This is a genomic window from Modestobacter sp. SYSU DS0875 (assembly GCF_054050915.1).
Map to the genome: position 1 here is coordinate 1 of NZ_JBJHAH010000029.1, position 52,620 is coordinate 52,620.

Consider the following 52,620-nt stretch of genomic DNA (forward strand, 5'->3'; position numbering starts at 1 on the left):
GCGTGCTCCTGGCTCAGTCCCCACCGTGAGCCAGGAGCACGCACGCTGAGCCAGGACGGCGGTTGTCCACAGCCGGACGGCTGGCGGTCCACGGAGACGTCCCGGCGTTGCCACGCTCACCTGCATGCACCCGGTCCTCCGTGACGCCGCCGGCCGCCAGTGGGGCGCGTTCACCGCCGCCGACGTCCGTCGCGCCGGCCTCGATCCGAGCGACGTCCAGTCCGCGCTGCGCAGAGGGGAGTGGGACCGGATCCGCCGCGGGGTGTACGTCGAGCGGGCGGTCCTCCAGGACGCCGCCCGGTGGGGTGACGCGGCGCGGCACCGGCTCGACTGCGCCGCCGTCCTGCTGTGCCTGGGCGGCCGGCCGGCGGTGAGCCACGCCTCGGCCGCGCGCCTCGCGTCGCTGGTGGTCCCGGCCGGCCTGCCGTCCCTTGTGCAGCTCACCGACGAGGAGCAGTGGCGTCGCGGGCGGGGCTACACGGTCATGCGCGCCCGGTTGCCGGCCCACCACCTCCGCGCGGACGGACCGTTCCGGCTGACCGGGCCGGCCCGGACGCTGGTGGACTGCGGCCGCGAATGGGCTCTGGAGGACGCCGTCGTGGCGATGGACGCCGCCCTGCACTCCGGCGTCGTCACCGCGGCCGAGCTGCGGGCGGCGGTGCTGGACGCCACCCACTGGTACGGCATCGGCGGGGCCGCGCGCGCCGCGGGGCTCGCTGACGGCCGCGCGGAGTCGCCGTTGGAGACGCGTGGCCGGCTGGCGCTGCTGGGCAGCGGTCTCCCCGCGCCCGAGCTGCAGGTCGAGCTGCACGGGCCGCAGGGCTTCGTGGCCCGGGTCGACGCCTGGTACGACGACGCCGCGGTGGCGATCGAGTTCGACGGCCGGGTGAAGTACGAGGACCCACGGGGTGGTCGGACGCCGGCGCAGGTGCTCTGGGAGGAGAAGCGCCGGGAGGACGCCGCACGCGACCTCGGCGCGCGCTTCGTGCGGGTCGCACAGGCGGACCTCGGCGCCGGCTGGCCACCCGTGGCGGAGCGGGTTCGGCTGCTGCTGGCGACCCGGCTGCCCGGCCCCCGGCGGTTCCGGGCGTGCGGGCACCGGTCGAACGTCGCGCACCGGCCTGACGCGCTGCGGCTGTCGTCCGGGCTCACCGCACGTGCTCCTGGCTCAGGTCCGGGGGTGAGCCAGGAACACGCACGATCAGGTCACCTGATCCCGGGGGCGGATCGGCACCCCCCGGGAACACTGGGGCGGGGCCTGCCGTTACGGTGGGCAGGAAAGTTGAGCGGACCGCGCGCAAGGCGCTCCCGGCGGAGCCGGTGACCCGGCGTCGCCGGTCCCTCGGCTCTCTCCCGGACCTGCACCACCCCCCAGTACAGAGGAGACGCCCCCATGGCACGAGCGGTCGGTATCGACCTGGGCACCACCAACTCCGTCGTCGCGGTCCTCGAGGGCGGTGAGCCCACCGTCATCGCGAACTCAGAGGGCTCCCGGACGACGCCGTCGGTCGTCGCGTTCGCCAAGAACGGCGAGGTCCTGGTCGGTCAGTCGGCGAAGAACCAGGCGGTCACCAACGTCGACCGCACGATCCGCAGCGTCAAGCGCGAGATCGGCACGACCTGGAAGACCGGCGACATCGACGGCAAGCAGTACACCCCGCAGGAGATCAGCGCGCGGGTGCTGCAGAAGCTGAAGCGGGACGCCGAGACCTACCTGGGCGAGCCGGTCACCGAGGCGGTCATCACCGTCCCGGCGTACTTCGAGGACGCCCAGCGCCAGGCCACCAAGGAGGCCGGTGAGATCGCCGGCCTGAACGTGCTCCGCATCGTCAACGAGCCGACTGCGGCCGCGCTGGCCTACGGCCTGGACAAGGGCGAGACCGAGCAGACCATCCTCGTCTTCGACCTCGGTGGTGGCACCTTCGACGTCTCGCTGCTGGAGATCGGCGACGGCGTCATCGAGGTCAAGTCCACCGCCGGTGACAACAAGCTCGGTGGCGACGACTGGGACGAGCGGATCGTCAAGCACCTGGTGCAGACGTTCAACGCCCAGTCCGGCATCGACCTGGCCAAGGACAAGCTGGCCATGCAGCGGCTCCGCGAGGCGGCCGAGAAGGCCAAGATCGAGCTGTCCGGCGCGCAGTCGACGAACGTCAACCTGCCCTACATCACCGCCGGCGCCGAGGGTCCGCTGCACCTGGACGTGACGATCACCCGGGCGGAGTTCCAGCGGCTGACCCAGGACCTGCTGGACCGGACCAAGGCCCCGTTCAACCAGGCCATCCGGGACGCCGGGGTCTCCGTCGCCGACATCGACCACGTCGTCCTCGTCGGTGGCTCGACCCGCATGCCGGCCGTCACCGAGCTCGTCCGTGAGCTGACCGGCGGCAAGGAGCCCAACAAGGGCGTCAACCCCGACGAGGTCGTCGCCGTCGGCGCCGCCCTGCAGGCCGGTGTGCTCCGTGGTGAGGTCAAGGACGTCCTGCTGCTCGACGTCACCCCGCTGTCCCTGGGCATCGAGACCAAGGGCGGCATCATGACCAAGCTCATCGAGCGCAACACCACGATCCCGACCAAGCGCAGCGAGATCTTCACGACGGCCGACGACAACCAGCCGTCCGTGCAGATCCAGGTCTTCCAGGGCGAGCGCGAGATGGCCGCCTACAACAAGAAGCTCGGCATGTTCGAGCTGACCGGTCTGCCGCCGGCGCCCCGCGGCGTCCCGCAGATCGAGGTGGCCTTCGACATCGACGCGAACGGCATCGTGCACGTGTCCGCCAAGGACCTCGGCACGGGCAAGGAGCAGTCGATGACGATCACCGGCGGGTCGGCCCTGCCCAAGGACGACATCGAGCGCATGATGCGCGACGCCGAGGCCCACGCCGAGGAGGACAAGCGCCGCCGCGACGAGGCCGAGACCCGCAACCTCGCCGAGTCGCTGCAGTACCAGACCGAGAAGTTCCTGGCCGAGAACGGCGACAAGATCCCGGCCGACAAGAAGGACGAGCTGGGTGAGGCCCTGAGCGAGCTCCGCTCCGCCCTCGGTGGCTCGGACGTCGCCGCGATCAAGACCGCCCAGGAGAAGGTCGCCCGGGTCTCCCAGGAGGTCGGTGGCGCGCTCTACGCCCAGGCGCAGGCCGACGGTGCCGGGGCCGGTGCCGCCGGTGCCGCCGGTGACGGCTTCGCCGGGGCGACCGGTGAGCCGGGTGCCGACGGTTCGACCGGGTCCACCGCCTCGGCCAGCGACGACGACGTCGTCGACGCCGAGATCGTGGACGAGGACACCGACAAGCGGTGACGACCCCGGCTGCGTGCCGGCCCGCCGGCCCGGGGAACCGGGCCGGCGGGCTCGGGAGGGAGCCATGAGCCAGCAGGACGAGCAGGCGCCGCGGGTCGTCATCCGCGATCGGCGGCGCATCGACCCGACCAGCGGCGCGGTCCGCGAGCCGGCCGGCGAGCAGCCGGCCGGCTCCGCGGCCGCGCAGGGAGAGCAGATGAGCGAGCAGAACGAGGGGGCGGCCCCGGTCGCCGAGCAGACCGACGTCCCGGCCGGTGACGTGGGCGGGGAGCAGGGCGGGGACACCGCCCGCCAGCTGGCCGAGCGGACCGAGGACCTGCAGCGGGTGACCGCGGAGTACGCCAACTACCGGCGTCGCGTGGACCGGGACCGGGTGCTGGTGATCGACCAGGCAGCCGAGAAGTTCGCCGGGCAGCTGTTCCCGATCGTCGACGACATCGAGCGGGCGCGGGACCACGGCGACCTGACCGGCGCGTTCAAGGTCGTCGCCGACCGGGTGCTCGGGCTGCTCGACGGCCTGGGTGTGGAGTCCTTCGGCAAGCCCGGTGACCCGTTCGACCCGGCGCTGCACGAAGCGGTGCTGCACGACACCTCCCCGGACGTCAGCGAGCCGACCGCCACCACGGTGCTGCGTCCGGGCTTCCGCCGTGGTGACCGGGTGCTGCGCACGGCGATGGTCGGCGTGACCGAGCCGGAGTCCCCGGCACCGGTGGCGGAGGCCCCGGCGCCGGAGACCGAGGTGGCGGCCGAGGCCGACCAGCCGGACACCGACCCGGCCGACCGCTGAGCGCACACCCACTGCCGGCCCGGCGCCCACGACCCGGGCGCCGGACCGGCCCGACCGCAGGAGAGCAGAGAGGAGGCGCCCGATGAGCAGCACCCGGGACTTCATCGAGAAGGACTACTACGCGGCCCTGGGCGTCCCCAAGGACGCCGACGCGGCGGCGATCAAGAAGGCGTACCGCCAGCTGGCCCGGGAGCTGCACCCGGACAAGAACCCGGGCAACACCCAGGCCGAGATCCGCTTCAAGGAGGTCTCCGAGGCCTACGACGTGCTGTCGGACCCCAAGCGGCGGGCCGAGTACGACGAGGCCCGGCGGCTGTTCGGCTCCGGCGGCTTCCGCCCCGGGAGCGGCGGCGGCCCGGGCTTCCCCGGGGGGTTCCCGGGCGGTGCGGGTGGCGCGGGTGGCGCTGGGCAGCCGTTCGACCTCGGTGACCTGTTCGGGAGCGCGGGTGGGCCCGGTCCGGGTGGCCGCGCCGGTGGGTTGGGTGACCTCTTCGGTGGTCTGTTCACCGGCGGCGCTCCCGGTGGCGGCACCCGGAGCCGACAGCAGGCGGCCTCGGGTCCGGCCCGCGGTCAGGACGTCGAGACGGAGGCGACCCTCGCCTTCGACGAGGCCGTCCTCGGGGTCACCGTGCCCCTGCGGATGCAGAGCCCGGGCACCTGCCCGACCTGCAGCGGCAGCGGCGCGAAGCCCGGCACGAGTCCGCACACCTGCCCGGTCTGCAACGGCGCCGGGGTCACCAGCCGCAGCCAGGGCGCGTTCGCCTTCTCCGAGCCCTGCCGTGAGTGCCGGGGCACCGGCTCGGTGGTCGACGACCCGTGCCCGACCTGCTCCGGCAGTGGGGTCACCAACCAGACCCGGACGATCACCGTCCGGATCCCCGCCGGGGTCAAGGACGGGCAGCGCATCCGACTGGCGGGCAAGGGTGCGCCCGGACGCCGCGGCGGCCCGGCCGGCGACCTGTTCGTCGTCGTCCACGTCAGCGGGCACGACCTGTTCGGCCGCACCGGTCAGGACCTCACGCTCACCGTGCCGGTCTCCTTCGCCGAGGCCGCCCTCGGCACGACCCTCACCGTGCCGACGCTGGACGGTTCGGTGTCGCTGAAGGTGCCCGCCGGTACGGCCAGTGGCCGTACCTTCCGGGTCCGTGGTCGCGGCGTGCCCGGCAAGGGCTCCGCCGGCGACCTGCTGGTGACCGTCGAGGTGGCGGTGCCGCAGCGGCTGACGCCCGGCGCCCGTGAGGCGATCGAGAAGCTCGCCGCCGAGCTGCCCGACGACCCCCGGCCGGAGGTCACCGCCGCCCTGCGCCGCGGAGCCCCCCGGTGAGCGGGCCCGCCTTCGCCGAGGACGCCCCGGTGTTCGTCATCTCGGTGGCCGCCGAGCTGGCCGGCATGCACGCCCAGACGCTGCGCCAGTACGACCGGCTCGGCCTGGTCAGCCCGGGACGCACCGCGGGCGGGGGGCGCCGGTACAGCCCGCGGGACGTCGCGCTGCTGCGCGAGGTGCAGCGGCTCAGCCAGGAGGACGGCGTCAACCTGGCCGGGATCAAGCGGATCATCGAGCTGGAGTCGCAGGTCGAGGCGCTGCAGACCCGGGTCGGGGAGCTCCTGGAGGAGCTCCAGGTCGCCGAGTCCCGGCGGATCGCCGCGGAGTCCGCGGTCGCCGCCACCTACCGGCGGGACCTGGTGCCGCGCACCACCGGCTCGGCGCTGGTCATCTGGCGGCCCGGCCAGGGCTGAGCGCACGGCCGGGTGACGTCCCGGTGGGAACGTTGAGTCGACCCCGGACGTGGGACACGATGTGACCGTGGACAGCGAGTTGGACACCCACCAGGCGTACGTGCACCTGGAGCGTGAGGTCGCCCTGTTGCTGCGGCGCTCCCGCGCCATCCAGGGGCGCTTGGGCAGCCAGCTCCACCACGACCTCGACGGCGCCGCGTACGGCCTGCTGGTGCTGCTCGATGACGCCGGGCCGCTGCGCGCGAGCGACGTCGTCGCCAAGCTCGGGCTGGACAAGAGCACGGTCAGCCGGCAGGTGGCCTCACTGGTCGACCTCGGGCTGGTCGACCGGGCCGCCGATCCCGACGACGGGCGCGCCCAGGTGCTGTCGATCTCGGCCGAGGGTCACCGCCGGCTCAGCGAGCTGCGCGACGCCCGCCGCGCCCGCTGGGAGGCCGACCTGTCCGACTGGGCCACCTCCGACGTCGCCACGCTGGCCGAGCTGCTCGGCCGGCTCAACCGCATCGGCGAGGCCCGCGAGGCCGAGGCCACCGCCGACTGACCCTGCCCCCGGGGTGCCCTCCGCCGGCCTGAGCGACGGCGAGGTGGTAGCGGCGCCCTGTGACCTCGCCCGCCGTCACCGGCTCGGCCGGCGCTCGGAGGCGAGGTCACCGGTGCGGTGACGGCCGTTCCGCGGTCTGCTGTCGCCGCGGACGCGCCCCCCGGGCGACCCGCCCCCGGTCACCCGCCCCCCGGCCACCCGCCGGGCACCCGGGCGGCCCGGCCCGGACCGCGGGCGACGACGGCTGCGCCCCTCCGCTCCCGGGTGTCTCACCCGGGAGAGCAGGTTCACAGCTCAATTACGTTGCATGCTCCAACCAACCAGAGCAGGATGCTTGCTGTCTGCACAGGACGACGAGCGAGACGGCGGGGGCGGGGCGTGCACATCACCCGGGACACCTCCCAGCGGCTGACCGCAGGGCTGGCCCGGTTGCTGCGCACCACACGCCAGTTGGGCCACCGCGTGGCCGCTGACCTCTACGGCGACCTGCCCTCCTTCGGCTGGGCGGTGCTCGCCCCGCTCGAGGAGCACGGCCCCCAGCGCTGCAGCGCGCTCGCCGGGTACGCCGGCGTCGACGTCTCGGTCGCCAGCCGGCAGGTCGCCGCGCTGGAGCGTGCCGGGTACGTCGAACGTCGACCCGACCCGCAGGACGGTCGGGCGAGCCTGATCAGCCTCAGCGACGCCGGGGTCGCCGCGCTCGCCCACACCCGCGACGTCCGCAGCCAGTGGGCGCTCGGCGCCCTCGACGACTGGACCGAGGACGAGGCCCGCGAGTTCACCCGTTCGCTGGAGAAGCTCGCCGATGGCCTGGACCAGGCCGGTCGCCCGCCCACCCCGCTCCACCGCGGCGCCGCTCCGGCGACCCCGGCCCTCCCCACCGCACGACCGCAGCACCCTCAGGAGACCCGCGCATGAGCACCCCCGCCCCGACCCGGCCCTCGGCCGGTCCCGCCCCCGCCGCCGAGGCGTCGGTCCAGCAGCAGGGCCGGATGACCCACCGGCAGGTGCTCTCCGCGTTGTCGGGGATGTTGCTGGCGATGTTCGTCGCCTTCCTGTCCTCGACCGTGGTCTCCAACGCCCTGCCGACGATCATCACCGAGCTGCGCGGCTCGCAGAGCCAGTACACGTGGGTGGTCACCGCCACCCTGCTGGCCTCCACGGCGTCCACCCCGATCTGGGGCAAGCTCGCGGACCTGTTCAGCAAGAAGCTGCTGATCCAGATCGCGATCGTGGTCTTCATCGTCGGCTCGATGCTGGCCGGCCTGGCGCAGTCGGTTCCCACGCTGATCGGCTGGCGGGTGCTCCAGGGCCTGGGCCTCGGCGGCCTGCAGGCGCTCGTGCAGATCGCCATGGCCGCGATGATCAGCCCGCGCGAGCGCGGCCGGTACTCCGGCCTGCTGGGTGGTGTGATGGCGGTGGCCACCGTCGGTGGTCCGCTCATCGGCGGCCTCCTGGTGGACACCAGCTGGCTGGGCTGGCGGTGGTGCTTCTACGTGGGCGTCCCGTTCGCCGTGGCCGCCCTGGTGCTGCTGCAGCGCACCCTGCACCTGCCGGTGACCAAGCGGGAGGTCTCCATCGACTACCTGGGTGCCGCCCTCCTCACCGCCGGCGTCTCCGCGCTGCTGATCTGGGTCACCCTGGCCGGGGACACCTTCGCCTGGGCGTCGGTGGAGACCGCGCTGTTCCTCACCGGCGGCGTCCTCGCGATCGTCGCCTTCGTCGTCACCGAGCTGCGCGCCACCGAGCCGATCGTGCCGCTGCGGCTGTTCCGCGACCGCACCACGACCCTGGCGATCATCGCCAGCGTCGCGATCGGCGTGGCGATGTTCGGGTCGACGGTCTTCCTCGGGCAGTACCTGCAGATCTCCCGCGGCTACTCGCCGACGGCGGCCGGGCTGCTCACCATCCCGATGGTCGGCGGGCTGCTGGTCTCCTCCACCGTGTCGGGCATCCTCATCACCCGGTACGGCCGGTGGAAGCGCTTCCTGGTGGCGGGTTCGCTGCTGGTCGCCGTCGGCTTCGCGCTGCTGTCGACGATCGACCACGCGACGAACATGGTCCTGCTCGGGGTCTTCCTGGCGGTGCTCGGCATCGGCATCGGGATGACCATGCAGAACCTGGTGCTCGCGGTGCAGAACACCGTCGCGGCCACCGACCTGGGCGCGGCCAGCTCCGCGGTCGCCTTCTTCCGCAGCCTGGGCGGCACGATCGGCGTCTCGGTGCTGGGCGCGGTGCTCTCCACCCGCGTCGGGGACCTGATCCAGCGGGGTCTGGCGAACGTCCCCGGCGCCGCGGAGGCCGCCGGGTCAGGTGACGTCGGGCTCGCCGACCTCGCCGACGCCCCGGCGCCGATCCGCGAGCTGATCGCGGTCTCCTACGGCGACGCCACCGGGCGGATCTTCTTCGTCGCCGCCGCCCTGTCGCTGGTCACCATCGCCGCGATCGTGGCCATCCGGGAGGTCGCGCTGCGCACCGACACCGGGGACGAGCGGCTGCGCACCGAGTCCTCGGGTGGTGGGTCGGTCGGCGACGTCACCGCCGAGGTCGACCAGCAACTGGCCGACGCCGGCACGGGCGCCGCCCGCCGCTGACCCGCACACGACGAAGGCCCGGCTCTCGCAACCGAGAGCCGGGCCTTCGCGACATCATGGAACGGCCCCGTCCCGAGGCTCACCCTGAGCCTGCGAAGGGTGAGGGGGACGGGGTCCTTCCTCAGACGAGCGAGGCGTCCAGGCTGATGTCGACCGCGGACAGCGCCTTGCTCACCGGGCAGCCGACCTTGGCGGCCTGCGCGGCCTGCTGGAAGCCGTCGGCGTCGAGACCGCCCACCTCGCCGCGCACGGTCAGCTTGATGCCGGTGATGGCCGACGCGCCGTCCTTCTGGCCGAGGGTGACCTCGGCGGTCACCTCGAGCGACTCGGTGGTGCCGCCGGCCTTGCCGATCTCGTTGGACAGCGCCATCGCGAAGCACGAGGAGTGGGCCGCGGCGATGAGCTCCTCGGGGCTGGTGGTGCCCCCGGCCTCGTCGGCGGCGCGCTTGGGGAAGCTGACGTCGTAGGTGCCGACCTTCGAGCTGCTCAGCTCGACCTGGCCGGAGCCCTCCTGCAGCGAGCCGTTCCAGGCGGTGCGTGCGGTACGAGTGGGCACAGGGCCTCCTTGCGTGGACGGTGCCCACCGCGCGGGTGCGGTGGGAGCTGTCACCTGATCCTGCCGAGCACAACCGTGCGCAGCAGGCGGGATTCCCGCCACCGGAACCGGCCGCCACGCAGGGGCCCGCCGCGAGCGTGCGAGCGGTGGGGAGTCGGCCCCCTCGCAGGGGCCCGCCCCGAGCCTGCGAGGGGCGGGGGGCGAGGGGGTCCTTTATCAGGCGGGGACGTCGGCCCGCGGTCCGGCGACCCGGTCGGTGATCAGGCGCAGCTGGCCCTTGAGGGCGTCGAACTCCTGCTGGTCCAGCGCGAGCGCGTCGATCATCTCCGCGGAGATGGCGCAGGCCGGGCCCTGCAGTTCGCGCCCCTTCTCGGTCAGCCGCACCGACACCGAGCGCTCGTCGTCGGCCCGCCGGTGGCGGGTGACGAGGCCGGCGGTGGTGAGGCGCTTGAGCAGCGGCGAGAGGGTGCCGGAGTCCAGCGCGAGCCGGGAACCCAGCTGACCCACGGTCTGCCCGTCCTCCTCCCACAGCAGCATCAGGACGAGGTACTGGGGATAGGTGACCCCCAGCTCGTCGAGCATCGGCCGGTACCGCGCGGTGACCGCACGGGAGGCCGCGTACAGGGCGAAGCAGAGCTGGTCGTCGAGAGCGACGCTCGGCGACGGGGTGTCCGTCATGCCCACAGAGTAGGGCGCCATCGGGTCGGAGTCGGTCGTGTGACTCGTCTCGGTGGCCCTCCGGGGTGGGAGTGGCGCCAGAGGCGAACGTCCCGCGCCGTAGCGGGTGCGTCACTGGACGGCCGAGGTTGAGTGGAACAGACTCAACTCCTGGTCCGTTGGACCGGGCGAGCACGACTTCCACACGAGAGGACGCGACACCCGACCATGCAGAGCAAGCTCACCACCCGTGCGCAGGAGGCGGTCGCCGCCGCACAGCGACTGGCGGTCGACCGCGGCCAGGCCGCCCTGGAGCCGCTGCACCTGCTGGTCGCCCTGCTCGAGCAGACCGACGGCATCGCCGGCCCGCTGCTGCAGGCGGCCGGTGCCGACCCCGCCGACGTCCGCGCCAAGGCCGACGCCGCGCTGCGCCGCATGCCCAGCGTCAGCGGCGCGACGGTGGCCGCGCCGTCGCCGTCCCGGGAGCTGCTCCGGGCGATCAACGCCGCCGGCGAGCAGGCCAGTGCCCTGGGCGACGAGTACGTCTCCACCGAGCACCTGCTGGTGGGGCTGGCCACCACCGAGGGCGAGGCCGGTGCGGTGCTGACCAGCGCCGGGGCGACCCGCGACGCCCTGCTGGCCGCCTTCCGCACCGTGCGGGGCACCCGCAAGGTCACCAGCCCCGACCCGGAGAGCACCTTCCAGGCGCTGGAGAAGTACGCCGTCGACCTCACCCAGCGGGCCCGCGACGGGCGGACCGACCCGGTCATCGGCCGGGACACCGAGATCCGCCGCGTGGTGCAGGTGCTGTCCCGGCGCACCAAGAACAACCCGGTGCTGATCGGTGAGCCCGGCGTCGGCAAGACCGCCATCGTCGAGGGCCTGGCCCAGCGGATCGTCGCCGGCGACGTCCCGGAGAGCCTGAAGGGCAAGCGGCTGATGGCGCTGGACCTGGGTGCGATGGTGGCCGGCGCCAAGTACCGCGGCGAGTTCGAGGAGCGGCTCAAGGCCGTGCTGCAGGAGATCACCGAGGCCGAGGGGCAGGTGATCACCTTCATCGACGAGCTGCACACCATCGTCGGCGCCGGTGCGACCGGTGACTCCGCGATGGACGCCGGCAACATGATCAAGCCGATGCTCGCCCGCGGTGAGCTGCGGATGGTCGGCGCCACCACGCTCGACGAGTACCGCGAGCACATCGAGAAGGACGCGGCGCTGGAGCGCCGGTTCCAGCAGGTGCTCGTCGGCGAGCCGAGCGTGCCGGACACCATCGGGATCCTGCGCGGCCTCAAGGAGCGGTACGAGGTGCACCACGGCGTCCGGATCACCGACGCCGCCATCGTCGCCGCCGCCACCCTCTCCGACCGCTACGTCACGGCCCGCTTCCTCCCCGACAAGGCCATCGACCTGGTCGACGAGGCCGCCAGCCGGCTGCGCATGGAGATCGACAGCCGTCCGGTGGAGGTCGACGAGGTCGAGCGCGCCGTGCGCCGGATGGAGATCGAGGAGATGGCGCTGGCCAAGGAGGACGACCCGTCCTCGGTCGAGCGGCTGGCCGCGCTGCGCAGCGAGCTGGCCGACCGGCGCCAGGAGCTGGACGAGCTGACCGCCCGTTGGCAGCAGGACAAGACGGCCATCGACCGGATCCAGCGCACCAAGGAGGAGCTGGAGGCCGCGCGGCTGGAGGCCGAGCGGGCCGAGCGGGACGGCGACCTGGCGCGCGCCGCCGAGCTCCGCTACGGCCGGATGCCCCAGCTGGAGCGCGACCTGACCGTGGCCGAGGCGTCGGTGGCCGCCCGGGAGTCGATGCTCAAGGAGGAGGTCGGCCCCGACGACATCGCCGAGGTCGTGCAGGCCTGGACCGGCATCCCCGCCGGTCGGCTGCTGGAGGGGGAGACCCAGAAGCTGCTGCGGATGGAGGACGACCTGGCCCAGCGGGTCGTCGGCCAGCCCGACGCCGTCCGGGCCGTCGCCGACGCCGTCCGCCGCTCGCGCTCCGGCGTCGCCGACCCGGACCGGCCCACCGGGTCGTTCCTGTTCCTCGGCCCCACCGGCGTCGGCAAGACCGAGCTGGCGAAGGCGCTGGCGGAGCTCCTCTTCGACGACGAGCGGGCGATGGTCCGCATCGACATGAGCGAGTACTCCGAGAAGCACTCGGTGGCCCGCCTGGTCGGGGCCCCGCCCGGCTACGTCGGGTACGAGGCCGGTGGCCAGCTCACCGAGGCCGTCCGGCGCCGGCCCTACACCGTCGTCCTGCTCGACGAGGTGGAGAAGGCCCACGCCGACGTCTTCGACGTGCTGCTGCAGGTGCTCGACGACGGCCGGCTGACCGACGGGCAGGGTCGCACGGTCGACTTCCGCAACACGCTGCTGATCCTCACCTCCAACCTGGGGTCGCAGGTCATCGCCGACCAGTCGGTGCCCGAGGACGCGCGGCGCCGGGCCGTGATGGACGTCGTCCGGGCGCACTTCAAGCCGGAGTTCCTCAACCGGCTCGACGACGTGGTGATGTTCCGGGCGCTGGGCTCGGAGGAGCTGGCCGGCATCGTCGACATCCAGGTGGGCGTGCTCGCCCGCCGGCTGGCGGCGCGCCGGCTCACCCTGCGGGTCACCGACGCCGCGCGGGAGTGGCTGGCGCTCAACGGGTTCGACCCGGTCTACGGCGCCCGGCCGCTGCGTCGGCTGGTGCAGTCGGCGATCGGCGACCAGCTGGCCCGGGCGCTGCTGTCCGGGGAGATCCGCGACGGCGACGAGGTCGTCGTCGACTGGCCGGCCGACGTCGCCGAGGGCGACTCCGGGCTGTCGGTCACCCGCGGCTGAGGAAGGGCCCGCCCCGTCCTCCTCACCCCGCGAGAGCTCGGGGTGAGCTCCGGGACGGGGCGGGCCCGTCGGCGGGGCTCCGTCGTCCACAGGTTGTGGACGACGGCCGCTCGGGGTGGGCCGGCCGCCCTACCGTCCCGTCCTGTCCGCGGCGCACCGGCGTCGCGGCGAACGGGAGGACCGGCGATGGGGACAGCGGAGCACACCCTGCAGGCAGCGCGCTGGGTGATCCGGATCGGCCGCGTGGAACGGGCGCTGCTCGCGTGCTGCGCCGCGTGGTCGCTGGCGTTGGTGGCGGTGACCTTCTCGCCGGTCGCGCTCGTCGTGCCGCTGGGGCTGGCGGCGCTGGCCACCCTGTGGGGCGTCGTCGTCCGGGCCTTTGAGCGGCACCGGCGGTGGGCCTGGTGGGTGCTCGTCGCCGCTGGCGTGGTCACGGTGGTCACCGGCCTGCTGTCCCCGGAGCCGGGTCTGCTCGCCGCCGGCGGGAGCGTCGTACGGGTGCTCCTGCTGCTGCACCCGGACAGCCGGGAGTGGGTCGCCCCGGACCCGGTGGGCGTACGGGAGCCCCGGTCCCGAGCCGGGGTTCCCGCGTGCCGCCGGGCGCGTGAGCATGCCGACACCGTCCGGATGGCCGAAGATCATGAGTGACCGAGGCGCCACCGCGCCGACACCGCTCGCACGAGGAGCCGTCATGACGTCAGGACCGCAGGACCCGCAGCAGGGTGGCTGGGGCCCGCCGCCCGGACAGGGCCCGGAGGGCCAGGGCTCGCCGGAGCAGGGGCAGGGTGGCTGGGGCGCGCCCGGCCAGGGCCAGCAGGGCGGCTGGGGTGCGCCCGGCCAGGGCCAGCAGGGTGGCTGGGGCCCGCCACCCGGACAGGGCGGCCAGCCGCAGTACGGCTCCTACGGCCAGGGGGGCGGCTACCCGGCCGCGCCCGGGGGCTGGGACGCCGGCGCCCCGGTCGAGCAGCAGCCCCGGCCCAGCACCGTCCGGTTCGGCCTCGGCGCCTTCCTGGCCAGCGCGCTGATCAACCTCATCAGCCTGCTGATCAGCTTCACCGACCTGGACGAGGCCCGGCGCGTGGCCGCAGAGGACTCGGGGCTCACCCCCGAGCAGGTCGACGCGGTCGTCACCGGGACGATCGTGGTCACGCTGGTGCTGATCGCGGCGTTCCTGCTCGTCATCTGGTTCGCCTGGCAGGGCCACAACTGGGCGCGCATCGTGCTGTTCGTGCTCGGCGGGATCAACGTGCTGTTCGGGCTGCTGGGCGCGGGCGTCGGCCTGAGCTTCCTGGGCCTGTTCCAGCTGGTGCTGTTGGTCGCCGGCATCGTGCTGCTGGCCAACAAGCAGTCCAGCGAGTGGTACCGGTCGGAGACCAGGCGGCGGGCGCTCCGCTGACGCCGGGCGCCGCCCCGGGCACCTCCCGGGGCGGCGGCCGGGCGGCCGGTGCTCAGCTCTGGCGACGTGCCACCGGCTGCAGCCAGTCGGTCGTCGTCCGGACGAGCAGGCTGGTGGCCGCCGCCGCGCACAGCACCACGAGGAGCAGCGCGAACGGGCTCAGCCCCCCGGCGGTGACCATCGAGACCAGGGTCAGCGCGCCGAGGAACAGCACGCCCAGCAGGCCGACCCAGCGGGCCCACGGCCGTCGCCGGGACAGGAACAGGGCGGCCGCGCCGCAGAGCAGCCCGACGAGCACGTCCCGGGCCAGACCGATGAGCACGAACTGCTCCACCTCCGACCGGGCGAGGTCCGGCTGGGCGTCGAGGAAGCCGTCGACGATGGTGTCTCGCACCGCCCAGGTGACCACGCCGCTGAGGAGCAGCAGCACCGACAGCGCGGCCAGCAGGCCGATGGCCACCTTGACCGACGCCGGCATGGGCGGGCGGTCGGCGGAGGTGCCTGCGGAACGGGACGGTGGGTCGGCGCTCACCCGGTCAGCCTGGCACGTCGGGACCACCACGAGCCGCTGACCTCCCGGTGCGACGGTCGGCAGGATGCGATGCTCGACGACCAGTGCTCCCGACGACCGGATCGGGCCCGCGCCGCAGGACCGCAGAGGAGAACCCGTGAAGGCCACCGGGCCGACCCGACCCGCCGCACGACCCGCCGAACGACCGCGGGCCGGTGCCCTCGCCACGGCCCTGGTCGGCGGCCTGCTGGTCCTGGCGACCGCCTGCAGCGCCGAGGACGGCGACGACGGCAGCCCGGCCGCCGCCGGGGGTGCCTCCGCGGCCACCACCTCCGCGGCCACCACCTCCGCGGCCACCACCTCCGCGGCCACCACGTCGGGGTCGGCCGGTGCGCCCACCGGTACGCCCGTGGGGCCTGCCTGCGCCGGCCTGCCGGCCGAGGGCCCGGGCAGCGTGCCGGCCAGCGCCGGCCTGCCCGCGGCCACCGCGATCAGCCAGAGCCCGCTGCTGACCACGCTGACCCAGGCGGTCGTGACCGCCAACCTCGTCGACGTCCTGAACACCCGGCAGGAGGTCACCGTGCTCGCGCCGGCCGACGCCGCCTTCGGTGCGCTCGGCCCGGACGCGCTCCCGCAGCTGCAGGCGGACGTCCCGCGGCTCACCGCACTGCTCACCCACCACGTACTGCCGGGCCGGCTCGGACCGGACGAGCTGGCCGGCGAGCACACCACCCTCCTCGGCGACCAGGTCACGATCACCGGCAGTGGTGCGGAGCTGTCGGTGGCGGCGGAGGAGACGGTGGCCGGAGCGGCACCGGCGACCCTGCTGTGCGGGCCGCTGCAGACGGCGAACGCGACCGTCTACGTCATCGACCAGGTGCTCGCACCGGCTCAGTAGGGTCGGACCCCATGAACGCCTCCGCCCCGGCCCACCCCGACCGCGACCGGCTGCTGGAGCTCGTCGTCGAGCTCGCGGTCGTCCGCGGGAAGGTCACGCTCTCCTCCGGTAGGGAGGCCGACTGGTACGTCGACCTGCGCCGGGTGACGCTCCACCACGAGGCGGCCCCGCTCGTCGGCCGGGTGATGCGCCAGCTCACCGGCGACCTGCGCTACGACGTCGTCGGTGGGCTCACGCTGGGCGCCGACCCGGTCGCCACCGCGATGCTGCACGCGGCCGCGGCCGGCGAGGGCTTCCTCGACGCCTGCGTCGTGCGCAAGCAGGGCAAGGCGCACGGTCTGCAGCGGCGGATCGAGGGCCCCGACGTCGCCGGCCGGACGGTGCTCGCGGTGGAGGACACCTCCACCACCGGTGGCAGCGTGCTGCAGGCGGTCGAGGCGCTGCAGGAGGCCGGTGCCGAGGTGGTCGGGGTGGCCGTGGTCGTCGACCGCGGGGCGCGCGCGGCGGTCGAGGCGGCCGGGCTGGAGTACCGCGCGGCGTTCGAGCTCGCCGACCTCGGCCTGGGCTGATCCGGTCCCGCCCGCCCGTGTGACCTGGAGATCACCCGGGCGCGGCCCAGTGGGATGCTGACCGGCGAGCAGGAGCCGCTGGTCCCGACGTCAGGAGAGCACCGCATGCCCATCGCGACCCCCGAGGTCTACGCCGACATGATCAGCCGGGCCAAGGAGGGCGGCTTCGCCTACCCGGCGATCAACTGCACCTCCTCGGAGACGATCAACGCCGCGCTGCGCGGGTTCGCCGACGCCGGCAGCGACGGGATCATCCAGTTCTCCACCGGTGGCGCGGAGTTCGGCTCCGGCACCCGGGTCAAGGACATGGTCACCGGCGCCGTCGCGCTGGCCGAGTTCGCCCACGTGGTGGCCGAGCGCTACCCGATCAACGTCGCGCTGCACACCGACCACTGCCCCAAGGACAAGCTCGACAGCTACGTCCGCCCGCTCATCGCCATCTCGCAGGACCGGGTCGACGCGGGCCAGGCACCGCTGTTCCAGTCGCACATGTGGGACGGCTCGGCGATCGAGCTGACCGAGAACCTGGAGATCGCCCAGGAGCTCATCGAGAAGTGCGCCGCCGCCAAGATCGTGCTCGAGGTGGAGATCGGCGTCGTCGGCGGCGAGGAGGACGGCGTCGCCCACGAGATCAACGAGAAGCTCTACACCGCCGACGGCGACTTCGTCCGCACCGCCGAGGCGCTCGGGCTCGGGGAGAAGGGCGTCTACCTGCTGGCGGCGACCTTCGGGAACGTGCACGGCGTGTACAAGCCGGGCAACGTCAAGCTCCGCCCCGACGTCCTGCAGCGGGGCCAGGCCGTCGTCGCGGAGCAGTTCGGCCTCGGCGATGCCAAGCCGTTCAACCTGGTCTTCCACGGCGGCTCCGGCTCGGACCTGTCCGACATCCGTGAGGCGATCTCCTACGGCGTGGTGAAGATGAACGTCGACACCGACACCCAGTACGCGCTGACCCGGGCCATCGCCGGCCACATGTTCAGCAACTACGACGGCGTGCTGAAGGTCGACGGCGAGGTCGGCGTGAAGAAGATGTACGACCCGCGCACCTACATGAAGCTCGCCGAGGTGAGCATGGCCGACCGGATCGTGCAGGCCTGCGAGCACCTCCTGTCCGCCGGCCAGTCGCAGGCGGCCTGACATGTCGCACTCCCACCGGAACCTGCTCGGCGAGCCGCCGGCCACCCTGCTGCCCGTCGACCCCGGTACGGAGGCGCTGGCCAGCGGCGTCGACCCGGCGGGGGTCGCGGCCACGCACCCCACCTCCAGCGCGGCCTGGGCGGCCCTGGCCGAGGGTGCCCTGGGTGCCGGCCGGACGATCGAGGCCTACGCCTATGCCCGCACCGGCTACCACCGCGGGCTGGACGCGCTGCGCCGCAACGGCTGGAAGGGCTTCGGCCCGGTGCCGTGGTCGCACGAGCCCAACCGCGGGTTCCTGCGCTGCGTCACCGTGCTCGCCGCCGCGGCCGAGCGGATCGGCGAGGTCGACGAGCAGCAGCGCTGCACCGAGCTGCTGCGCGACTGCGACCCGACGCTCGTCCCCTGACGTCGGGAGCCTCGCGACATCCGGATCTTGACCGTCCCGATGCCGGGAGCGCGAGGTCTCGTTAGCGTCGGTCTCCGGTCGGCGCCACCAGGCGCCTCGAGGAGAGGGGCGGATCGATGCTCGCAACGTTGCTCTGGATCCTGGCAGTCGTGCTCGTCATCGCGGGGATCGTCGCGATCGTGCGCAAGCAGCTGCTGTGGGGGGTCGTGCTCATCGTCGTCGGGCTGCTGGTCGGTCCGGGAGGCGTGAGCGTCTTCACCAACTGAACGAGGCCCGGGGGTCCTGCTGGACCCCCGGGCCGTTCGCTCAGGGCACCAGGACGGTACGGCCCGGCCGCGGTCACGGCTGACGTCGAGGTCGCCGCAGGGCAGACCGGGTGCCCAGCACGTCGGTCTCCGCGGAGATCAAGGCGATCGTCGGCGTCCGCCGGGCCCGCGCGGCATGTCGCCAGCCGTCCGCCGGTGATCGACTCGGTCGCCTCCGTCACTCCCGGCGCAATGACTCCGTCAGGCGGGAGAGCTCGTCGCCGCCGGCGACCAGGCGGGTGAGGACGTCGACGTCGACGTCGTCGCGGGTGAGGTCGCCGGCGACCCGGCCGCCGCCCAGCAGTAGGAACCGGTCGCCCACGAGGTGCGCGTACTGCGGGCTGTGCGTCACGAAGAGCACCGCCAGCCCGTCCTCCCGGGCGGCGACGACGGCCTGCAGCACCAGTGCGCGCTGGGCGACCGTCATCGGCGCCGTCGGCTCGTCGATCACCAGCACGCGGGCGCCGAAGTGCAGGGCACGGGCGATCGCCAGGCTCTGCCGCTCACCGGCCTGCAGTGCGCTGGCCGCCTGGTCGGCGTCCAGGCCGGTGACCCCGACCCGGGTCATCGCCCGCGTGGTGATCTCCTCGGCCCGCCCGACGTCCAGCCGGCGGAACGGCCACAGGCCACGGGTGGGCTCGGCGCCGAGGAAGAAGTTCCGCCACACCGACATCAGCGGCGCGATCGCCAGGTCCTGCCAGACGGTGGCGATCCCCTGCGCGCGGGCCTGCTGCGGGGAGCGGAGCCGCACCGGGGCGCCGTCGATCAGCACCTGGCCCTCCGCCGGCTGCTCCATGCCGGAGAGGACGGCGACGAGCGTCGACTTCCCCGAGCCGTTCTCCCCGAGCACGCACGTCACCTCCCCGCGCCGCAGCGCCAGCGAGACCCGGAACAGCGCCGGCACGCTGCCGAAGCGGACCGTGACGCCGCGCAGCTCGACCACCGGCGCCGCGCCGTCGACGGGCGGCCGGTCGTCGGGCACCGGTGGCCCCTCCCATGCGCTGCTCACGACCGCGGCACCGCCCGCAGCCGCCGCCGCACCACGCCGTTGACCAGCAGGGCGACCAGCAGCAGCACCCCGAGGAAGGCCTCGAACAACCGCGGGTCCCAGCCGGAGAGACCGATGCCCTCGCGGGCGACGGCATAGAGCAGCGCGCCCAGCGAGGCGCCGACGGTCGAGCCGTACCCGCCGGTGAGCAGGTTGCCCCCGATCACCGCGACGACGATGAACTCGATCTCCGCGCCGAGCGCGGGGGTCACCTGCACCGCACCCAGCCGCACCAGTCCGAGGGTGCCGATCAGCCAGCCCGCCGCGGCCGTGCCCAGGAACAGCAGCACGGTGGTGCGCCCGACGGGCACCCCCAGCTCGCGGGCGGACCGGGGCGCCCCGCCGCTGGCGAAGACGGCGTTGCCGAACCGGGTGCGCCACAGCAGCCAGGTGGTGACGACGGTGGCGGCCAGCCACCAGACCACCGAGACCGGGAACCGTCCGTCCCCCAGCTGCGCGGTCGACCCGAACACCGCGTGCGCGGAGTCCCACCCGGAGGCCCCGCGCAGGCCGCCGACCCGGGGGGCGTCGGCGACGGCAGCGGCGACCGCCTGCGCGGCGCCGGACAGGATGAGGAACGTCGCCAGGGTGACCAGGAAGCTCGGCAGCCCGGTGCTCACCACGAGCAGCCCGTTGACCGCTCCCACCAGCAGGGCGGCGACCAGGGACAGCAGGAGGGCGGGCCAGACGCCCACCCCCAGCTCGGTGACCAGCAGGGCGGCCAGCAGGCTGGTGCCCACCGCGACGACGCCGATCGACAGGTCGAACTGCCCGGCCACCAGCAGCAGGGCGACCGCCACGCCGCCGATCCCCAGCGGGGCGGCGATCTCGAGCACGGAGCCCAGGCCGCCCGAGGAGAGCAGGGCCGGGGACTGGATGCCGAAGAACAGGGTCAGCAGCGCCACGCCGACCAGCGCGCTGACCCCGGGGCGGGCGAGGAGGCGGTCGAACACCCGGCGTCCGCGCGAGCGGGGCACCACCTCGACGGGTGGGCCGAACGCCAGCGGGCGGTCCGGGGTCACCGGCAGGAACCGGTCGGGCGACGGGACGACGGCAGCACGACCTCCTCGGGCGGGGCGGTGACCCCAGTGTCCACCACCGTCCGGGCCCCGCTGCAAGATCCCACCCGGACGGGTGGCGCGGCAGCGGGGTCTCCGTCAGGGGCGCAGCAGCCAGCGGACCCGGTCGTCGCCGTACCAGGTCCACTTCGTGACCTCGCGGTCGAAGGGCACCCCGTCGCGGGTCACCTGCGCCGGCGCGCTGGCCACCTGCAGGGCCCGTCCGGTGGTGCGGCGCACCGGGCGGAGCGGCACCGCGACCACGGCGACGGAGATCCGGTCCACCGTCGTCCAGTCCGGCCGGACGTCGATCCGGGTGATCGGCCCGTCGGCCACCCGCTGGTCGTCGTGGTACGCCTGCGCGCCCAGCCGCCGGGCCAGGGCGCGCCGCGGCGCGCCGAAGGCGGTGACGCGGCCGTGCCACAGGAGCACGCCGCCGTGGTCGTCCCGGACCAGCGGCAGCTCCCGCTCGGTGCCGGAGCCGACGGCGAGCGCACGGGCCAGCCCCCGGGACGCGGCGTCGTCGGCCGGTTCCCAGGCGACCGGGACGGCGGGCAGCCGCTCCTTGCGCCAGAGTCGGGCCAGCACCGCGGCGAGCGCGGGGACCGGGCCCAGCACACGCACCTCCTCGGCGTCGTCGACGACCGAGGCGACGTGCCGGCGGGACGGCGGCTGCGTGGCCGCCAGACCGCGCAGGTCGAGCTGGGTCACGGGCATGCCGATACCCTGCCACCTGGCCAACCGGTTCCTGCCGGTGTCGATGTGACGAGGAGACCGACCCGATGCCCGCAGTCGTGCTGATCGGCGCCCAGTGGGGCGACGAGGGCAAGGGGAAGGCGACGGACCTGCTGGGCGGGCGCGTCCCCTACGTCGTCCGCTACCAGGGCGGCAACAACGCCGGGCACACCGTGATCACCCCGGACGGCGAGAAGTACGCCCTGCACCTGATCCCGTCGGGCATCCTCACCCCGGGCTGCACGCCGGTCATCGGCAACGGCGTGGTCATCGACCCCGAGGTGCTCATCGGCGAGCTCGCCGGCCTGGAGGAGCGCGGCGTCGACACCTCGCGCCTGGTCATCTCCGCCGACGCGCACCTGATCATGCCGCACCACCGCGCGCTGGACCGGGTCACCGAGCGGTTCCTCGGGAAGCGGAAGATCGGGACCACCGGCCGCGGCATCGGCCCGGCCTACGGCGACAAGGTCGCCCGCAACGGCATCCGCGTGGCCGACCTGCTCGACCTCTCCATCCTCCGGCAGAAGCTCGAGGGCACCTTGACGGAGAAGAACCAGGTCCTGGTCAAGGTCTACAACCGCAAGGCCATCGACGTCGACGAGGTGGTCGAGGAGTACGCCGGCTACGCCGAGCAGCTCAAGCACCGCATCGCCGACACCCGCCTGCTGCTGGGCCAGGCCCTGGACGCCGGCGAGTGGGTGCTGCTGGAGGGCTCGCAGGGCACCCTGCTCGACGTCGACCACGGCACCTATCCGTTCGTCACGTCGTCCAACCCGACCGCCGGCGGCGCGGCCGTGGGCGCCGGCGTCGGCCCCACCCGGATCGAGCGGGTGGTGGGCATCCTCAAGGCCTACACGACCCGCGTGGGCTCCGGTCCGTTCCCGACCGAGCTGCACGACCACTGGGGCGAGTACCTGCGCAAGCACGGCGGCGAGGTCGGCGTGACCACCGGCCGCGACCGGCGCTGCGGCTGGTTCGACGCCGTCGTCGCCCGGTACGCCAGCCGGGTCAACGGGATCACCGACTACTTCCTCACCAAGCTCGACGTCCTCTCCGGGCTGGAGACGGTGCCCATCTGCGTCGCGTACGACGTCGACGGCGTCCGGCACGACGAGATGCCGATGACGCAGACCGACTTCCACCACGCCAAGCCGGTCTACGAGGAGATGCCCGGCTGGTTCGAGGACATCACCGCCTGCCGCACCTTCGACGACCTGCCGGCCAACGCGCAGGCCTACATCCGGCGGCTGGAGGAGCTCTCCGGGGCCCGGATCAGCGTGATCGGCGTCGGTCCCGGCCGCGACCAGAACGTCGTCGTCCACGACCTGCTGGGGTAGCGCAGTCGGAGTGGTGCGGCGTGTCGCCGCGACGCGCTGATGTGACCCTTGCCACACGAGTAGCGCATCTTTACGTTCCGGAACTGCAGTCGATCGGCTGCGCAACGGGATGTGGGGGCAACGATGGGAACGAGGCGAACGATCGTCGTCGTGGTGGCAGCTCTGGCCACGCTGCTCGGTGTGGCGGCTCCGGCCGGCGCCGCGCCGGGGAACTCTGATCGGCCGGCGAACGCGGCCGCCCAGATGGCATCCATCAAGGCGGCCGCGAAGAGCGGCAACCTCGACCTGATCAAGGACGGGCCGGTGCTCACGGCTGACGAGGTGATCGCGCTGAGCGAGAGCCTCGCCACGAGCTTCGAGAACCCCGTGGTCGAGGGGGCGGAGCCCGAGGGTGAGATCTCCGCGCAGGTGAGCGTGGGGCTGGGGCGGTACGTCTACCTGCGGATGTCCCCGCAGGACCAGCGGTTCATCCTGCAGGGCGGCTCCGCGGCGGTGGCGACGCTGGTGTGCCTCGCGACCGCCGGCACCGGGTGCATCGTGGCCACGGGTGCGGCTGCCGTCATCGCGGCGTGGGTCGGGATCTACTACAACCCGAGCTGCTGGCTCGAGTTGCGGCTCACGTACGCGGGTGCGGTCAACCGGGCCCGGACGTACAACTGCCGCTGAGGGGTGATCATGACACCTGAACACCGTGTCGCGGTGAAGTGCATGCTGGTCGTGCTGGTGCCGTGCGCCCTGGTGGCCTTCGCCGCGAACTGGCCGTTGACCCTGGGTGAGGCCCTCTTCGGGCTGGGGGTCTTTGCGGTGGTGGCGGCGCTGGCCTGGTTCGCCGCTCCGGCGGTGGTGCCCAGGCGCGGCGCCTCCGCGGGGAGGGCGTCCGCGAACGACCGGCGGGCCGGAGCCGGCCGGCGCAGGTGATCCGCCGGGGCCCGGAGCGGCTGCTCGACAGCGGGTCCGGGCCCCGGTGCGCCGGAGCGTTCAGACGCGGGGGCGGACCGGGGCCAGGGCCTCGGCGGACAGCTCGGCGCGGGCCCGGAAGGCGGTCTCCGGGGCGTCGCTGATCACGCCGTCGCAGCCCAGGGCGAACAGCAGCCGGGCCTCGGTCTGGGCGTCGCCCATCCCGTGCGGGTCGCTGCCGTGGCGCAGGTGCCGCGGGAGGAACAGGTTCTCCGGCCGCAGCGTCCACGGCGTGATGGTCAGGCCGGCCCGGTGCGCCTGGCTGACCAGGTCGGAGACGCCGACGAGCGAGCCGTCGGCGCCGTGCAGCAGGATCCGGCCCTTGTGCGGGGCGATGCCCTGGGCGTACGTGGAGATCTCGCGCAGGCCGGAGGGGGTGACCAGGGCGTCCTGCACACCCTCCTCGTCGACCAGCTGGACCAGCACCGGGCCGTCGGCGCCCAGGTCGGCGCGCAGCTCGCGTAGCGGATCCTGCTCGAACGCCATCACGACGACGGGGCCGTCGGGGCGCGCGGCGTCCAGCCGGCGCAGCTCGGCGGCGACCAGCTCGCTCATCGGCAGGCCCTGCGCGGCGAACCAGGCGGCGTGCTTGAGCTCGGCCTGCACCTGGATCTGCCGGGCCGGGGTCGACCGGCGCCGGGCCAGCTCCACGACGTCGGCCAGGGTGAGCACGCCGAAGCGGCCGTCGTAGGCGGTGTTCAGCGGCCGCACCGCGGGGAGCCGCTCGATGGCCCGCAGGGTGCGCAGCTCGGGGAGGGTGAAGTCCTGTACGAACCAGCCGGTCTGCTCCTCGCCGTCGACGTCCGCGGTGCGCCGCCGGCCGGCGAACTCCGGGCGGTCGGCGACGTCGGTGGAGCGGGACAGCTCGGCGTCGTGCCGGGCGATGAGGGCGCCGTCCCGGGAGACGACGAGATCGGGCTCGATCCGGTCGGCGCCCAGGTCGACGGCGAGCTCGTAGCTCGCCGCGGTGTGCTCCGGGCGGTAGCTCGGGGCGCCGCGGTGACCGATCACCACGGGGGCCGAGGTGCGTCGGGACGAGGGAGCGGCCCGCAGGCCGGTCTCGGACATGACTCCAGGGAAACCCACGTCGCCGTCCGGCGGGTGAACGTGCGCCGACACCATGGGGATGAATCGGAGGACAAGGCCCCTAGCTGCAGGTCGGCGTCACCCCTGTGAGTGATCTCTCATCCCCGGGTGTGTCGTGCGCGACCGATCCGGCCGTGCCGGCGGGGGGCCGCGCGAGCTCGCCCTGACCGCGGGAGTCCGCGCGGGCCCGGGCCGTGCGGGGCGCGTTTCGGTCGGGCGTCCCGGCCGCTGGCCGATCCGCCGCTGGGTAGGTTCTGCGTCGTGCGCGTGCTCGTGATCGGCTCCGGTGCCCGGGAGCACGCCCTGTGCGTGGCTCTGCAGTCCGACCCCGCCGTCACGGCGCTGGCCTGCGCGCCGGGCAACGCCGGCACCGCGGTGATCGCCGATCCGCTGCCGGTCGAGGTCGCCGACCCGGCCGCGGTCGCGGCGCTCGCCCAGCAGTGGGGTGCCGAGCTGGTCGTCGTCGGCCCGGAGGTGCCGCTGGTGGCAGGCGCGGCCGACGCCGTGCGCGAGGCGGGCATCGCCTGCTTCGGACCGTCGGCGCAGGCCGCGCAGATCGAGGCGTCCAAGGCGTTCGCCAAGCACGTGATGGCCGCCGCCGGCGTGCCCACCGCCCGGTCCTGGCCGGTGGGCGGCGTCGCCGAGCTGGAGACGGCGTTGGACGAGGTCGCTGCCGCGGGCGCGACCCCGTTCGTGGTCAAGGACGACGGGCTGGCCGCCGGCAAGGGCGTGCTGGTCACCCCCGACCGGGCCGCCGCCCTGGCCCACGGCCGCGCGGTGCTCGACGCCGGCGGCGCGGTGCTGGTCGAGGAGTTCCTCGACGGCCCGGAGGTCTCGCTGTTCGCCGTCACCGACGGCACCACGGTGGTGCCGCTGCTGCCGGCGCAGGACGCCAAGCGCCGCAACGACGGCGACGGCGGGCCGAACACCGGCGGGATGGGCGCCTACGCGCCGCTGCCCTGGGCGCCGGCCGGGCTGGTCGAGGAGGTGCTGCGCACCGTCCTGCAGCCCACCGTCGACGAGCTGCGCCGCCGCGGTGAGCCGTTCAGCGGGCTGCTCTACGCCGGGCTGGCGCTGACCTCGGCCGGCGTGCGGGTGGTCGAGTTCAACGCCCGCTTCGGCGACCCCGAGACCCAGGTCGTGCTGCCGCTGCTGGAAACCCCGCTCGCCGGGCTGCTGCACGCCGCGGCCACCGGCGCGCTGGCCGACCACCCGCCGCTGCGCTGGCGCGACGGCGCCGCGGTCACCGTCGTCGTCGCGGCGTCGGGCTACCCGGAGCGGCCGCGCACCGGCGACCCGATCACCGGTGCCGACGGCGAGGGCGTGCTGCACGCGGGCACCGCCGTCGGCCCGGACGGGACGGTGCGGTCGGCCGGGGGCCGGGTGCTCGCGGTCACCGCCGTCGGCGAGGACCTGGCCGCTGCCCGGCAGACCGCCTACGAGCGGGTGGCCGGCGTCCGGCTGGCCGGCGCGCACTGGCGCACCGACATCGCCCTGGCCGCGGTCGAGGAACGCATTCGCTAGGACGGTCCGACGGCCTGCCTGCAGGTTCCCGCGATGAGCGCAGCGACCGTGGGGGGCAGGCAGGTCCTTCGTCAGTCCAGGCAGAACTCGTTGCCCTCGGGGTCGGCCAGCACGATGAAGCCGGCCTCCATCGGGGGCTCGGGCTCGACGCGGTGCAGCCGCGTCGCGCCGAGGGCGACCAGCCGGTCGCACTCGGCCTCCAGCGCCGCCATCCGCGCCGCTCCCTGCAGCCCGGGAGCGGCCCGGACGTCCAGGTGGACCCGGTTCTTGACGGTCTTCCCCTCCGGCACCTGCTGGAAGAACAGCCGTGGGCCCTGCCCCTCCGGGTCCTCGATGGCCGACCGCGCGTTGCGCTGCTCCGCGGGGACGCCGAGCCGGGCGAGGACGTCGTCCCAGGCGGCCAGCGGGTCGGCGCCCTCGGGCAGGTCGACCCCGGGCGGAGCCGGGTGGACGTAGCCCAGCACCTCGCGCCAGAAGGACGACAGCGCCCGCGGGTCGGCGGCGTCGAAGGTCACCTGGACCTGGCGGCTCATCGGGGTCCTCCGTTCCTGGGGGCGCGCGTGCCGGGTGCAGGACACCAGTCCACCCGGGCGTGCCGAGGGGAAGGGTCCAGCGCGCGGCTCACTCCGCGCGGACCAGCCGGCGGGCGCGGCGGGTGTCCGGCTGCGGTGGCCGCGGGCCCTCGTGCCGGCGGGACAGGTAGGTGCCCGCCACGTTGCCGCAGGCGATCACCGGCACGGCGATCAGCGCGCCGAAGATGCCGCCGACGAGGAGCCCGGCCGCGATGCCCAGCACCACCGCCAGCGGGTGCACCGAGACCGCCCGGCCCAGCAGCAGCGGCTGCAGCACGTGCCCCTCCAGCTGCATCACCACGACGATGACGCCGAGCGTCACCAGCGCCTGGATGGGGCCGAGCGCCACCAGCGTGACCAGCACCGAGACGGTGCCGGCGAGGAACGACCCGATGATCGGGACGAACGCGCCGAGGAAGACCAGCGCGGCCAGCGGCACCACGAGCGGCGTGCCCAGGATCAGCAGCCCGATGCCGATGAACACCGCGTCGAAGGCGGCGACGGCCACCGTGGCCCGCACGTAGGAGATCAGGGTCCGCCAGGACCGACGGGCGGCCTCGTCCAGGTAGGCCTGCGAGTTGGTGGGCGTCAGGCCGACCAGCCACAGCCAGACCTGCCGGCCGTCCAGCAGGAAGAAGAACAGCGTGAACAGGGTGAGCAGGATGCCGGTGAGCACCTCACCGACCGTCGCGGCGGTGGTGAGCGCCCCGGTGGTGAGCACGTCCCGGTTGGCGACGATCGCGCTCTGCGCGCCGTCGAGCGCGTCGTTGATCTGGGACTGGGAGATCGGGAAGGTGTCGACGGCGAAGTCGCGCACCTGCTCGATGCCCTGGCCCACCTGGTCGGCGAGGTCGGCGTACCCGGCGACGAACTCCTCGACGACCAGCGTGATGATCCCGGCGACCACGCCCAGGCCGACCACCAGCATCGTCAGCGACGCCAGGGACGACGGCCAGCCGCGCCGGCGCAGGGCCGCCGCGCCGGGCTGCAGCAGCGCCGCGAGCAGCAGCGCCACGAACACCGGCACCAGGACGACGGCGACGTAGCCGGCCGCGCGCAGCACCAGGTAGCCGGCGGCGACCACGACGATCGCCCGCCACGACCAGGCGGCGGCGATGCGCAGCCCGTTGGGCACCTCGCGGTCGGCGGCGACCGGCGCCTCCGGCGCGAGCAGGCTGGCCCGGCTGCGGTCGCGGCCGGCAGCCGGCGGCGGACCGCCGGGGCGGGGTGGTCCGCTGACGCCGCCGGGCACGTCGACGTCGGGGGCGGCGGGGTGCGGGCTGCCCGCGGGGCCGGGGTCGCTCCCCACGGCGCCGTCCTGGTCCGGCCGCCGGTTCGGGTGGCCGGCGGGCCGTGTGCCCACGGCGGCGTCCGGCTCGGGGGGCGGGTGGCCCTCGACGTGGTCGACGACGGCGCGGGTGCCGTCGTCGAGCACCAGCACCGTCCCGTCGGGCCAGGCGTAGGGGTCGCGCTCGGCAGCGGCCCGGAGGTGCTCCCGGGCGCGGGAGACCGCACGGGCGGCCCGCTTCAGCATGGTTCCTCCGAGGGGATGCGCGGGCCGGCCGGCCGGTGCGGGAGGATGTCCCCGTGCCACGACCTGCTGACCAGTTCCGGGCGGTACCCGCATGATCGACCGCTACACCCTGCCCGAGATGGGGCGGGTCTGGAGTGACGAGCACAAGTACGCCCTCTGGTGTCGGGTGGAGACGCTCGTGCTCGAGGCGCACGCGGCGGCCGGCCGGGTGCCCGCCGACGTCGTCGAGCCGGTGCGCGACGCGCCACCGCCGACCGCCGCCCGGGTCGCGGAGATCGAGGAGACGACGCAGCACGACGTCATCGCCTTCCTCACCGCCTGGGCCGACAACACCGAGCCGCGTTCCGCCGCGGCCTACGTGCACCACGGCATGACGTCGTCGGACCTGCTGGACACCGCGCTGGCGGTGCAGCTCACCGACGCCACCGACGTGCTGCTGGCCAAGGCCGACCGGCTGGTGGCGGCGCTGCGCGACCACGGCCTGGCGCACCGGGACACCATCAAGGTGGGGCGCACGCACGGCGTGCACGCCGAGCCCGACGTCTGGGGCCACCGGGTCGCTGACCTCGCCTTCGCGATGGCCCGCTCCCGGGACCGGCTGCGCCGCGCGCGCGAGTCGGTGGGCGTGGTGGCCATCTCCGGCGCCGTCGGCACCTACTCGCTGATCGACCCGCAGGTCGAGGTGGCCGTGGCCGAGGCGCTGCAGCTGCGCGCCGCGGACGCCTCCACCCAGGTGGTGCTGCGCGACGGGATCAGCGAGTGGGTCTCCGCGCTGGGCATCATCGCCACCGTCTGCGAGGCGATCGCCCTGGAGGTGCGGCACGGGCAGCGCACCGAGGTGCGGGAGCTGTCCGAGGCGTTCGGGTCGGGCCAGAAGGGCTCCTCGGCGATGCCGCACAAGAAGAACCCGATCCGCTCCGAGCGGATCGCCGGGCTGGCCCGGGTCGTGCGCGCGGCGATCGTGCCGGTGATGGAGGGCATCCCGCTGTGGCACGAGCGGGACATCTCGCACTCCTCCACCGAGCGGGTGTTCCTGCCCGACGCCGCGATCACCACCGACTACCTGCTGAACCTGACCGCGGGCCTGGTGGAGAACCTGGTCGTCGACGTCCAGCGGATGCGCGACAACCTGGAGTCGACCGGCGGGCTGATCTACACCTCGTCGGTGCTGCTGGAGCTGGTCGAGGGCGGGCTGTCACGCGAGGCGGCGTACGCGCTGGTGCAGTCGGCGGCGATGGAGACCTGGAACACCGGCACTCCGTTCCGGACGACGCTGCGCGCCCGGGCCGAGACCGACGGCGTGACGCTGGACGAGACGCGGCTGGACGAGATCTGCCGGCCGGAGCGGTACGTGCAGAACCTCGGCCCGCTGTTCGACCGGCTGGCGGCGCTGTCGTGAGCGGACAGGCGCGTGAGCATCGCAGCGAGCGCCAGCGAGCGAGGAGCGGAGCACGCCGCGGGAGCGAACGGGGGACGTCGTGAGCCTGGACCTGCCGCTGGTCGCGCGGGGCAAGGTGCGCGAGGTCTACGGGGTCGGCGACGACCGGCTGCTGCTGGTCGCCAGCGACCGGATCTCCGCCTACGACCACGTGCTGCCCACCCCGATCCCGGACAAGGGCCGGGTGCTCACCCAGCTGTCGGTGTGGTGGTTCGAGCAGTTGGCCCCGGTGCTGGCCGAACACGGTGCGGAGCACCACCTGGTCTCGGCGACCGACGTCCCGGCCGAGGTGGCCGGGCGGGCGATGCTGGTGCGCCGGCTGGAGATGCTGCCGGTCGAGTGCGTGGCCCGCGGCTACCTGTCCGGCTCGGGCACGGTCGAGTACCAGCGCACCGGCGCGATCGTCGACGTCCCGCTGCCGGCCGGGCTGGTCGAGGGCTCCCAGCTGCCGGAGCCGGTGTTCACCCCGTCGACGAAGGCGGAGCAGGGTGCGCACGACGAGGCGATCGGGTTCGCCCAGGTGGTCGACGCCGTCGGTGCCGAGCGGGCCGAGGCGTTGCGTGCGCTCACCCTGGCTCTCTACCGGCGGGGCGCGGAGATCGCGCACGCCGCGGGGATCGTGCTGGCCGACACCAAGTTCGAGTTCGGCACGGCGGCCGGTGGCGGTCCGCTGGTGCTGGGCGACGAGGTGTTCACGCCCGACTCGTCGCGCTTCTGGCCGGCGATGACCTGGTCGCCGGGGGCGGCGCAGCCCTCCTTCGACAAGCAGTTCGTCCGCGACTGGCTGACGACCTCGGGCTGGGACCGGGTGTCCCCGCCGCCGGAGCTCCCGGACGCCGTCGTCGCCGCCACCCGCGACCGCTACGTCAAGGCCTACGAACAGCTCACCGGCCAGCGCTTCGTCTGAACGGAGCCGGCTGGTGGCCCGACCGCGTGAACGGGGGACGGCAGGCACCCACGGTCCGGGAGGACCGTTCCGCGAGGTCGGCGCGGAGGCCGGAGGCCTCCCGCCGGCATCGCGGGCAACGGCTCCACGGCTCCACGGCTCCACGGCTCCACGGCGGCCGGGGACGGCCGCTGGCCGCGGTGCGGCGCGGAAGCGCCGCGGTCAGTACAGCGCGGAGATGCCGCGGGTGCGGGCGTTGCGCAGTGCGGTGAAGACGTGCGAGCGGATGAGGTCCGCGGCGGACTCGGGCAGGTCGACGAAGGCGAGCGAGAACTCGTGCAGCTGGTCCTGGCGGGGCCGGCGGCGGACCATCTGGACCTCGGTGACCAGCTCGTCGGACCACAGGTCCAGGCGCAGCGTCATCGTCCGGCCGCGCTTGGGGAAGGGCGTGCCGACCCCGAGGTCGGCGTAGCCCCGGAAGACGGCGAGCACGCCGCCCTCGCTGAGGTCGACGGTGCTGCCGGTGAGCACCGTCTTGTCCCAGGCGAGCGACACCGGCAGCCCGATGGGGGCGCGCACGGCGTCGCGACGCTGCAGCCGGCTGGCCGGGCCGGTGATCTTGAGCTTCCAGAGCCCGTCGTCGGCGACCCCGATGGCCTCGGTGGGGATCGACCGGAGGCCGTCGTCGGCCTGCCAGGACAGCTCCAGCATGTCCTGGGGCACGAACTCGGCGCCCTCGCCGCGGGGGTCGCGCGGGTGGCTCACGTAGAGCAGCGTGTCGCTGGTCCGCCGGACCCGGCTGGTCAGCGCCTCGTCCCGGCCCAGCGGCAGGACGCTGAGGGCGGTGGCATCGGCCGGGAAGTCGACGTTCGGGGTGCCCGCCACCATCGGTCCGTGCCTCCAGTTCGTCGCGTCCGTCCGGTGACCGCCGGACGGCGGTCTCGTCGAGGTCATCATCGGCGCGGAACCGCAGGTGGTGGGCGCGACGGGCGGACGGCGCCACCCGTTCGGGGGATCCCCCGCCCGGGCCGGTCCGGCCCGCCGCCCGCGCTCCCCGCCGGCCCGCGCCGGGCAGCCGGTACCCTTCTCGACGTGCCCGAGGTGGTCGTCGACGTCGTCCTGAAGCCAGAGATCTCCGATCCGCAGGGGCAGGCCGTGCTCGGCGCCCTCGGGCGGCTCGGGCACTCCGGTGTCCGCAGTGTCCGTCAGGGCAAGCACTTCGTCCTGGAGGTCGACGGCGATCCCGACGAGGCGGAGCTCCGCGAGATCGCCGAGACGCTGCTGGCCAACCCCGTCATCGAGGACGTCGAGCTGCACCTCCCCGCTCGCACCACCGACTAGGCCGGACGTCGTCCAGGCCGCACCACGACGGAGAGAAGATCAGTGCGCATCGGTGTCATCACCTTCCCGGGTTCCCTGGACGACGTCGACGCCGCGCGCGCGGTCCGGCTCGCCGGCGCCGAGCCCGTCTCCCTCTGGCACGCCGACCACGAGCTGGCCGGCGTCGACGCCGTCGTCCTGCCCGGCGGCTTCTCCTACGGCGACTACCTGCGCGCCGGTGCCATCGCCGCCCGGTCGCCGCTGATGCAGGACGTCGTGGCCGCGGCCCGACAGGGCCTGCCGGTGCTGGGCATCTGCAACGGCTTCCAGGTGCTGTGCGAGGCGGGGCTGCTGCCCGGCGCCCTCACCCGCAACGGCCACCTGCACTTCCGCAACCGCGATCAGGGGCTGCTGGTGGAGCGCGCCGACACCGCGTGGACCTCGTCGTTCTCGGCGGGCCAGCGGATCGTCGTCCCGGTCAAGAACGGCGAGGGCCGCTACGTGGCGGCGCCGGCCGACCTGGACCGGCTCGAGGGTGAGGGGCGCGTGGTGGTCCGCTACGTCGACGGCAACCCGAACGGCAGCTCGCGGGACATCGCCGGGGTGTGCAGCGAGGACGGCCGCGTCGTCGGGCTCATGCCGCACCCCGAGCACGCCGTCGAGGACCTCACCGGCCCGTCGGTCGACGGCCTGGGGTTCTTCACCAGCGTGCTGACCGCCCTGGTGGTGTCGCGATGACGACGGACGAGCGAGCATCGCAGGGAGCGCCAGCGACCGAGGAGCGGAACGAGTCCGGAGTCGAGCAGCGTGATCGCGTGAGCGCCGACGTGACCGCCGGGCAGGCCAGCGCCACCGCCGGGCTCTCCGAGCTCGACACCGGCCCCGGGCGGCTGGCCGGCCGGCTCGACACGGTCGACCTCGCCGCGCGGACGCCGGAGGACGAGCAGCCCTTCGCCGAGCTCGGGCTCCGCGAGGAGGAGTACCAGCGGATCCGGGACATCCTGGGCCGCCGCCCCACCACCGCCGAGCTCGCCATGTACTCGGTGATGTGGAGCGAGCACTGCTCCTACAAGTCCTCCAAGGTGCACCTGCGCCGGTTCGGTGACCTGCCGCCGAGCGACGCGCTGCTGGTCGGCATCGGCGAGAACGCCGGCGTCGTCGACGTGGGCGAGGGCTACGCGGTGACCTTCAAGGTCGAGTCGCACAACCACCCCAGCTACGTGGAGCCCTACCAGGGGGCGGCGACCGGGGTCGGCGGCATCGTGCGCGACATCCTGACCATGGGCGCCCGGCCGGTCGCGGTCATGGACTCGTTGCGGTTCGGCCGCGCCGACGCCCCGGACACCGCGCGGGTCCTGCCCGGCGTCGTCGCCGGGGTGGGCGGCTACGGCAACTGCCTGGGCCTGCCCAACATCGGCGGCGAGCTGCTGTTCGACGACTGCTACGCGGGCAACCCGTTGGTCAACGCGCTGTGCGTGGGCGTGATGAAGCACGAGGACGTCCGGCTGGCCAAGGCCGAGGGCGTCGGCAACAAGGTCGTGCTCTTCGGCGCCCGCACCGGTGGCGACGGCATCGGGGGCGTGTCCGTGCTGGCGTCGGAGACCTTCGACGCCGAGGGCCCGGCCAAGCGCCCCGCGGTCCAGGTGGGCGACCCGTTCACCGAGAAGCTGCTCATCGAGGCCTGCCTGGAGATCTTCCGCGACGACCTGGTCACCGGCATCCAGGACCTCGGCGGGGCCGGCATCTCCTGCGCCACCAGCGAGCTGGCCAGCGCCGGCACCGGCGGCATGCACATCGACCTGGACGCCGTCCCGCTGCGCGACAGCACGCTCACGCCGGCCGAGATCCTGATGAGCGAGTCGCAGGAGCGGATGTGCGCGATCGTCGAGCCGGACAAGGTCGAGGCGTTCCTCGCCGTCTGCCGCAAGTGGGACGTGCTGGCCACCGTCATCGGTGAGGTCACCGAAGGTGACCGGCTGGTCATCGACTGGCACGGCGAGCGGATCGTCGACGTCCCGCCGCGCACCGTCGCCCACGAGGGCCCGGTGTACGAGCGGCCGATGGCCCGCCCGGCCGACCTGGACGCGCTGCAGGCCGACGCCCCGCCGTCGTCCTCGACCGACCTGCGGGCCGACTGGCTGGCCGTGGTCTCCAGCCCGGACGGCGCGGACAAGACCTGGGTCACCGAGCAGTACGACCGCTACGTGCGCGGCAACACGGTGCTCGCCCAGCCCGAGGACGCCGGCGTCGTCCGGATCGACGAGGGCAGCAACCGAGGCATCGCGCTGGCGCTGGACGGCAACGCCCGGTACGCCCGGCTGGACCCCTACACCGGGGCGCAGCTGAACCTGGCCGAGGCGTACCGCAACGTCGCCGTCTCGGGTGCCACGCCGCTGGCGGTCACCAACTGCCTGAACTTCGGCTCACCGGAGAACCCCGAGGTGATGTGGCAGTTCGCCGAGGCCGTCCGCGGTCTGGCCGACGGCTGCCGCGAGCTCGGGCTGCCGGTCACCGGCGGCAACGTGAGCCTCTACAACCAGACCGGTGAGGTCGCGATCAACCCGACGCCGGTGATCGGCGTGCTGGGCGTGCACGCCGACGTCGCCCGGCGGGTGCCCACCGGCTGGCGCGCCGCGGACGAGACGGTGCTGCTGCTGGGGGAGACCCGGCCGGAGTTCGGTGGCTCGGCATGGGCGTCGGTCGTGCACGGGCACCTCGGTGGCCGGCCGCCGCGGCTCGACCTCGCCGCCGAGCGCACCCTCGGTGAGCTGCTGGTGCGGCTGTCGGCCGAGGGCGCGGTCAGCTCCGCGCACGACCTCGCCGACGGCGGCCTGGCGCAGGCGCTGACCGAGTCGGCGCTGCGCTACGGCACCGGGGCCCGGCTCACGCTGACCGGCGACGCCACGGCGGCGCTGTTCAGCGAGTCGGTGGCCCGCGTCGTCGTCACCACGGCCGACCCGGCGGCGGTCCGCGCAGCCGCGGAGGCCGCCGGCGTCGCGGTGACCGAGCTGGGCACCACCGGGGGCGACGCGCTGGTGCTGGACGGGCTGCTGGAGCTGCCGCTGGCCGAGCTGCGGGAGGCCTGGAGCGGGACGCTGCCGGCTCTGTTCGGCAGCCCGGAGGTCGCCGTCGGCTCGATCCCCGCGGGCACCGTCCCGACCAGCTGATGGCGGCCTGATGGCCGCGCCGCAGCCGATCCCGGCCGAGGAGCTGCGCGCCGCGGTGGACGCCGTCCGCCCGTGGCTGGCCGGGGAGGCCGACCAGCCCGCGCGGGCGGTGCTGGGCGCGGCGGTGAAGACCTCGGCGCGCTGGCTGGCCCAGCAGGTGCCGGGTCGGTCGGTGGAGGTGCGGGTGCCCCCGTTCGTGGCCGTGCAGTGCATCCCGGGGCCCCGGCACACGCGCGGCACCCCGCCCAACGTCGTGGAGACCGACCCGGGGACCTGGCTGCGCTTGGCCACCGGGGCGCTGTCCTGGGCCGACGCGCTCGCCGGAGGCCGGGTCGGCGCCAGCGGCAGCCGCGCCGACCTCTCGGCGCACCTGCCGCTGCCCCCGCTGCGCTCCGGCTGAGCACCCGAGCACCCGGGTCGCCGCCCGCGGTGGTCGACACGTCGACGACGTGCGGCGCGACCTGCGGAATCGTGATGAGACACGCCGTCCCCACTTCGGGTACTGCGGCGGGCGAACGGCCGCCCGGCGTCGTACCGTCCCTCCGGTCGCGACGGAGCTCACAGGGAAGTGACTCGCGCGGCTGGCTCGTCCGACCGGCCGCGCCGTTCCGTCACCTCGGAGGTCTCCGTGGCAGTACCCAGCTTCCTGGCCCGGGAGCGCATCGTTGCGAAGCCGGGCTTCAACCGATGGCTCATCCCGCCAGCGGCTCTCGCCGTGCACCTGTGCATCGGCCAGGCGTACGCGACGAGCGTCTACAAGGCCGCCCTCGTCTCGCACTTCGACTCCACCCTCACCGCGATCGGCATCATCTTCTCGATCGCGATCGTGATGCTGGGCCTCTCCGCCGCCGTCTTCGGCACGTGGGTCGACCGCAACGGCCCCCGCGCCGCGATGTTCACCGCGGCCTGCTTCTGGTCGGTCGGCTTCCTGGTGGGCGCCCTCGGCATCGCCACCGAGCAGCTGTGGCTGGTCTACCTCGGCTACGGCGTCATCGGCGGCATCGGCCTGGGCATCGGCTACATCTCGCCGGTGTCCACGCTGATCAAGTGGTTCCCGGACCGCCCGGGCCTGGCCACCGGCATGGCGATCATGGGCTTCGGTGGTGGCGCGCTCATCGCCTCGCCGCTGTCCCGCCAGCTGATGAACTGGTACGACCCGACCTACGACGGCACCGCCGGGACCACCCCGAGCGGCGCCTCGGTCGCCGGGCTGTTCGTCACTCTGGGCCTGGTCTACCTGGTCTTCATGATGTTCGGCGCCTTCATCGTCCGCGTCCCCGCCGACGACTGGCGGCCCGCCGGCTTCGACCCCTCGACGGTCAAGCAGCGCGCCCTGGTCACCACCGAGAGCGTCTCGGCCGGCAACGCGATCAAGACGCCGCAGTTCTGGCTGCTGTGGACGGTGCTGTTCTGCAACGTGACCGCCGGCATCGGCATCCTCGAGCAGGCCGCACCGATGATCCAGGACTTCTTCCGCGAGGGCGAGATCTCTGCGGTCGCCGCGGCCGCGGCCGGCGGGTTCGTCGGGCTCCTGTCGCTGTTCAACATGGCCGGCCGGTTCGTGTGGTCGTCCACGTCGGACTACATCGGCCGCAAGGGCATCTACATGGTCTACCTCGGTGTCGGCCTGGTGCTCTACGTCCTGCTGGCCACCGTCGGCAGCAGCGCCGTCTGGCTGTTCGTCGCGCTCGCCGCGATCATCATCAGCTTCTACGGCGGTGGCTTCGCGACCGTCCCGGCCTACCTGCGTGACCTCTTCGGCACGTACCAGGTCGGCGCCATCCACGGCCGGCTGCTGACCGCCTGGGCGGCTGCCGGCATCGCCGGTCCGCTGATCGTCAACGGCGTCCTGGACATGCAGGGCACCCCGGGGCAGCTCAACGCCGGTGACTACCGGCCGGCGCTGTTCATCATGGTCGGCCTGCTGGCCATCGGCTTCGTCGCCAACCTGCTGGTCAAGCCGGTGGCGGCGAAGTGGCACGAGCCGCACGCCACCACCCCCGCCACCGCCCGCGCCAACCCCGAACGGAGCACCGCCCGATGAGCGAGAAGAGCAGCACGCCGACCGGCCTGGTCGCCTTCGCCTGGGCCCTGGTGGGCCTCCCGCTGGTGTACGGGCTGGTGCAGACCATCCGCACCGCCAGCTCGCTGTTCACCGGCTGAGCCGGCGCAGCGCCCGTCCACAGCGCCCCTCCTGCCGCCCGGCAGGAGGGGCGCTGTGCTGTCCGGGGCCACTGCTGAGGGGCATGCGGGTCAGCGCATGCACGGGCCTCGACCTAGGCTCCGGGACATGTCGTACGAGGTCCAGGGCGTCGTCGCCCGCAGCAAGGGTGCTCCGGTCACCATCGAGACGATCATCGTGCCCGACCCGGGTCCGGGCGAGGCGGTCGTGGACGTGCAGGCCTGCGGGGTCTGCCACACCGACCTGCACTACCGCGAGGGCGGCATCAACGACGAGTTCCCCTTCCTGCTGGGCCACGAGGCCGCCGGCGTCGTCTCCGCCGTGGGCGAGGGCGTCACCAACGTCGCCGTCGGCGACTACGTGGTGCTCAACTGGCGGGCGGTCTGCGGGGAGTGCCGCGCCTGCCGCAAGGGGCAGCTGCAGTACTGCTTCAACACCCACAACGCCGCGCAGAAGATGACGCTGGCCGACGGCACCGAGCTGTCCGCCGCGCTGGGCATCGGGGCCTTCGCCGAGAAGACGCTGGTCCACTCCGGGCAGTGCACCAAGGTCGACCCGCAGGCGCCGGCCACCTCGGCCGGGCTGCTCGGCTGCGGCGTGATGGCGGGCGTCGGCGCGGCGATCAACACCGCCGCCGTCCAGCGCGGTGAGAGCGTGGCCGTCTTCGGCTGCGGCGGCGTCGGGGACGCCGCGATCGCCGGGGCGAAGCTGGCCGGTGCCACGACGATCATCGCCGTCGACATCGACGACCGGAAGCTGGAGTGGGCGAGGAAGCTCGGCGCCACCCACGCGGTCAACTCGAAGGAGACCGACCCGGTCGAGGCGATCAAGTCCCTCACCGGAGGTTTCGGCGCCGACGTGACCATCGACGCGGTCGGCCACCCGGCGGTGTTCGAGCAGGCCTTCTACTCCCGCGACCTGGCCGGCCGGGTCGTGCTGGTCGGCGTCCCGCGCCCGGACATGGAGATCACCCTGCCGCTGCTGGAGGTCTTCGGCCGCGGCGGGGCGCTCAAGTCGTCCTGGTACGGCGACTGCCTGCCCAGCCGCGACTTCCCGATGCTGGTCGACCTGTACCTGCAGGGCCGCTTCCCGCTCGACGACTTCGTCACCGAGACCATCGGGCTGGGCGACGTGGAGCAGGCCTTCGAGAAGATGCACCACGGCGACGTGCTGCGCTCCGTGGTGGTGCTGGACAAGTGACCGCGATGGCGACGCGCGAGCGAGCATCGCAGGGAGCGCCGGCGACCGAGGAGCGGAACGAGCGGGGAGTCGAGCAGTGAGCCAGGTTCGCATCGAGAAGGCCGTCATCAGCGGGGTGTTCAGCCTCGACGGCCAGGACTTCGACGTCGACAACAACGTCTGGTTCGTGGGCGATGACGACGAGGTGCTCGTCGTCGACGCCCCGCACCGGGTCGAGCCGATCGTCGAGGCGATCGGCGGGCGCAAGGTCCGGGCCATCGTGCTGACCCACGGGCACAACGACCACATCACCGCCGCGGTCGACCTGCGGGCGGCGGTCGACGCACCCATCTGGTTCCACCCGGCCGACCGGATGCTGTGGGACGTCGTGCACCCCGACAGCGCGCCCGACGGTGAGCTGGCCGACCACGCCCGGTTCCGGGTGGCCGGCACCACCCTGGAGGCGCTGCACACCCCCGGGCACTCGCCGGGGAGCACCTGCCTGCACGCCCCGGACCTGAGGGCCGTCTTCACCGGCGACACCCTGTTCTGCGGGGGGCCGGGAGCCACCGGCCGCTCGTTCAGCGACAAGCCGACGATCCTGACCTCGATCCGGTCGCGGCTGATGAGCCTGCACGGGGACACCGTGGTGCACACCGGGCACGGCGACGACACCACGATCAACGCCGAGATCGGCAACATCTCCTGATCGTGGTCCCGGCTGAGCCGGGCGTTCCGGACGACGTCGTCCCGCCCGGGAGGGTGAGGCACCCCACCCGGGCGGGACGCGGCCGGGCCCCTGCCCCCGGTACGCTCGACGGGTGCCTCGCGGTGACGGACGGCTGACGCACGACCTCGACCCCCATTCCCCCGGTCCCCAGGACGCCTGTGGCGTCTTCGGCGTCTGGGCCCCGGGGGAGGAGGTCGCGAAGCTGACCTACTTCGGTCTCTACGCCCTCCAGCACCGCGGTCAGGAGGCGGCCGGCATCGCGGTGTCCGACGGCTCCTCGGTCGTGGTCTACAAGGACATGGGCCTGGTGAGCCAGGTCTTCGACGAGCCGACGCTGGGCAGTCTCCGCGGTCACATCGCCGTCGGCCACGCCCGGTACTCGACCACCGGCGCGTCGACCTGGGAGAACGCCCAGCCGACGTTCCGCACCACCGAGGCCGGCACCGGGCTGGCGCTGTGCCACAACGGCAACCTGGTCAACACCGCCGAGCTCGCCAGCGCCGCGGCCGACGAGGGCGTGGCCGGGGCGTTCGTCGCGACCAACGACTCGGACCTGGTCACCTCGCTGATCGCCGCGAAGCCGGACACGTCGGTGGAGGCCGCGGCGATGGAGGTGCTGCCCCGCCTGCGCGGCGCGTTCAGCTTCACCTTCATGGACGAGCACACCCTCTACGCCGCCCGCGACCCGCAGGGCGTGCGGCCGCTGGTGCTCGGCCGGCTGGAGCGCGGCTGGGTGGTGGCGAGCGAGACCGCGGCCCTGGACATCTGCGGCGCCTCCTTCGTGCGCGAGGTCGAGCCGGGCGAGCTGATCGCCATCGACGAGGACGGGCTGCGCAGCCAGCACTTCGCCGTCGCCCAGCCCAAGGGCTGCGTCTTCGAGTACGTGTACCTCGCCCGGCCGGACACCACGATCTCCGGCCGGGGCGTGCACGCGGCCCGGGTCGAGGTCGGCCGACGGCTCGCCAGGGAGCACCCGGTCGACGCCGACCTGGTCATCCCGGTGCCGGAGTCGGGCACCCCGGCCGCGGTCGGCTACGCCGAGGCCTCCGGCATCCCCTACGGCGTGGGCCTGGTGAAGAACTCCTACGTCGGGCGCACCTTCATCCAGCCCAGCCAGACGATCCGTCAGCTCGGCATCCGGCTGAAGCTCAACCCGCTGCGCGACGTCATCCGCGGCAAGCGGCTGGTCGTCGTCGACGACTCGATCGTGCGCGGGAACACCCAGCGCGCGCTCATCCGGATGCTCCGGGAGGCCGGCGCCGTCGAGGTGCACGTGCGCATCTCCTCCCCGCCGGTGAAGTGGCCGTGCTTCTACGGCATCGACTTCGCCAGCCGTGCCGAGCTGGTCGCCAACGGCCTGGACGTCGACGGCGTGCGCGCCTCGATCAACGCCGACTCGCTGGGCTACGTCTCCGAGCAGGGCCTGATCGCCGCCACCGAGCAGCCGGCCAACCGGCTGTGCACCGCCTGCTTCACCGGCGAGTACCCGATCCCGCTGGGCGAGCCGGAGGTGCTCGGCAAGCACGTGCTCGAGGGCATCGGGCGGCGCACGCTGTCCGACGACGTGCCCGCCGTGTCGGGCTGGACCGGTCAGCAGGCCGGCAGCCCCGCCGTGTCCGGCGGCGCGGACGAGGCGCTGGCCCGGCCGTGAGCGAGTTCACCTACGCCGCCTCCGGCGTCGACATCGACGCCGGTGAGCGTGCGGTCACGCTGATGCGCGCGGCCGTCGAGCGGACCAACCGCCCCGAGGTGGTCGGCGGGCTCGGCGGGTTCGCCGGGCTGTTCGCGCTGGACACCGCGAAGTACCGCAAGCCGCTGCTGGCCTCCTCCACCGACGGCGTCGGCACCAAGATCGCGCTGGCCCGCCAGCTGGGCCGGCACGACACCGTCGGCATCGACCTGGTCGCGATGGTCGTCGACGACCTGGTCGCCTGCGGCGCTGAGCCGCTCTTCTTGCAGGACTACGTCGCCTGTGGCCGGGTCGTCCCCGAGCGGATCGCCGCGATCGTCACCGGCATCGCCGCCGGCTGCCAGCAGGCCGGAGCCGCGCTGGTCGGCGGGGAGACCGCCGAGCACGGCGACCTGATGGACGCCGACGAGTACGACCTGGCCGCCACCGCGGTCGGCGTGGTCGAGGCCGACGCGGTGCTCGGCCCGGAGCGGGTCCGGGCCGGTGACGCGGTGATCGCGATGGCCTCCTCGGGCTTCCACTCCAACGGGTACTCGCTGGTGCGCCGGGTGGTCGACCGCGCGGGGCTCGACCTCACCGCCACCCCGGCCGGGCTGGACCGCCCGCTGGGTGACGTGCTGCTGGAGCCGACCCGCATCTACGCCCGGGACTGCCTGGCGCTGGTCGAGGAGCTCGGCGTGGAGACCGTGCACGCCTACGCGCACATCACCGGTGGCGGGCTGGCCGGCAACACCGTCCGGGTGCTCCCCGACGGGCTGGCCGCCGAGCTGGACCGCGGCACCTGGGCGCTGCCCGCTGCGGTGCGGCTGCTCGAGGAGTACGGCGTCCCCCGCGCGGAGTCCGAGCGGGCCTTCAACTGCGGTGTGGGCATGGTCGCCGCCGTCGCCGCGGAGCACGCCGACCGGGCCGTCGCGGTGCTCGCCGGGCGCGGCGTCCCGTCCTGGGTCGCCGGCACGGTGACCGAGGCCACGTCGCCGACGACGGCCCCCGAGGTCACCCTCCGCGGCGACTACCGCTGAGAAAGGCCCCCGTCCTCCTCATGCCTCGCAGGCTCGGCACGAGCCTCGGGACGGGGCCGAACTGAGCGGGTCGCGCGAGCTCGGGTGAACCACTGAGCGCGGTCCCCGGGCTGGAGGAGACGTCCCCGGGACGCGCGAGGACACCGCCGGACCCGGGGGTCCGGCGGTGTCCTCGCGTTCGAACGGCTGCTGGAGCCGTCGGGTCAGCGGGTCAACGACTGGCTGCCCAGCCGTCGTCCTCGTCGTCCGACGCCCAGCGGTCGGCGTAGCCCTCGTCCTCATCGTCGTCGTCCTTGGGCCCCCGGCTGGGGAAGGACGACGGCTGACCAGCGAGTTCGCGCTGGAGGGCTGTGAGGTCGGTGTTGGGTGAGCTGTACTTGAGCTCACGGGCCACGCGTGTCTGCTTGGCCTTCGCTCGGCCGCGCCCCATTGGCTCGACCCCCTCGTGACGGAGTGCGGGTCGCCCAGCACTGGGCTGGACGGCCCGTGTGGCGACCCCGACTGAGTGACTGTGTCCTGGACCGAGCTTACGACACGGATGGGGCACGGGCACACGTCGGCATCCCCTGCCCCCTCGTCTGGAGGGGTCCGGTGACCGGGATCACCCGCCGAGCGGCCCCGGGCGGCGGGTCAGCGGGGCAGCCGGATCGTCGCCAGCCGGCCCACCGAGCTCATCCGCTCCTCGGCGAGTCGGTCGGCGGCGACCGCGGGGGAGACCCCGTCGGCGTCCGCGGCGGCGAACACCCGCAGGGCGACGTCGAAGATCGTCGTCGTCTTCGCCTCGGCCCGGGCGAAGGAGAAGCCGTGCCGCTCGTCCTCGACCTGGATCACCCCGCCGGCGTTCACCAGGTAGTCGGGGGCGTAGAGGATGCCGCGGTCGGCCAGCAGCCCCGGCGTGCCCTCGTGGACCAGCTGGTTGTTCGCGCCGCCGCAGACGATCTCGGCGGGCAGGGCGGCGACGGTCTCGTCGTCCAGCGCGCCTCCGAGGGCGCACGGGGCGTAGACGTCGTGCGGGGTGCGCACCAGCGTGGCGGTGTCGGCGACCGCGGTGACCTCCGGGTGCCGGCTGCGCACCCGGGCGACCGCGGCCGGGTCGACGTCGGTGACCACGACCGACGCGCCGTCGGCGACCAGCCGGTCGACCAGGTGTGAGCCCACCTTGCCCACCCCGGCCACCGCGACGGTGCGGCCGGCCAGCGTCGGGGCGCCCCAGCGGTGCTGGGCGGCGGCGCGCATGCCCTGGAAGACGCCGAAGGCGGTGAGCACCGAGGAGTCCCCGCAGCCGCCGAAGGCCTCCGACCGGCCGTGGGCGAACCGGGTCTCCCGGGCGACGACGTCGAGGTCGGCGTTGTAGGTGCCGACGTCACAGGCGGTGAGGTACCGCCCGCCCAGGCTCTCCACGAACCGCCCGTAGGCGCGCAGCAGTGCCTCGGTCTTGTCGGTGCGCGGATCGCCGATGATCACCGCCTTGCCGCCGCCGAGGTCCAGCCCGGCGAGGCTGTTCTTGTAGGCCATCGCCGTCGACAGGGCCAGCGCGTCGGTGACCGCGGCCTCCTCGGAGGGGTACGGGAAGAAGCGGGTGCCGCCGAGGGCCGGCCCCAGCGCCGTGGAGTACACGGCGATCACCGCCCGCAGCCCCGACCCGGGGTCGGAGCAGAAGACGACCTGTTCGTGACCGGAACCGAGAACGTCCACGGCGAGGAGCCTAGGCGCGCCGTCCCCTCCCGGGTCCGGGTCGCCGCGGCCGCGGCGCGCGCTCGGCAACGACCTGGTCTCGGCGGGGAGGTCGGCGGCGCATCCGGCAGCAGGTGGAGGCATGATCAACGGTTGATGACGGGCGCCGGTTCCCCCGGTGCCGCACACTTCGTCCCGGATCGATCGCCCGAGTCCAGGGCCGGCCGGGGAGCAACCAGCGGAGCAGCGCTGCGCCGCGACACAGGAGGACACGCACACATGGCCCGACCCATGCGGCTGCTGGCGCTCGCGCTGGCCGCACCCCTGGTGCTCGCTGCCTGCTCCACCGAGAACTCCGGTGGCGGGGCGGACAGCTCCGGGGGTGGCGCCTCCGGTGCGGACGGCGACCTCAGCTTCGCGGTGGTGACGCACGGTTCCGCGGGCGACGCGTTCTGGGACGTGGTGCAGAAGGGGGCCGAGGCCGCCGGGGACGACCTCGGCATCGGCGTCGATTACCAGAGCGACGGCGACCCCCAGCGCCAGTCGCAGCTCATCGAGGCCGCGGTCAACCAGGGGGTCGACGGCCTCGTCGTCTCGATGGCCAACCCCGACGCGCTGGAGGACTCCATCAGCGCCGCCGTCGACGCCGGCATCCCGGTGGTCACGATCAACTCCGGCGCGGAGCGGTCGGCCGAGTTCGGCGCCATCGGGCACGTGGGCCAGGACGAGGTCATCGCCGGCCGGGGCGCCGGGGAGCGGCTGGCCGCCGACGGCGCGCAGAACGTGCTGTGCGTGATCCACGAGGCGGGCAACATCGGCCTGGAGCAGCGGTGTGCCGGGGCGTCGGAGGGCCTGGGGCGCGACGTCCGCCTGCTGCAGGTCGACATCAACGACCTGCAGGCCGCGCAGTCGACGATCACCTCGCAGCTGCAGAGCGACCCGTCGATCGACGCCGTGCTCACGCTCAACTCCGCCGTCGCCTCGGTCGCCGCATCGGCTGCCTCGGACGCCTCCGTCGACGCCGAGATCGCCACCTTCGACCTCAACGGCGACGTGATCGAGGCGATCCAGGACGGCTCGATCGCCTTCGCCGTCGACCAGCAGCAGTACGAGCAGGGCTACCTGCCGGTGGTGATGCTCAAGCTCTACGCGGACAACCTGAACACCGTCGGCGGGGGGCAGCCGGTGCTCACCGGCCCGGGCATCGTCGACTCGACCAACGTCGACGCGATCGCCGACCTCGCCGCGGAGGGCACGCGCTGAGCAGGGACGGGGCCGGAGGGGTGGCGCAGGGCGCGCCGGCGGACGCGCCGCCGCGCGTCGACGAGCGCGTCGCCGCCGTCGGCTGGTGGCGGCGGCTGCTGGCCAAGCCGGAGCTCGGGTCGCTGATCGGTGCGGTGGTGATCTTCGCCTTCTTCGCGTCGCAGTCGCAGGTGTTCCGGTCGCTGAGCGGCGTCGCCAACTGGCTCGACGTCGCCTCGACGCTGGGCATCATGGCCGTCGCGGTCGCGCTGCTGATGATCGGCGGGCACTTCGACCTGTCCGCCGGGGTGATGACCGGCACCAGCGCGCTGACCGTTGGCATCGTGGCGGTGCAGCTGGACCAGAACATCTGGGTCGCGATCGGCGCCGCCCTGGTGGTGGCCCTGGCGATCGGCTTCCTCAACGGCTGGCTGGTCACCCGCACCGGCCTGCCCAGCTTCATCATCACGCTGGGCACCTTCCTGATGCTCCAGGGCCTCAACCTGGGGCTCACCAAGCTGTTCACCGGCACGGTCATCGTCCGGGGGCTGGCCGACGCCCCCGGCTACCACCTGGCCGAGCTGGTGTTCGCCTCCACGATCGACGTGTTCGGCCAGCCGTTCCGAGTGGCGGTGCTGTGGTGGCTGGGCGTCACCGCGGTGGCCAGCTGGGTGCTGCTGCGCACCCGCTTCGGCAACTGGGTGTTCGCCACCGGCGGTGACGACGTCGCCAGCCGCAACGTGGGCGTGCCCGCCCGGCGGACCACCATCACGCTGTTCATGACCACCGCCGGGGCGGGCTGGCTGGTCGGCACGATCACCGCCGTCCGGCTGACCTCGGTGCAGGCCAACACCGGCACCGGGCAGGAGCTGATCTACATCGTGGCGGCGGTGATCGGTGGCTGCCTGCTCACCGGTGGGTTCGGCTCCGCGATCGGGGCGGCGCTGGGTGCCCTGGTCTTCGGCATGACCCAGCAGGGGATCGTCTACCTGAACTGGGACGCCGACTGGTTCTACTTCTTCCTCGGCGCGATGCTGCTGCTGGCCGTGCTCAGCAACCGCCTGGTGCGCCGCTACGCCGAGGCGGCCCGGAGGTGAGCACGGCGACGAGCACCGGCGCCGGGGAGCGCCCGGCCGACGGCACGCCCCTGGTCGAGCTGCGCGGCATCGGCAAGGACTACGGCTCGGTCATCGCGCTCGACGGCATCTCCACCACCGTGCGGGCCGGTGAGGTGACCTGCGTCCTCGGCGACAACGGGGCGGGCAAGTCGACGCTGATCAAGGTCCTGTCCGGGGTGCACCGGCCGACCCGCGGCGAGCTGCTGCTCGACGGGCGACCGGTGACCTTCGGGGCGCCGCGCGACGCGCTGGACGCCGGGATCGCCACGGTCTACCAGGACCTGGCGATGATCCCGCTGATGTCGATCTGGCGGAACTTCTTCCTCGGTTCGGAGCCCACCGTCGGCTGGGGGCCGTTCCGCCGCTTCGACCGGGCGACGGCCAGGCAGGTGACCCGGCGCGAGCTGGCCGCGATGGGCATCGACATCCGCGACCCGGAACAGCCGGTGGGCACCCTCTCCGGCGGTGAGCGCCAGTCGGTGGCGATCGCCCGGGCCGTGCACTTCGGCGCGCGGGTGCTGATCCTCGACGAGCCGACGTCGGCGCTGGGTGTGAAGCAGGCCGGCGTCGTGCTGCGCTACATCGCCCAGGCGCGCGACCGTGGCCTCGGTGTCGTCTTCATCACGCACAACCCGCACCACGCCCACCCGGTGGGTGACCGGTTCCTGCTGCTCAACCGCGGCCGCAGCATGGGCGACTTCGCCAAGGGCGAGGTCAGCCCGGAGCAGCTGACGACGATGATGGCCGGCGGCGACGAGCTCACCCAGCTCGCGGAGGAGCTGCAGCGTCCGCCACGCGCCTGACCGGGCGCCGGGAGCGGGGGAGGGACACGCCCGGGGGCGGCGCGAGATCCGCTCCCGTGGTGTGCTGGATCCCGGCACGGGGCGCCAGGTCGACAACTCGACGCTGACGATCGCTCACCCTCCGTTCTGGGCGAGGGGTGACGACTGCGCCGCGTGTTGCCTTTGTGACTGATGGTGGCGGTGCGAGCCTCGCTGAGCCCGACGTCCATCCCTCTTCCCCAGGGAGCGACCATGCCGCAGGTCCAACTGCGCCTCCGCCGTGCCGCCCTGCCGGTCCCTCCGCGGCGCCGCCCGGCCAGCGGCGTCCGGGCGCGGCTGCTCGTCCTGGCCGTGACCGGTGGCCTGCTGGCGGCCGGCGCAGGCCCGGCGGTCGCCGAGCCGGTGAACCCCACGGACGAGCAGCTCGGCCAGGCCCAGTCGGCCCAGGAGCAGGCGGCCGCCGAGGTCGGCCGGATCGCCGGCCTGGTCGCCGCCGCGGAGGCGGAGCTGGAGCGCGTGCAGTTCCTGGCCGAGGCGGCCGGCACCGCCTACCTGGCCGCGGAGGAGTCGCGCCAGCTCGCCCAGGCGGCAGCCGACCAGGCGATGCGGGACCTGGCGGCCGCCGTCGCCGCGGTGACCGAGGCGCGGGGACGGATCGCGGACTTCTCCCGCGACACGTACATGAACGGCAGCTCGCTGACCAGCGCGGCGGCGCTGCTGGACGTCGAGGGCCCCGGCGAGCTGGTGCGCAAGGCCGCGACCCTGCAGTACGTCGCCGACCACCAGCTCGACGTGCTCGGCGCGCTGCAGACCGCCGAGCAGCAGCAGGCGGCCGCCGAGGCCGCCGCCCGCACCACCCGCGACGAGGCAGCTGCGGCGGAGGAGCAGGCCGCCGCGGCCAAGGCCGAGGCCGACGCCCAGCTCGCTGCCCAGGAGAGCGCCGTCGGCCAGATCGAGGCGCAGAAGGCCGCGCTGGACCAGCAGCTGCAGGACGCCCAGGTGCGGTTGCTGCAGCTGCAGGGGGAGCGCAACGCCTTCGAGGTGTGGCAGGCGCAGAAGCGCGCCGAAGAGGAGGCCGCGGCCCGCGCCCGGGAGGCGGCCGAGGCCGCGGCGGCGGCGGCCCGGGCGGCGGTCGTCTCCGGTAGCAACGGAGGCAGCAACGCAGGCAGCAACGCAGGCAGCAACGCAGGCAGCGACACCGGTGGCCACGGGTACGTGCGCCCGGCCAGTGGCCGGACCAGCAGCTGCTACGGGGCTCGCTGGGGGGTGACCCACTTCGGGGTGGACATCGCCGCACCGATCGGGACGCCGATCTACGCCGCGACCACCGGCCGGGTCGTCCGGGCCGGACCTGCCACCGGGTTCGGGCTGGCGGTCTACATCCGCGGGGACGACGGCGCGATCACCGTCTACGGCCACGTGAACCAGTTCTTCGTCTCCACCGGTGACCGGGTGCAGGTCGGCGAGCAGATCGCCGAGGTGGGCAACCGGGGCCAGTCGACCGGACCCCACCTGCACTTCGAGGTGCACCCCGGCGGGTCGCTCTACAGCGGCCAGGTCGACCCGGTGCCCTGGTTGCGCGCCCGGGGCATCGCGATCTCCGGCTGCTGACCGGCGCCGGTTAGCGTGCCCGGGTGACCACCCCGCCGGACCCCAGGGCGGGGTGGGGGCTGCCCGCGCCCGGGGAGCTGCCCCGCACCGCGGACCCCGAGCCGCTGGTGACCCGGGTGCTCGCCCCCAACCCCTCGCCGATGACGCTGGACGGCACCAACACCTACCTGGTGGGCGAGCCGGGCAGCGGGCAGGTGGTCGTGGTCGACCCGGGACCGGACGACCCCGCCCACCTGGCCGCGGTGCAGGAGGCCCTGGTGGGCCGGGACGCCCGGGTGGTGGCGGTGCTGGTCACCCACCACCACGGCGACCACGCCGAGGCGGCGCAGCCGTGGGGGCGGCACTTCGACGCTCCGGTGGCGGCCGCCACGCCGGCGGTGGCCGGGCCCCGCGGACGGGTGCTGGCGCCGGGGGAGCGGCTGCGGCTGGCCGGCACGACGCTGCGGGTGGTGCCCACGCCAGGGCACACCGCCGACCACCTGGCCTTCCGGCTGGACTCCGGCGCCGTGCTGGTGGGCGACGCCGTGCTGGGCCGGGGCACGTCGGTGGTCACCCACCCCGAGGGCGACGTGCTCGCCTACCTCGTGTCGCTGCGCCGGCTGCACGACCTCGGCCCGGCAGCGCTCTACTGCGGGCACGGGCCGGAGCTGACCGTGGACCCCGGTGCCGTGCTGGCGTACTACCTGGCCCACCGAGCCCACCGGGAGGAGCAGCTGCTGGCCGCGCTGGCCGAGGGCCCGCGGTCGGTCGACGAGATCGTGGCGCAGGTCTACGCGGCCGTGCCCCGCGCGGTGTGGCCGGCCGCCGCCCAGTCGACCCGGGCCACGCTGGCCAAGCTGCGGGCCGAGGGGCGCGTCGAGCCCGCCGGTGACGACGCGGTGCGCCTGACCTGAGGGTGTCGGGGGGCGGCGTCGCCTAGCGTCGGCGGGGTGACCGGGACAGTGCACCGCGACCGGGACGTCGTCGGCTGGGACGTCGTGGTCGTGGGCGCCGGCTCGGCCGGGTGCGCGCTGGCGGCCCGCCTGGTCGATGCCGGCCGGCGCGTGCTGGTCCTGGAGGCCGGCGCCGACCACCCGCAGCCGGCCGACTTCCCACCGGCCCTGCGCGACGCGGCCGTCCTGGGGGCGGTCACCCCCGGGCACCCCGCCAACTGGACCTACACCGCGCAGCTGGCCGAGGACGTGAGCTACCCGGTGGTCCGCGGCCGGGTGCTGGGCGGGTCCAGCGCCGTGAACGGCACCTACTTCGTCCGCGGCACCCGGGCGGACTTCGACGGCTGGGCCGCGGACGGCAACGACCTGTGGTCCTACGACGCGGTGCTGCCGGCCTTCCGGCGCTCGGAGACCGACGCCGACCACCCCGGCTCACCCGTGCACGGGGACAGCGGACCGATGCCGGTGCGCCGGGTGGTCTCCGGGCACCCGGTCGCCGAGGCGTTCACCGCCGCCTGCGCGGAGCTCGGGTTCCCGGCGGAGCCGGACAAGAACGCCGACGGCGCGCCCGGACACGGGCCGCTGCCGGTCAACGTCGCCGGCGGCGTCCGGGTGAACACCGCGATGGCCTACCTCTCCCCGCGGCGCGGCTCGCCGCTGCTCACCGTGCGGGGGGACACCCGGGTGACCCGGGTGCTGTTCTCCGGCGACCGGGCGATCGGGGTGCAGACCGAGCGCGGTGCGGTGCACGCCGGGGAGGTGGTGCTCGCCGCCGGCGCGGTGGCCACCCCGCAGCTGCTGATGCTCTCGGGCATCGGCCCGGCCGACCAGCTGCGGGCGGCCGGTGTGGCCGTGCGGGTGCACGCCCCGGGGGTGGGGGCGGACTTCACCGACCACCCGGACCTCTACGTCACCTGGCAGCCGCGGCGGCGGCTGCCCGCGCCGCGGGGCCTGCTGCCGCTGTCCAGCGCGCTGCACACGACGTCGGCGGGGTCACCGACCCCCGGCGACCTCGAGGTGATGCCCTGGCTGAAGCCGTTCAGCCGGGTGCTGCTGGACCGCGCCCCCGGGTCCCCGGTCGCCGAGGCGCTGAAGCGGCCGGGAGCCACGCTGCGGGCGCTGCGCGGCGCGTCCCTGCACCGGGTGCTGGACCAGGCCCGGCGGCGGGAGGACCTGTTCCTCGCCGTCGCGTTGCAGCAGGAGGACAGCCGTGGCCGGCTGAGCCTGGTCAGCGCCGACCCGACGGTGCAGCCGCGGATCGAGCACCGCTACCTCACCGAGGAGTCCGACCGGCGTCGCATGCGCGAGGTGGTGCGGCTGGCCGCCGAGCTGCTGTCGACGGCCGCCTTCGCGCCGCTCGTGGGTGGGCGGACCGGCCTGCCGGACGACGTGCTGGCCGACGACCGGCAGCTGGACCGCTGGGCCCGCCGGCACCTGGCGACCGCGATCCACCTGGCCGGCACCGCCCGGATGGGTCCGGAGAGCGACCCTGGAGCGGTCGTCGACCAGCAGCTGCGGGTGCGTGGGGTGCGTGGCCTGCGGGTGGTGGACACGTCGGTGATGCCGCGGGTGACCTCCCGTGGCCCGGCTGCCACCGCGGTGATGCTCGGCGAGCGGGCCGCGGAGCTGATGACCGGCGGGCCGGCGGTGCTCAGCCCTCCGGCCGGCTGAGCACCACGCTGACCACCTCGGGGTCGGTGGAGCCGAGCACGAGCAGCTGCACGCCCCGTTGCTCGGCGGTCAGCATCGCGGGGTCGGCGGTGTCGGTGAGCAGCTGCCAGCCCTCGGCGGGGAGCGTCTCGCGGTAGAAGGCCATCGCCTCCTCGACACCGACGTCGAAGACGACGAAGGACGGGGAGTCCGGGGCGGTGGAGGTGTCCTCGGTCGAGCCGCCCGGCGGCACCGGCACGCTCTCCGCCGGCCAGCCCGAGGGCAGCGCGAACGACCCGGGGGGGCCCGCCGTGGCGGCGGCGCTGGTGCTCCCGGCGCCCTCGGTGGCGTCCTCGCCCGAGCAGCCCGGCAGGAGGGCCAGTGCCGCGGCGGCCACGGCGGCGGACGCACGGCGACGTGCCCCGCGGGTGGTCCGGGCTCCCATCGGGTCCTCCAGGGTGCTGGGGTGCGCGTCGCCGGCGGCCACGATACGGCTCGCCGGGAGCCGGGACACCGGCGCCGCCGGACCCGATGCGGGTGCGGCGGCGCGGAGGGAGGACGGGTGCGGGTCGTGCCCGCCGGTCAGCGGACGGCGCGGATCTGGGTGCTCGTCTGGGACAGCGGCGACCAGGCGTCGGGGTGCGGCTGGCCGGCGTCGACGACCCAGCCCGGCGCGCGGGACGTGGTCGTCCGTCCACGGGTCTCCGGCCGGGCGCTGAGCCGCACGATCAGGGTGAGCAGCACGAGCAGCCCCACGAGCACGCCGGCGATGGTGAAGAGCGTCGAGAGCATGACTGGAAGTTAGTGGTGTGAACCGGTCCGTGTCAGAGCCTCGCCGGGGCAGAAGTCGTCGAAGATCGGCGAAGGAGTGTGGTCACTCTGCCAATTCGATCGATCTGTCGACTCGAACTGGACGATCGGACTGGTCAGAGTCTGCCAGAGGTCCGTCGTCCACCGCCTCCGGGTCGGGGAGGCCCTCGACGGCCAGTCCGTGGGGCGGTGTCAGGACGACGACGGTGAGCGACGCGGCATCCCAGTCGGTGTGCACCGAGCCCGCCGCCGGCCCCGTCATCTGACGGTCCTCCTGTGGGGCCGTGGCGAGCGTGCGAGCGGTGGGGGCAGGACGTTCCTCTCTCAGGCGACGGGGAGGCCGGTGTAGTTCTCCGCCAGCTCGCGGGCGGCGGCCTCGGAGGAGCAGACCCGGCGCAGCTGGGACAGCTGCAGCTCGGCGTCGAAGTCGTCGCCGGAGCGGTGCAGCATCGAGGTCATCCACCAGGAGAAGTGCGTGCAGCGCCAGACCCGGGCCAGGGCGCGGTCGGAGTAGCCGTCGACCAGGTCGGTCCGGCCCTCGGCCAGCAGCCGGACCAGGGCCTGGGCCAGCAGGGTGACGTCGGCGACGGCGAGGTTGAGCCCCTTGGCCCCGGTGGGCGGCACGATGTGCGCGGCGTCGCCGGCGAGGAACAGCCGGCCGCGGCGCATCGGCGCGCTGACGAACGAGCGCATCGGCAGGATCGACTTCTCGGTGACCGGGCCGGTCTGCAGCTCCCAGCCGTCGAGCGCGAACCGCCTCGACAGCCCGTCCCAGATCCGGTCGTCGGACCAGTCCTCGATCTTCTCCGCCGGGTCGACCTGCAGGTAGAGCCGGGACACCGACGGTGAGCGCATCGACAGCAGGGCGAAGCCGTCGGGGTGCCAGGCGTAGACCAGCTCGTCCTCGCTCGGCGCGACGTCGGCCAGGATGCCCAGCCAGGCGTAGGGGTAGGTGCGCTCCCAGGTGCGGCCGGCCGTGCCGGCGGTGACCACCGGGCGGGAGACGCCGTGGAAGCCGTCGGCGCCGACGACGACGTCGCACTCCAGCACCTGCGGCGTGCCCGCGGCGTCGGTGAAGCGGATGCGGGGAGCGTCACCGTCGACGTCCTCGGGGGAGACGTCGGAGACCT

General features: G+C 74.1%; 53 protein-coding genes. 38 read left to right on the forward strand and 15 right to left on the reverse strand.

Annotation, left to right across the window (positions count from 1 at the left end):
• The first annotated feature begins 124 nt into the window (after positions 1-124).
• The 8 genes from ACI79Y_RS15725 to ACI79Y_RS15760 all read left to right on the forward strand — a co-directional run bounded on the left by ACI79Y_RS15725 (position 125) and on the right by ACI79Y_RS15760 (position 8,954).
• Positions 125-1,324, forward strand: a complete 1,200-nt coding sequence (locus ACI79Y_RS15725; RefSeq protein WP_457159383.1) for a type IV toxin-antitoxin system AbiEi family antitoxin domain-containing protein — start codon at positions 125-127, stop codon at positions 1,322-1,324.
• A gap of 69 nt (positions 1,325-1,393) precedes the next feature.
• On the forward strand, positions 1,394-3,298 hold the full coding sequence (gene dnaK / locus ACI79Y_RS15730) for a molecular chaperone DnaK (protein ID WP_457159384.1): 1,905 nt from the start codon (positions 1,394-1,396) through the stop codon (positions 3,296-3,298).
• A gap of 13 nt (positions 3,299-3,311) precedes the next feature.
• On the forward strand, positions 3,312-4,085 hold the full coding sequence (gene grpE / locus ACI79Y_RS15735) for a nucleotide exchange factor GrpE (protein WP_457159385.1): 774 nt from the start codon (positions 3,312-3,314) through the stop codon (positions 4,083-4,085).
• Between the two features lie 82 nt (positions 4,086-4,167).
• Positions 4,168-5,409 (forward strand): molecular chaperone DnaJ, encoded by a 1,242-nt coding sequence (dnaJ, locus tag ACI79Y_RS15740; RefSeq protein ID WP_457159386.1) that lies wholly within the window; start codon positions 4,168-4,170, stop codon positions 5,407-5,409.
• Positions 5,406-5,822, forward strand: coding sequence for a heat shock protein transcriptional repressor HspR (locus ACI79Y_RS15745; protein ID WP_457159387.1), 417 nt, complete (start codon positions 5,406-5,408; stop codon positions 5,820-5,822). Before dnaJ ends, ACI79Y_RS15745 begins: the two co-directional genes overlap by 4 nt.
• Before the next feature lie 67 nt (positions 5,823-5,889).
• Entirely contained in the window at positions 5,890-6,363 is a 474-nt protein-coding gene (locus ACI79Y_RS15750; RefSeq protein WP_457159388.1) for a MarR family winged helix-turn-helix transcriptional regulator, read from the forward strand.
• Positions 6,364-6,741: 378 nt separating this feature from the next.
• A complete protein-coding gene (locus tag ACI79Y_RS15755; RefSeq protein WP_457159389.1) occupies positions 6,742-7,278 on the forward strand; it encodes a MarR family winged helix-turn-helix transcriptional regulator in 537 nt (178 codons plus the stop codon).
• Positions 7,275-8,954 carry an MDR family MFS transporter gene (locus ACI79Y_RS15760; protein ID WP_457159390.1) on the forward strand — a complete coding sequence of 560 codons (1,680 nt, stop codon included), beginning with the start codon at positions 7,275-7,277 and terminating at the stop codon, positions 8,952-8,954. The genes ACI79Y_RS15755 and ACI79Y_RS15760 overlap by 4 nt, the downstream gene beginning before the upstream one ends.
• 121 nt (positions 8,955-9,075) lie before the next feature.
• On the opposite strand, the gene ACI79Y_RS15765 is transcribed toward ACI79Y_RS15760, so the two are convergent.
• Both ACI79Y_RS15765 and ACI79Y_RS15770 read right to left on the reverse strand, forming a co-directional pair.
• On the reverse strand, positions 9,076-9,510 hold the full coding sequence (locus tag ACI79Y_RS15765; protein ID WP_457075015.1) for an OsmC family protein: 435 nt from the start codon (positions 9,508-9,510) through the stop codon (positions 9,076-9,078).
• A gap of 216 nt (positions 9,511-9,726) precedes the next feature.
• The gene (locus ACI79Y_RS15770) at positions 9,727-10,188 is read right to left on the reverse strand and encodes a MarR family winged helix-turn-helix transcriptional regulator (RefSeq protein ID WP_457159391.1); all 462 of its coding nucleotides are present in this window, start codon (positions 10,186-10,188) and stop codon (positions 9,727-9,729) included.
• Positions 10,189-10,395: 207 nt separating this feature from the next.
• Here ACI79Y_RS15770 and clpB point away from each other — a divergent pair, with 207 nt between their 5' ends.
• The 3 genes from clpB to ACI79Y_RS15785 all read left to right on the forward strand — a co-directional run bounded on the left by clpB (position 10,396) and on the right by ACI79Y_RS15785 (position 14,383).
• Complete coding sequence (gene clpB, locus ACI79Y_RS15775; RefSeq protein ID WP_457159392.1) at positions 10,396-12,987, forward strand: ATP-dependent chaperone ClpB; 2,592 nt, start codon at positions 10,396-10,398, stop codon at positions 12,985-12,987.
• Positions 12,988-13,173: 186 nt separating this feature from the next.
• Positions 13,174-13,635 carry a hypothetical protein gene (locus tag ACI79Y_RS15780; protein ID WP_457159393.1) on the forward strand — a complete coding sequence of 154 codons (462 nt, stop codon included), beginning with the start codon at positions 13,174-13,176 and terminating at the stop codon, positions 13,633-13,635.
• Between the two features lie 43 nt (positions 13,636-13,678).
• Positions 13,679-14,383, forward strand: coding sequence for a hypothetical protein (locus ACI79Y_RS15785; protein ID WP_457159394.1), 705 nt, complete (start codon positions 13,679-13,681; stop codon positions 14,381-14,383).
• Between the two features lie 52 nt (positions 14,384-14,435).
• Here ACI79Y_RS15785 and ACI79Y_RS15790 read toward each other — a convergent pair whose 3' ends face one another.
• Complete coding sequence (locus ACI79Y_RS15790) at positions 14,436-14,915, reverse strand: hypothetical protein (RefSeq protein WP_457159395.1); 480 nt, start codon at positions 14,913-14,915, stop codon at positions 14,436-14,438.
• 136 nt (positions 14,916-15,051) lie between these two features.
• Between ACI79Y_RS15790 and ACI79Y_RS15795 the strand changes: the two genes are divergently transcribed.
• From ACI79Y_RS15795 to ACI79Y_RS15815, 5 genes are all read left to right on the forward strand, one after another.
• Positions 15,052-15,792 (forward strand): fasciclin domain-containing protein, encoded by a 741-nt coding sequence (locus tag ACI79Y_RS15795; protein WP_457159396.1) that lies wholly within the window; start codon positions 15,052-15,054, stop codon positions 15,790-15,792.
• 11 nt (positions 15,793-15,803) lie between these two features.
• Entirely contained in the window at positions 15,804-16,361 is a 558-nt protein-coding gene (gene pyrE / locus ACI79Y_RS15800; RefSeq protein WP_457159397.1) for an orotate phosphoribosyltransferase, read from the forward strand.
• Between the two features lie 105 nt (positions 16,362-16,466).
• Entirely contained in the window at positions 16,467-17,498 is a 1,032-nt protein-coding gene (gene fbaA, locus ACI79Y_RS15805) for a class II fructose-bisphosphate aldolase (protein ID WP_457159398.1), read from the forward strand.
• A 1-nt stretch (position 17,499) separates the two neighbouring features.
• Entirely contained in the window at positions 17,500-17,904 is a 405-nt protein-coding gene (locus ACI79Y_RS15810) for a DUF3151 domain-containing protein (protein ID WP_457079817.1), read from the forward strand.
• 116 nt (positions 17,905-18,020) lie between these two features.
• Entirely contained in the window at positions 18,021-18,170 is a 150-nt protein-coding gene (locus ACI79Y_RS15815; RefSeq protein ID WP_457159399.1) for a GPGG-motif small membrane protein, read from the forward strand.
• A gap of 217 nt (positions 18,171-18,387) precedes the next feature.
• Here the strand turns inward: ACI79Y_RS15815 and ACI79Y_RS15820 are convergent, their stop codons facing one another.
• The 3 genes from ACI79Y_RS15820 to ACI79Y_RS15830 all read right to left on the reverse strand — a co-directional run bounded on the left by ACI79Y_RS15820 (position 18,388) and on the right by ACI79Y_RS15830 (position 21,032).
• Complete coding sequence (locus ACI79Y_RS15820) at positions 18,388-19,218, reverse strand: ATP-binding cassette domain-containing protein (protein ID WP_457159400.1); 831 nt, start codon at positions 19,216-19,218, stop codon at positions 18,388-18,390.
• Entirely contained in the window at positions 19,215-20,279 is a 1,065-nt protein-coding gene (locus ACI79Y_RS15825; RefSeq protein WP_457159401.1) for an ABC transporter permease, read from the reverse strand. The genes ACI79Y_RS15820 and ACI79Y_RS15825 overlap by 4 nt, the downstream gene beginning before the upstream one ends.
• A 135-nt stretch (positions 20,280-20,414) precedes the next feature.
• Entirely contained in the window at positions 20,415-21,032 is a 618-nt protein-coding gene (locus ACI79Y_RS15830; RefSeq protein ID WP_457159402.1) for a hypothetical protein, read from the reverse strand.
• 65 nt (positions 21,033-21,097) lie between these two features.
• On the opposite strand from ACI79Y_RS15830, the gene ACI79Y_RS15835 reads away from it, so the two are divergent.
• The 3 genes from ACI79Y_RS15835 (at position 21,098) to ACI79Y_RS15845 (ending at position 23,305) form a co-directional block, all read left to right on the forward strand.
• On the forward strand, positions 21,098-22,387 hold the full coding sequence (locus ACI79Y_RS15835; RefSeq protein ID WP_457159403.1) for an adenylosuccinate synthase: 1,290 nt from the start codon (positions 21,098-21,100) through the stop codon (positions 22,385-22,387).
• A 150-nt stretch (positions 22,388-22,537) separates the two neighbouring features.
• Positions 22,538-23,053: a hypothetical protein gene (locus ACI79Y_RS15840; RefSeq protein WP_457159404.1), complete on the forward strand. Its 516-nt coding sequence runs from the start codon at positions 22,538-22,540 to the stop codon at positions 23,051-23,053.
• Between the two features lie 33 nt (positions 23,054-23,086).
• Positions 23,087-23,305, forward strand: a complete 219-nt coding sequence (locus tag ACI79Y_RS15845) for a hypothetical protein (RefSeq protein WP_457159405.1) — start codon at positions 23,087-23,089, stop codon at positions 23,303-23,305.
• Between the two features lie 60 nt (positions 23,306-23,365).
• Here ACI79Y_RS15845 and ACI79Y_RS15850 read toward each other — a convergent pair whose 3' ends face one another.
• On the reverse strand, positions 23,366-24,412 hold the full coding sequence (locus ACI79Y_RS15850; protein WP_457159406.1) for a glycerophosphodiester phosphodiesterase family protein: 1,047 nt from the start codon (positions 24,410-24,412) through the stop codon (positions 23,366-23,368).
• 279 nt (positions 24,413-24,691) lie between these two features.
• Between ACI79Y_RS15850 and purD the strand changes: the two genes are divergently transcribed.
• The gene (gene purD / locus ACI79Y_RS15855) at positions 24,692-25,954 is read left to right on the forward strand and encodes a phosphoribosylamine--glycine ligase (RefSeq protein ID WP_457159407.1); all 1,263 of its coding nucleotides are present in this window, start codon (positions 24,692-24,694) and stop codon (positions 25,952-25,954) included.
• A 71-nt stretch (positions 25,955-26,025) separates the two neighbouring features.
• Here the strand turns inward: purD and ACI79Y_RS15860 are convergent, their stop codons facing one another.
• Complete coding sequence (locus ACI79Y_RS15860) at positions 26,026-26,487, reverse strand: VOC family protein (protein ID WP_457159408.1); 462 nt, start codon at positions 26,485-26,487, stop codon at positions 26,026-26,028.
• An 88-nt stretch (positions 26,488-26,575) separates the two neighbouring features.
• On the reverse strand, positions 26,576-28,060 hold the full coding sequence (locus tag ACI79Y_RS15865; RefSeq protein WP_457159409.1) for an AI-2E family transporter: 1,485 nt from the start codon (positions 28,058-28,060) through the stop codon (positions 26,576-26,578).
• A gap of 91 nt (positions 28,061-28,151) precedes the next feature.
• On the opposite strand from ACI79Y_RS15865, the gene purB reads away from it, so the two are divergent.
• Entirely contained in the window at positions 28,152-29,459 is a 1,308-nt protein-coding gene (purB, locus tag ACI79Y_RS15870; RefSeq protein ID WP_457159410.1) for an adenylosuccinate lyase, read from the forward strand.
• A 79-nt stretch (positions 29,460-29,538) separates the two neighbouring features.
• Positions 29,539-30,405 (forward strand): phosphoribosylaminoimidazolesuccinocarboxamide synthase, encoded by an 867-nt coding sequence (locus tag ACI79Y_RS15875; protein ID WP_457159411.1) that lies wholly within the window; start codon positions 29,539-29,541, stop codon positions 30,403-30,405.
• 201 nt (positions 30,406-30,606) lie between these two features.
• Here ACI79Y_RS15875 and ACI79Y_RS15880 read toward each other — a convergent pair whose 3' ends face one another.
• Entirely contained in the window at positions 30,607-31,269 is a 663-nt protein-coding gene (locus ACI79Y_RS15880; protein WP_457159412.1) for a flagellar brake protein, read from the reverse strand.
• A gap of 207 nt (positions 31,270-31,476) precedes the next feature.
• On the opposite strand from ACI79Y_RS15880, the gene purS reads away from it, so the two are divergent.
• The 10 genes from purS to purM all read left to right on the forward strand — a co-directional run bounded on the left by purS (position 31,477) and on the right by purM (position 41,671).
• Positions 31,477-31,725 (forward strand): phosphoribosylformylglycinamidine synthase subunit PurS, encoded by a 249-nt coding sequence (gene purS, locus ACI79Y_RS15885; RefSeq protein WP_457079789.1) that lies wholly within the window; start codon positions 31,477-31,479, stop codon positions 31,723-31,725.
• Between the two features lie 42 nt (positions 31,726-31,767).
• Entirely contained in the window at positions 31,768-32,442 is a 675-nt protein-coding gene (gene purQ, locus ACI79Y_RS15890; protein WP_457159413.1) for a phosphoribosylformylglycinamidine synthase subunit PurQ, read from the forward strand.
• Positions 32,443-32,519: 77 nt separating this feature from the next.
• Complete coding sequence (purL, locus tag ACI79Y_RS15895; protein ID WP_457159414.1) at positions 32,520-34,871, forward strand: phosphoribosylformylglycinamidine synthase subunit PurL; 2,352 nt, start codon at positions 32,520-32,522, stop codon at positions 34,869-34,871.
• 10 nt (positions 34,872-34,881) lie between these two features.
• Positions 34,882-35,271: a sterol carrier family protein gene (locus tag ACI79Y_RS15900; RefSeq protein ID WP_457159415.1), complete on the forward strand. Its 390-nt coding sequence runs from the start codon at positions 34,882-34,884 to the stop codon at positions 35,269-35,271.
• Between the two features lie 228 nt (positions 35,272-35,499).
• Positions 35,500-36,915 carry an OFA family MFS transporter gene (locus ACI79Y_RS15905; RefSeq protein WP_457159416.1) on the forward strand — a complete coding sequence of 472 codons (1,416 nt, stop codon included), beginning with the start codon at positions 35,500-35,502 and terminating at the stop codon, positions 36,913-36,915.
• Positions 36,912-37,034 carry an MFS transporter small subunit gene (locus tag ACI79Y_RS15910; protein ID WP_457159417.1) on the forward strand — a complete coding sequence of 41 codons (123 nt, stop codon included), beginning with the start codon at positions 36,912-36,914 and terminating at the stop codon, positions 37,032-37,034. The genes ACI79Y_RS15905 and ACI79Y_RS15910 overlap by 4 nt, the downstream gene beginning before the upstream one ends.
• A gap of 127 nt (positions 37,035-37,161) precedes the next feature.
• Positions 37,162-38,253 (forward strand): S-(hydroxymethyl)mycothiol dehydrogenase, encoded by a 1,092-nt coding sequence (locus ACI79Y_RS15915; RefSeq protein ID WP_457159418.1) that lies wholly within the window; start codon positions 37,162-37,164, stop codon positions 38,251-38,253.
• Between the two features lie 76 nt (positions 38,254-38,329).
• Positions 38,330-38,941 (forward strand): MBL fold metallo-hydrolase, encoded by a 612-nt coding sequence (locus ACI79Y_RS15920; RefSeq protein ID WP_457159419.1) that lies wholly within the window; start codon positions 38,330-38,332, stop codon positions 38,939-38,941.
• Positions 38,942-39,053: 112 nt separating this feature from the next.
• The gene (purF, locus tag ACI79Y_RS15925) at positions 39,054-40,613 is read left to right on the forward strand and encodes an amidophosphoribosyltransferase (protein ID WP_457159420.1); all 1,560 of its coding nucleotides are present in this window, start codon (positions 39,054-39,056) and stop codon (positions 40,611-40,613) included.
• Positions 40,610-41,671, forward strand: coding sequence for a phosphoribosylformylglycinamidine cyclo-ligase (gene purM / locus ACI79Y_RS15930; protein ID WP_457159421.1), 1,062 nt, complete (start codon positions 40,610-40,612; stop codon positions 41,669-41,671). Before purF ends, purM begins: the two co-directional genes overlap by 4 nt.
• Positions 41,672-41,882: 211 nt before the next feature.
• Here the strand turns inward: purM and ACI79Y_RS15935 are convergent, their stop codons facing one another.
• Positions 41,883-42,101, reverse strand: coding sequence for a DUF3073 domain-containing protein (locus tag ACI79Y_RS15935; protein WP_457159422.1), 219 nt, complete (start codon positions 42,099-42,101; stop codon positions 41,883-41,885).
• Between the two features lie 200 nt (positions 42,102-42,301).
• Positions 42,302-43,366, reverse strand: coding sequence for a Glu/Leu/Phe/Val family dehydrogenase (locus tag ACI79Y_RS15940; protein ID WP_457159423.1), 1,065 nt, complete (start codon positions 43,364-43,366; stop codon positions 42,302-42,304).
• A gap of 258 nt (positions 43,367-43,624) precedes the next feature.
• On the opposite strand from ACI79Y_RS15940, the gene ACI79Y_RS15945 reads away from it, so the two are divergent.
• The 6 genes from ACI79Y_RS15945 (at position 43,625) to mftG (ending at position 50,701) form a co-directional block, all read left to right on the forward strand.
• Positions 43,625-44,608: a sugar ABC transporter substrate-binding protein gene (locus tag ACI79Y_RS15945; RefSeq protein WP_457159424.1), complete on the forward strand. Its 984-nt coding sequence runs from the start codon at positions 43,625-43,627 to the stop codon at positions 44,606-44,608.
• A gap of 20 nt (positions 44,609-44,628) precedes the next feature.
• Complete coding sequence (locus ACI79Y_RS15950) at positions 44,629-45,684, forward strand: ABC transporter permease (protein ID WP_457159425.1); 1,056 nt, start codon at positions 44,629-44,631, stop codon at positions 45,682-45,684.
• Positions 45,681-46,508, forward strand: a complete 828-nt coding sequence (locus ACI79Y_RS15955) for an ATP-binding cassette domain-containing protein (protein ID WP_457159426.1) — start codon at positions 45,681-45,683, stop codon at positions 46,506-46,508. The genes ACI79Y_RS15950 and ACI79Y_RS15955 overlap by 4 nt, the downstream gene beginning before the upstream one ends.
• 231 nt (positions 46,509-46,739) lie before the next feature.
• On the forward strand, positions 46,740-48,098 hold the full coding sequence (locus ACI79Y_RS15960; RefSeq protein ID WP_457159427.1) for a M23 family metallopeptidase: 1,359 nt from the start codon (positions 46,740-46,742) through the stop codon (positions 48,096-48,098).
• Positions 48,099-48,121: 23 nt separating this feature from the next.
• On the forward strand, positions 48,122-48,991 hold the full coding sequence (locus ACI79Y_RS15965; RefSeq protein ID WP_457159428.1) for an MBL fold metallo-hydrolase: 870 nt from the start codon (positions 48,122-48,124) through the stop codon (positions 48,989-48,991).
• 36 nt (positions 48,992-49,027) lie between these two features.
• Positions 49,028-50,701, forward strand: coding sequence for a mycofactocin dehydrogenase MftG (gene mftG / locus ACI79Y_RS15970; RefSeq protein ID WP_457159429.1), 1,674 nt, complete (start codon positions 49,028-49,030; stop codon positions 50,699-50,701).
• Here the strand turns inward: mftG and ACI79Y_RS15975 are convergent.
• The 3 genes from ACI79Y_RS15975 to ACI79Y_RS15985 all read right to left on the reverse strand — a co-directional run.
• A complete protein-coding gene (locus tag ACI79Y_RS15975; protein ID WP_457159430.1) occupies positions 50,682-51,125 on the reverse strand; it encodes a hypothetical protein in 444 nt (147 codons plus the stop codon). The genes mftG and ACI79Y_RS15975 overlap by 20 nt on opposite strands.
• Before the next feature lie 137 nt (positions 51,126-51,262).
• The gene (locus ACI79Y_RS15980; protein WP_457079751.1) at positions 51,263-51,472 is read right to left on the reverse strand and encodes a hypothetical protein; all 210 of its coding nucleotides are present in this window, start codon (positions 51,470-51,472) and stop codon (positions 51,263-51,265) included.
• 342 nt (positions 51,473-51,814) lie between these two features.
• Positions 51,815-52,620, reverse strand: an 806-nt coding sequence (locus tag ACI79Y_RS15985; RefSeq protein ID WP_457159431.1) for a 4-hydroxybenzoate 3-monooxygenase, incomplete at its 5' end; no start/stop codon positions are given.

Coding starts and splice junctions, on each gene's coding strand:
- ACI79Y_RS15725 (WP_457159383.1), top strand. CDS start 125: ATGCACCCGGTCCTCCGTGACGCCGCCGGCCGCCAGTGGGGCGCGTTC.
- dnaK (WP_457159384.1), top strand. CDS start 1,394: ATGGCACGAGCGGTCGGTATCGACCTGGGCACCACCAACTCCGTCGTC.
- dnaJ (WP_457159386.1), top strand. CDS start 4,168: ATGAGCAGCACCCGGGACTTCATCGAGAAGGACTACTACGCGGCCCTG.
- ACI79Y_RS15760 (WP_457159390.1), top strand. CDS start 7,275: ATGAGCACCCCCGCCCCGACCCGGCCCTCGGCCGGTCCCGCCCCCGCC.
- ACI79Y_RS15770 (WP_457159391.1), bottom strand. CDS start 10,188: ATGACGGACACCCCGTCGCCGAGCGTCGCTCTCGACGACCAGCTCTGC.
- clpB (WP_457159392.1), top strand. CDS start 10,396: ATGCAGAGCAAGCTCACCACCCGTGCGCAGGAGGCGGTCGCCGCCGCA.
- ACI79Y_RS15780 (WP_457159393.1), top strand. CDS start 13,174: ATGGGGACAGCGGAGCACACCCTGCAGGCAGCGCGCTGGGTGATCCGG.
- ACI79Y_RS15785 (WP_457159394.1), top strand. CDS start 13,679: ATGACGTCAGGACCGCAGGACCCGCAGCAGGGTGGCTGGGGCCCGCCG.
- pyrE (WP_457159397.1), top strand. CDS start 15,804: ATGAACGCCTCCGCCCCGGCCCACCCCGACCGCGACCGGCTGCTGGAG.
- fbaA (WP_457159398.1), top strand. CDS start 16,467: ATGCCCATCGCGACCCCCGAGGTCTACGCCGACATGATCAGCCGGGCC.
- ACI79Y_RS15810 (WP_457079817.1), top strand. CDS start 17,500: ATGTCGCACTCCCACCGGAACCTGCTCGGCGAGCCGCCGGCCACCCTG.
- ACI79Y_RS15815 (WP_457159399.1), top strand. CDS start 18,021: ATGCTCGCAACGTTGCTCTGGATCCTGGCAGTCGTGCTCGTCATCGCG.
- ACI79Y_RS15830 (WP_457159402.1), bottom strand. CDS start 21,032: ATGCCCGTGACCCAGCTCGACCTGCGCGGTCTGGCGGCCACGCAGCCG.
- ACI79Y_RS15835 (WP_457159403.1), top strand. CDS start 21,098: ATGCCCGCAGTCGTGCTGATCGGCGCCCAGTGGGGCGACGAGGGCAAG.
- ACI79Y_RS15850 (WP_457159406.1), bottom strand. CDS start 24,412: ATGTCCGAGACCGGCCTGCGGGCCGCTCCCTCGTCCCGACGCACCTCG.
- ACI79Y_RS15860 (WP_457159408.1), bottom strand. CDS start 26,487: ATGAGCCGCCAGGTCCAGGTGACCTTCGACGCCGCCGACCCGCGGGCG.
- ACI79Y_RS15865 (WP_457159409.1), bottom strand. CDS start 28,060: ATGCTGAAGCGGGCCGCCCGTGCGGTCTCCCGCGCCCGGGAGCACCTC.
- purB (WP_457159410.1), top strand. CDS start 28,152: ATGATCGACCGCTACACCCTGCCCGAGATGGGGCGGGTCTGGAGTGAC.
- ACI79Y_RS15900 (WP_457159415.1), top strand. CDS start 34,882: ATGGCCGCGCCGCAGCCGATCCCGGCCGAGGAGCTGCGCGCCGCGGTG.
- ACI79Y_RS15910 (WP_457159417.1), top strand. CDS start 36,912: ATGAGCGAGAAGAGCAGCACGCCGACCGGCCTGGTCGCCTTCGCCTGG.
- ACI79Y_RS15915 (WP_457159418.1), top strand. CDS start 37,162: ATGTCGTACGAGGTCCAGGGCGTCGTCGCCCGCAGCAAGGGTGCTCCG.
- ACI79Y_RS15935 (WP_457159422.1), bottom strand. CDS start 42,101: ATGGGGCGCGGCCGAGCGAAGGCCAAGCAGACACGCGTGGCCCGTGAG.
- ACI79Y_RS15945 (WP_457159424.1), top strand. CDS start 43,625: ATGGCCCGACCCATGCGGCTGCTGGCGCTCGCGCTGGCCGCACCCCTG.
- ACI79Y_RS15960 (WP_457159427.1), top strand. CDS start 46,740: ATGCCGCAGGTCCAACTGCGCCTCCGCCGTGCCGCCCTGCCGGTCCCT.
- ACI79Y_RS15975 (WP_457159430.1), bottom strand. CDS start 51,125: ATGGGAGCCCGGACCACCCGCGGGGCACGTCGCCGTGCGTCCGCCGCC.
- ACI79Y_RS15980 (WP_457079751.1), bottom strand. CDS start 51,472: ATGCTCTCGACGCTCTTCACCATCGCCGGCGTGCTCGTGGGGCTGCTC.